We start from the raw sequence: 54,688 nt of genomic DNA on the forward strand, positions 1-54,688 counted from the left end.
CTGCAGGGGGGACCCTGTGGGAGAGTAGGACACCGCCGAACTAATCGTGGGAAAACCCCGCATTCTTTTGAATGCGGGGTTTTCTGCGTTTAAGGTCGAGGTATGCGCTATGACCTGGTCATCTTTGACAACGACGGTGTGCTCGTGGACAGCGAGCCCATCTCCAACCAGCTGTTGGCCGCCTATCTCACCGAACTGGGTCATCCGACCTCCTACGAGGACTCCCTGCGGGACTACATGGGGGCCGCCATGCACCGCGTACACGATCTGGTGGCGGAGCGGACCGGACAGCGGTTGCCCGCGGACTTCGACGACATCTTCCACACGCGCGTGTTCGCCGCGTTCGAGCGGGAGCTGAAGCCGGTGAGCGGGGTCGTCGGCGTGCTGGAGAAGCTGGCCGCGGACGGGGTGCCGTACTGCGTGGCGTCTTCCGGGAGTCATGAGCGGATCCGGGTGGGGCATCGCACGACCGGGCTCGACCGGTGGTTCGAGGACTCCAGGATCTTCAGCTCGCAGGACGTGGGGCGCGGCAAGCCGGCGCCGGACCTGTTCCTGTACGCGGCCGAGCAGATGGGGATCGCTCCGCAGCGGTGTGTCGTCGTGGAGGACAGCCCGCTGGGCGTGCAGGCGGCCGTCGCGGCCGGGATGGACGTGTATGGGTTCACCGCCATGACCCCACCGGAGAAGCTGACCGGAGCCGGACAACTCTTCTCCGACATGCAGGAGTTGACCGACCTGCTGATATGACCCAGGGCCTCCGCCCAGCATGAAGGTGAGGGAAATTCACCTTTGGCTGGATCTACCCACGGGTATCCCGGGGCCCTACGCTCGCGGCCATGACAGATGTGCTGCGGCGCGGCAGGGCCTCGTTGGCGTTCGGATTCTTCGCCCAGGGCGCCGCGTTCGCCCTCCTCGTCACGCGCATTCCGGCCATCCAGGACCGGTACGGCGTCTCCGACGCGCTGCTGCCCGCCTTCCTGGCCGCCGTACCGGTCCTCGCCGGAGTCGGCAGCGTGACCACCGAGCATTTGGTGAAGCGGATACCACCCAGCCGAGTGCTGCGCTGGTCCCAGCCCGTGGTGCTGCTGGCGCTGCTCGCCGTCGGCGCCGGCGGTGAGCCGGCCGTGCTCGCGGTGGCGCTGGTGACGTTCGGGCTGGCCGTCGGCGCGCTGGACGCCTCCATGAACATGCTCGGGGTGAGCCTGCAACGGGCGTACGGGCGCAGCATCATGCTCAGCTTCCATGCCGTGTTCAGCCTGGGCGGGATCGTCGGTGCCTCGCTGGCCTGGGCGGGGGCGCACTGGAAGCTGGCGCTGTGGGTGTCGTACCTGCCGGTGGTGGCCGTGCTGCTGCCGGCGGTCCTGGTGGGCAGCCGGTGGTACCTGGACGGCGACCCGGCGCCCACGGCGAACGCGGCCGACGGGGCCGGCCCGCAGAAGGGGAAGGGCGAAGCGGGTGGCGGGAGTGTCGTCTTCCGTGTGCTGCTTCCGCTGTGTCTGGTGATGACCTTCGCGTACATCGGGGACTCCACCGTGTCCAACTGGAGTGCGAAGTATCTGAAGGACGTGCTGGGGAGTTCGGAGCAGCTGGCGACGGTTCCGTACAACGTGTACATGGTGACGACACTCGTGGGCCGGGCCGTGGGGGACTTCGGGGTGCGGCGGTTCGGGGCGGCGGCGGTCGTACGGCTGGGGTCGCTGGTGGCGGCGGCCGGGTTCGCGGTGGTGGCGGCGGCGCCCGGCGCATGGGTCGGGATGCTCGGGTTCACCCTGCTGGGGCTGGGGCTGTGCGTGCTGGTGCCGCAGACGTTCGCGGCGGCGGGGCGGCTCTTCCCGGGGGCTTCGGACGCGGCGATCGCCCGGCTCAACATCTTCAACTACGTGGGTTTTCTGATCGGTTCGCCGTTGGTGGGGGTGCTCGGCGACACCTGGGGCTACCGCTGGGCGATGCTGGTGCCGATGGTGTTGGTGCTGGTGACGTCGGTGTACGCCAGGTCGTTCGAGGCTCGGCCGGACCGATACGGTGGCCGGCATGAGCGGCCACGCACAGCTGATGTGGGACGAAGCAGTAACGGGATATGACTTCGGCCCGGACCATCCGATGGACCCGGTCCGGCTGGAGCTGACCCGGAGACTGGTGGGTGCCTTCGGGCTCGACCGGGCGGTGCAGATCGTCGCGGCGAAACCGGCGGGGGAGTCCACGCTGCGGCTGGTCCACCGGGAGGACTACATCGAAGCGGTGAAGGCGGCCTCGGCGGATCCCAGGTCGGCGGACGGCTCGTACGGACTGGGGACGGTGGACGATCCCGCGTTCGCCGGGATGCACGAGGTGTCCGCGCTGATCGCGGGGCAGTCGGTGGCCGCCGCGGAAGCGGTGTGGCACGGGGACGCGGCGCACGCGGTGAACTTCGCGGGCGGGCTGCACCACGCGATGCCCGGGGCCGCGTCCGGGTTCTGCATCTACAACGACGCGGCGCTGGCGATCGCGCGGCTGCTGGAGCTGGGGGCCGAGCGGATCGCGTACGTGGACGTGGACGTGCACCACGGGGACGGGGTGCAGGCGGCGTTCTGGGAGGATCCGCGGGTGCTGACGATCTCGCTGCACGAACACCCGCGGACGCTGTTCCCGCAGAGCGGGTGGCCGGAGGAGACCGGGGCGGAGTCGGCGGCGGGGTCCGCGGTGAACCTGGCGCTGCCGGCCGGTACCGGGGACGAGGGGTGGCTGCGGGCGTTCCACGCCGTGGTGCCGGAGCTGGTGGCCGGCTTCCGGCCCGAGGTGCTGGTGACGCAGCACGGGGCCGATACGCACTTCGAGGATCCGCTGGCCCATCTGGCGGTCTCGCTGGACGCGCAGCGGGCCGTGCAGATGGCGTGCCACGACCTGGCGCACGAGCACGCGGGCGGGCGGTGGGTGGCGCTCGGCGGGGGCGGGTACGAGGTGGTGGGCGTCGTGCCGCGCTCGTGGACGCATCTGGTGGGAATCGCGGCGGGGCGTCCGGTGGCGCCGGAGACCGTGATCCCCGAGGGGTGGCGGCAGGATGTCTACGCCCGTACGCGGCAGTTGGGGCCGATGCGGATGACCGATGGGCGCTGGCCCGTGTCGTGGGCCGACTGGGAGTCCGGGTACGACCCGGCCGACCGACTGGACCAGGCCGTACGGGCGACCCGCCGAGCGGTGTTCCCGCTGCGGGGGCTGTTGGCGTAACAGCACGCTGCGCTGGCAGGGCCGTGATGCGTCGTCGTTCGGCTGCGGCTTCGTTGTGGCTGGTCGCGCCCGCGCGGGGGAGCCGCATGTCGATACGGTCCCGCGCCCCTTCGGGCGCTGGCCTGCCGGCCGGGTCTGGCCGTGATGCGTCGTCGTTCGGCTGCGGCTTCGTTGTGGCTGGTCGCGCCCGCGCGGGGGAGCCGCATGCCGATACGGTCCCGCGCCCCTTCGGGCGCTGGCCTGCCGGCCGGGTCTGGCCGTGATGCGTCGTCGTTCGGCTGCGGCGCCGTTGTGGCTGGTCGCGCCCGCGCGGGGGAGCCGCATGTCGATACGGTCCCGCGCCCCTTCGGGCGCTGGCCTTTGGGGTGCTGCCGGGGGGCGTTGGGCCAAGTGTGGGGTTGTTGGGGGGTTTTGGGGGCGGTGGGGGGCTTGGGGCGTCAGGATCGGGTGCGTGTTGAGCATCGGAGCGCTTCGTGCGCATCTGCTGGCCGCCCGTATCGCCGGACCGGTGGCCACCTCGCGGGAGAAGAGCCTGCGTAGTTATCGGCTCTTCGCCGCTCGTGATCCCCGCGTACTGATCGGCATCGATCCCGAAATGGCCTGGGAACAGCGGGACTTGATCGAGCTGATGGCGAGCAGATGCGGGGTCTCGGCTGATCCCCGGCACACGTCCGGCCATGATGTGATTGACCCGGAGCTGACCCTGGCCGCGCTGGACGCCTTCGCGGAGCGCATCGCGGTCGCGGCCCTGCGCGGCGCCCCGGTGCTGTTCGGCACCGGGCACCCGCACCGTCTGCTCGAGTTCTACGCAGCCTTGGCGGACGCCCTGTCGGCGGCGGGATGTGACGTCCTCACCCCCGCGCAGGGTCTCCGTGTCGACATAACGACCCGGTTCGGACTACGTACCCACAACCTTGATTACGTACGGGGAGTCGCGCTGGTCCGGCGGGCCGACGCCGAACGCCCCGGTGGTGAGCCCGGCGCGCACACTCACTCCCCGCTGCCGGTTCGTACCGTGCTGGCCGCCGCGGCGGAGGCCGGCGGGCCGCTGCCCGAGCTGGTGATCGGAGACCACGGCTGGGTCTGCGGGGCAGGTCAACTGGGGTTCGAGGCGATGGGTCTCGCGGACACCGACGACCCCGCGCCGTTCGTGGGTGAGGCCGAGGGGCGGGTGTCCGTCGTCGTTCCACTTGATGACGCTGTGCGGTCCGCTTACTACCGCCCGCTTACCCGCTACGTACTCAATCGAGCGTGTCTGTCACAGTAGGCCGCCGATGGGTGCACCTCTTCCCCACTCGCATCACCCGCATCTAGTCTGGGGAGTGAGCACGCAGCGACGAAGAGTCACCGGAAGGGGAAGCCGGTGGCCGTCGAGTGCGGAAGGTTCAGGTGTGTCATGGCTGCTGGCGAGAGGCCTCTGAACGAGGTCGTATTCCTTACCGTGGCGGAGGTCGCCGCGGTGATGCGCGTGTCGAAGATGACCGTGTACCGGTTGGTGCACAGCGGTCATCTGCCCGCGATCCGGGTGGGACGGTCGTTCCGTGTCCCGGAGCAAGCGGTCCACGAGTACCTCCGCGAGAGCTATGTGGGGGTCGAAACGGCTTGACGGCGGCTCCGGGTGACCGCCCGGAGCACCTCGATTACGACCTCAGCTCTCGGGCGGGTAGGCTAGCCCCTCGTAGGTCGTATGGGCCCATGGCGCCCAGCACCGAGTGATGAGAAGTGAGCGAGGGTAGTCGTGGGCTCTGTTATCAAGAAGCGGCGCAAGCGGATGGCCAAGAAGAAGCACCGCAAGCTGCTCAAGCGCACGCGCGTTCAGCGTCGTAACAAGAAGTAAGGTTCGACGCAAGCCGCGAGAGCTATGTCTGTGGCCCCCCACCGGGAGCGGTGGGGGGCCACAGACATATTCCGACTGGGGAATTTCCGCCGCCGCCGGCATCGGGTGGTCATCACAGCGCAACGTCGACCCGCTAAGTTGACTCGAACACGGGGATACGGAAGAAAGGCGCTGATCTTGGGGAAGGTCGTGCTCGTGACCGGCGTGGCCCGGCAGCTGGGCGGCCGTTTCGTCCGGCGGATCCAGCGTGACCCCCAGGTGGACCGGGTCGTCGCCGTGGACGCGGTGCCGCCCGAGCACCATCTCGGCGGGGCCGACTTCATCCAGGCCGACATCCGGCAGCCCACCATCGCCCGCGTACTCGCCGAGACCGCCGCCGACACGGTCGTGCACCTGGATGTGACGGGCATGGCGCTGGGCAGCGGCAGCCGGGCCACGGTCAAGGAGACCAACGTCATCGGCACCATGCAGCTGCTCGGGGCCTGTCAGAAGTCGCCGACCGTGCGGCGCCTGGTCGTCAAGTCCAGCACCAATGTGTACGGGTCGGCGTCCCGCGATCCCGCCGTGTTCACCGAGACCACTTCGCCCAAGTCGCTGCCCAGCGGGGGCTTCGCCAAGGACACGGTGGAGGTCGAGGGGTATGTGCGCGGCTTCGCGCGGCGGCGGCCCGACGTGGCCGTGTGCGTCCTGCGGTTCGCCAACATCCTGGGGCCCACCGCCGACACGCCCCTGGCCGCGTACTTCTCGCTGCCCGTCCTGCCGACCGTGTTCGGCTACGACCCGCGGCTGCAGTTTGTGCACGAGGACGATGTGATCGATGTGCTGCGGATCGCCGCGCACGAGCCGGCCCGGGGAACGCTCAACAGCGGTACCTTCAACATCGCCGGCGACGGTGTCCTGCTGCTCTCGCAGTGCTCCAGACGCCTCGGGCGGCCCACGGTGCCGCTGCTGCTGCCCGCGGTCACCTGGACCGGCTCATTGGTGCGTACCCTGGGCATGACGGACTTTTCACCCGAGCAGATCCGGTTGCTCACCCACGGCCGGGTCGTGTCGACGGACCAGATGCGCGAGACCCTCGGTTTCCAGCCGAAATACACGACGGCGGAGACCTTCGCGGACTTCGCGCGCAGCCACGGTCCCGGGCTGCTGCCGCCGGAGGCCCTGGCCGGGGCCGTGGACCGGATCGCCGCACTGTCCCCGCGGGGCGGCGGCCACCCCCAGACGCAGAGCGCCGATTGAGGAGCGCAGCAACGATGGCGGACGCCAAGGTCATTCCGTTCGACGACGACCGGTCCCGCGGATCCGCCGTGGCCCGGTCCGCGCGGCGCCGGAGCGCGGGCAGCCGGCGCCCGGGCGAGAGCGCGGTGGTGCGCGAGGTCCAGCCCCTCCCGGGACGGGGCCCGGCGCAGGACGACGTTCCCGTCACCGCGGACGATGTTCCCGTCACCGCGAAGGAGCAGCCGCCGCAGCCGTGGGACCGCGGTCTGGAGCAGCGGGTGGCGCGCGGCCTGGCCTTTCTGCGCCGGCGGCTGACCGGGGACTACGAGGTCGATGACTTCGGCTACGACGAGGAGCTGACCGACCAGGTCCTGATGTCCCTGCTGCGCCCGGTGTACGAGAAGTACTTCCGGGTCGATGTGAAGGGCATCGAGAACGTCCCGGCCGAGGGCGGCGCCCTGATCGTCGCCAACCACTCCGGGACGCTGCCGCTGGACGGGCTGATGATGCAGGTCGCCGTGCACGACCACCATCCGGCGGGCCGGCATCTGCGGCTGCTCGCGGCCGACCTGGTCTTTGTGCTGCCGGTGGTCAACGAACTCGCCCGCAAGCTGGGTCACACCCTGGCCTGCACGGAGGACGCCGAGCGGCTGCTGGAGGCGGGGGAGCTGGTCGGGGTGATGCCGGAGGGCTTCAAGGGCATCGGCAAGCCCTTCAGCGAGCGCTACAAGCTCCAGCGGTTCGGGCGTGGCGGCTTCGTCTCCACGGCGCTGCGCAAGGGCACGCCGATCGTCCCCTGCTCGATCGTCGGGGCGGAGGAGATCTACCCGATGATCGGCAATGCCAGGACCGTGGCGCGGCTGCTGGGCTTCCCGTACTTCCCGCTGACGCCGACCTTCCCATGGCTGGGGCCGCTGGGCGCGGTCCCGTTGCCGACGAAGTGGACGATCCAGTTCGGTGAGCCGATCCCGACGGACGGCTATCCGCCGGAGGCCGCGGACGACCCGATGCTGATGTTCAACCTGACCGACCAGGTCCGCGAGCAGATCCAGCACACGCTGTACAAGCTGCTGGTGCAGCGCCGTTCGGTGTTCTTCTGAGGTCTTTCTGTCCCCGATCGGGCCTGGCTGTCCCCGGCTGTCCCTGACTGTGCCTCATGACGGTGGGCCCCTCCCGTGAGGGGCCCACCGTCGCGTCGAGCGTCCTGCTGGGCGGGCCGTGGTGCGCCGGTTTAGTTCACATCCTCGCTGTCGATGCCCAGGCCGGGCAGCAGACCCGGCAGCAGGGGCGGGAGGGTGACATCCGGCTCGCTGCTGGGGGTTCTGCTGGTGGACGGGGAGGCGCTGCCGCTGCTCTTCGGCGGGTCGAGCAGTCCGCCCGTGCCGCCCCCGATCAGGCCCTCCTGCGTGCTGCCGGTCGCCGAGTCGCTCGGGCTGCTGCTGGAGTCACCGCTGTCGGCGGCGGAGCCGTGACCGGCGCTGGGTGTGGTCGAGTGGCGGGTGCCGGAGGAGCTGTCGGGCGAGGAGCCGGGGCTCTGCTGCGTATCCTCGCCGATCTTGGCGGGGTTCTCCGGGAGCAGGGCCTGGAGCGGGGCGACCTCTTCGTCTATGGCGTCGAAGACCGATGAGACCTGGTCGCTGACATCGCCGAGCTGGACCGGGAGCCTGTCGCGCACGTCGCCCCACACGTCGCGGTGGGAGCGCGAGAAGGTGGACAGGGCCTGGATGGGACCGAGCGATTCGGGGTCGCGCTCGTATGCCTCGTGCAGCAGGCGGTGGCCCTCGGTGACGTCTTGCCGCATGCCCGACAGGGTGCGGCGGATCTCGCCGATCGACTCGTGGTCGAGGTGGCCGCCGCGGCCGCGCTCCAGCAGCCGCCGGGCCTCGCTCAGCCGGGTCGAGGCCTGGTCGAGGTAGGTCTGGCCGCGTTCGTCGTCCCCGTCGGCCAGGTAGTTGAGCTTGAACTCCTCGATGCCCCGCTTGAGGCCGTACAGCGAATCGCCGGGCAGGGCGTCGGAACTCGCGGCGGCGACGCCCCCGAAGGCCCCGGCGGCCACGCCGACGCTGAGTCCGCCCGCGGCCAGGCCCTTGGTCAGCCGGGTACGCGGTCGCAGCTTCCCCAGCGGGCCGGCCCGGTGCGCCCCCGTGGCCCGATGGGACCTCTGTGCGGGCACCGTGGGGTCGGTCGCTCCGGTCGCGCCGCCCCCCTGCAGCATGGCCTCCATCGCGGCCACGAGCTGGGCCCGCTGGACGACCTTGACCTCCGGGTCGAGGTGCGGCTTGGGCAGTGCGCCGAGTCCCGTGGCGAGGGCCAACAACTCGCCCTGCTCCGTCCGTTCGCCGGCCGGGGCCGGTCCTCCGGACTGCTCGGCCGCCGTGTCCCGGGCGGACTGCTCCTCCAGGGCCTGGGCGAAGGCGTTCGCCCGCCGGTGCGCCGATACGTTCGCGATCACTGGCGGCACCTCCTCTCGTCATCACGGTCGACTCCCCAGGGGGTCCTGAGGGTTGCACGCCCATGACCACTTCCACACGATCAGGTGATCAGGGTCGGCCATGACGTGACCACAGGGAGCCTGTATCCCGCACAACGACTGGCGCGGCACTTGGGTTACGGACGACGGTTGATCGGGTGGGAAAGGCAACGGGCTGTCACTGGGGGTGAGTTGGACATCGCACACGGTGGCGATGTCCGGCCGGGCGTCAGCGTGCGTCGTCCGGCAGGAGCCGGGCGAGGGTGCGCACGGCCCGGTACTGGAGTGTCTTGATGGCGCCCTCGTTCTTGCCCATCACACGGGCGGTCTCCGCGACCGAGAGGCCCTGAAGGAAGCGAAGCGTCACGCACTCCTGTTGCTGGGGGTTGAGTCGTCGTACGGCGTCGAGCAGGGCCGCGTTGGACAGGGACTCCAGGACGGAGTCCTCGGGGGATCGTTCCACCTCGTTGGCGTCGAGCATCTCGCCGGTGGTGACCTCCAGCCGGAAGCGGCTGGACTTGAAGTGGTCGGCGACCAGGTTGCGGGCGATGGTGACCAGCCAGGCGCCGAAGTCGCGGCCCTGCCAGGTGAAGGTGCCGATGCGGCGAAGGGCCCGCAGAAAGGTCTCGCTGGTGAGGTCCTCGGCGGTCGCCTTGCCGCCCACCCGGTAGTAGATGTAGCGGTACACGGTGTCGCTGTACTGGTCGTAGAGGCGGCCGAACGCCTCGGCCTCGCCGGCCTGTGCGCGCTCGACAAGGTCCATCATCCGGGCGCTGTCGCTGTCCGCGGCCGGCCGGCGGGCGGTGGCCGCGCCGGACGCGCGCCCCCGTCTGCCGGCCGGCCGGCCGTCGCCCGAGCGCCGCCCCTCGACGACCGCGCCGCGCGCGGGCGCCTGCTCGATGCCGTCGGCGAGTGCGTAGCACGGGCCTACGGGTGCGGCGGTGGCGAAGGCAGGGACGGCGTGCGCGGCCGGGGCGATGCCGCGCAGCAGTTCTTGGGCCGTAGCGACCGTTGCGCGCAGCGTAGCCAGGCCCGAGGCGTCAACCCCGACGTGTGGGTACACGGGTCTCCCAGAGGCAGAGCTTCCATCACGTGCAGTGCGGGACCGTTCACCCGTCGTGGCGACGGAAGGGGTACCGGTTTGCGTCTGAGGAGAATAACGCTTCGTACAGGTGCTGCTACGCCTGGTTGCTCAAATCATCGATTACGTCGCTTCCGTAACCGATTGACACACCATCAAGTGTCGCAGAGTGACCGCTTGTTGATCAGAAAAGTGCGCGTTTCGGCGGAGTGGGGGGCGTGTTGGCGCGCGTGAGGCATCATGCGGGCGCCGGGGCCCGGTTTCCGCCGGTGGTGCGCCGTGCCGGCCGTTACCGGCGGCGCCGGTGCAGCGCGATCGCCGCGGCCGTGCCGCCCGCCACCGCGCCCACGCCCGCCGCCGCGGGGATGCCGACCTTCGCCGCCTTGCGACCGGTGCGGTAGTCGCGCAGCCGCCAGTCCTTCTCGCGGGCGTGCTTGCGCAGCTTGGTGTCCGGGTTGATCGCGTAGGGGTGGCCGACCAGCGACAGCATCGGGATGTCGTTGTGCGAGTCGCTGTAGGCGGCGCACCGGGCGAGGTCCAGGCCCTCCGCCGCGGCCAGCGCGCGGACCGCCTCTGCCTTGGCCGGGCCGTGCAGCGGCTCGCCGACCAGCTTGCCGGTGTAGATCCCGTCGACGGACTCGGCGACCGTGCCGAGCGCGCCGGTCAGGCCGAGCCGGCGGGCGATGACCGTGGCGATCTCCACCGGGGCGGCCGTGACCAGCCACACCTTCTGGCCCGCGTCCAGGTGGGCCTGGGCCAGCGCCCGGGTGCCCGGCCAGATGCGTTCGGCCATGTACTCGTCGTAGATCTCCTCGCCGATGGACTGCAGCTCGGCGACGCGGTGGCCCTTGACGATGGACAGCGCGGAGTCCCGGGCATCCTGCATGTGCTCGGGGTCCTCGACGCCGGCCAGCCGGAACCACGCCTGCTGCCAGGCGAACTTGGCGAGGTCGCGGGTCTCGAAGAACTTCCGCTTGTACAGGCCCCGGCCGAAGTGGAACAGCGCGGCGCCCTGCATCACGGTGTTGTCCAGGTCGAAGAAGGCCGCGGCCCTGTCGTCGCCGAGCACCGGGAACTCGGGTTCCCGCGCGGTGGCGTCCGCGGTGTCCTGGACGTCGTGCACGTCTTGGGTGTCCTGCGAGGACTTGCGCGCTGCCTCCGCCGAGGCCTCGCCTGCCAACACGCTCCGCGCCGTGGCGGAGCGCCTACGGGGAGTGAGCCATCCGAGAGCGGCCATGGACGTGAGCATAGCCAGTTTGTTCGGTGCTTCCGGAGTCGAGAGGTTTGGACGGTGTGAACTCTCCTCGACCGAGCCGTTAAAGAACCGAGGCGACAGCTGGTCCCGAAGTGACCACGAGCGCGCGAGAATGGCCGTTATGAGTCCCCTCTTTCGCAGGAAGCCGGCCCCCGAGGACCGGCGCGTCACCCTGATCCGCAAGCCCGGGTGTCATCTGTGCGATGACGCGCAAGCCGTGGTCGAGCGGGTGTGCGGCGAACTCGGCGTGCCATGGGAGCAGCAGGACATCACCGAGGACGCAGGCCTGCACGAGCAGTACTGGGAGCAGATCCCGGTGGTACTCGTCGACGGTGCACAGCACACCTTCTGGCGGGTGAACGAGGACCGGCTGCGAAAAGAACTGACCGGCTAGTCCGACTGCCCGGGAGGTGGCCGGGAAGCAGTCGGGAAAGCGGTCGGGAATCAGCCGGAGAACGGTCGGGAGAGTGGCCGGGAAAGTCGCCTAGGATCGAGCACGTTTGGTCTCGGGGGCGGGATTCATCGAGGAGAGTGTTCGGTTTTGCCCCCATCGGGAGAGCAGCATCGCCGCAGGTGCGCCGGTTCCATACGGTCGCGCCCGGCGCGCGTGACCCCGGTCACGTTGGCCGGACAAATCGGACACCATCTTTGTGCACGCGTTCACAAAGACATAGCCTGCTGTGGACGGGGCGGTCCGGGGACGTATGACCGCCCGCAGCCCCGCTCTACCCGCAGGAGCACCGTGGCAACTGGCCGAACTCACCGACCGGCGACCCGTAGCCGAGGGATTCCCGAGGCCACCGTCGCCAGGCTTCCGCTGTACCTCCGTGCCCTGACGGCGCTGTCCGAGCGTTCCGTACCCACGGTCTCCTCCGAGGAGCTGGCCGCCGCCGCGGGGGTCAACTCCGCGAAGCTGCGCAAGGACTTCTCCTACCTGGGCTCCTACGGGACCCGGGGCGTGGGCTACGACGTCGAGTATCTCGTCTACCAGATCTCCCGCGAACTGGGCCTGACCCAGGACTGGCCGGTTGTGATCGTCGGCATCGGTAATCTGGGCGCCGCGCTGGCCAATTACGGCGGTTTCGCCTCGCGTGGCTTCCGGGTCGCCGCGCTTATCGACGCGGACCCGGCGATGGCGGGCAAGCCCGTCGCGGGCATCCCCGTGCAGCACACCGACGATCTTGAGCAGATCATCGAGGACAACGGCGTGTCGATCGGCGTGATCGCCACCCCGGCGGGCGCCGCCCAGCAGGTCTGCGACCGCCTGGTCGCCGCCGGTGTCACCTCCATCCTGAACTTCGCGCCGACCGTGCTGGCCGTCCCGGACGGCGTCGACGTGCGCAAGGTCGACCTCTCCATCGAGCTGCAGATCCTCGCCTTCCACGAGCAGCGCAAGGCCGGCGAGGAGGCCACGCCCAACGGCGCGGGGCCGGTCGCCGCCACCCGCAAGGAGTCCACCGACCAGGGGCCCGACGGGGACGTACCCGCCGTGATGCCGGCATGAGTCTCCTCGTCGTCGGGCTGAGCCACCGCAGCTCCCCGGTGAGCGTCCTGGAACGGGCCGCGCTCACCGGGGACGCCCAGGTCAAGCTGTTGCAGGACACGGTCGCCGCCGAACCGGCCGCCGAGGCCGCGGTGCTCGCCACCTGCAACCGCATCGAGCTGTACGCGGACGTGGACAAGTTCCACGCCGGTGTCGCCGAGCTGTCCACGCTGCTCGCCCAGCACAGCGGGGTGGGCCTGGACGAGCTGACCCCCCATCTGTACGTGCACTACGAGGACCGGGCCGTGCACCACCTCTTCTCGGTGGCCTGCGGGCTGGACTCGATGGTCGTCGGCGAGGGCCAGATCCTCGGCCAGATCAAGGACTCCCTGGCCAGGGCGCAGGAGCTGCACACCGTCGGCCGTCTGCTGAACGATCTGTTCCAGCAGGCGCTCAGGGTCGGCAAGCGCGCGCACTCCGAGACCGGTATCGACCGCGCCGGGCAGTCCCTGGTCAGCTTCGGCCTGGAGCAGCTGGCCGCGGGCACGCAGGTGCAGTCCTGGGCGCGCGGCAAGAAGGCGCTGGTCATCGGCGCCGGCTCGATGTCCTCGCTGGCCGCGGCCACGCTCGCGCGGGCCGGTGTCGCCGAGGTCGTCGTGGCCAACCGGACCGTGGAGCGCGCCGAGCGCCTCGCGCAGATCCTCGCGGCGGCCGGTGACACGGACGTGGTGGCCCGCGCGGTACCGATGGACGCGGTGCCGGCCGAGCTGACATGTGCCGATGTCGCCGTCTCCTGTACCGGCGCGACCGGGCTCGTCCTGACGGCGGAGACGATCGCCGCGGGCGTCGCGGGCCGTACGGGTGTGACCGCCTCCGATGCCGATAGCCGTACGACCGCTTCGGCCGGTGCGGCCACCGGGACCGCCGAAGCCGGCCCGGTCGGGCAGGCCGGGCCGTACGACGGCGCTCAGGACCGTGGCCCCGGCGCGCGCGACGCGGCGGCCCCGTCCGGTTGGGACGGGCCGATCGCGGCGTCGCCGTCCGGTTCGGCGGGGCCGGCCGGTGACGATCGTGAGGAGAACTGCCCGCTCGACCTGTCGGCCGTGCAGGGCACCGCCGCCTTCTCCGTGCTGGGCGAGGCGGCCGTGGCCGGCATGGCCGCCGCCGAGCTGGAGCAGCACGCGGTCTGGGTCGACAAGGGCGACGCCACCGGCCGCACACAGCGCAGGCCGGGCAGCGAGAGCGACCCGGCCGACGACGCCGACGCGATCGCCGCGCTGGCCGCCACCGTCGCGGTGGCCGGCCGCGTCCCCGAGCGCCGCAGGCCCGAACCGGTCGCCGAGGCGCCGCGTCCGGCACCCGCCCTCTATCTCCTCGACCTCGCCATGCCCCGCGACATCGACGCGGCCGTGCACCGGCTGGCCGGGGTGCGGCTCGTGGACATCGAGTCGCTGGCCGAGGCGTCCGCGGACGCCCCGATGGCCACCGACGTCGACCAGGTCCGGCGTATCGTCTCCGACGAGGTCGCCGCCTTCGGGGCGGCGCAGCGCGCGGCGCACATCACGCCGACCGTGGTCGCCCTGCGCACCATGGCCGCCGATGTCGTCGCGGGTGAGATCGCCCGGCTCCACGGCCGGCTGCCCGACCTGGACGAACGCCAGCGCGGTGAGATCAGGCAGGCCGTGCACCGGGTGGTCGACAAGCTGCTGCACGCGCCGACCGTACGGGTCAAGCAGCTCGCGGCCGAGCCCGGCGGCGCCGGGTACGCGGACGCGCTGCGGACCCTGTTCGACCTCGACCCCCAGACGGTGGCCTCCGTCTCCCGGGCCGAGGAAAGCACAGACAAGAAGAACCGAGGGCCAGCATGAGCAAGACAGCGGCGCTGCGGCTCGGGACCAGGCGGAGCAAGCTCGCCATGGCCCAGTCCGGGCAGGTGGCGGACGCCGTGAGCCGGGTGACCGGACGGCCCGTGGAACTCGTCGAGATCACCACGTACGGCGACACCTCCCGGGAGCATCTGGCGCAGATCGGCGGCACGGGCGTGTTCGTGGCCGCGTTGCGCGAGGCACTGCACCGGGGCGAGGTGGACCTCGCCGTGCACTCGCTCAAGGACCTGCCGACCACGCAACCCGAGGAGCTGGCGCTGGCCGCCGTGCCCGGACGCGAGGACCCGCGTGATGTGATCGTCGCCCGGGACGCGCTGAAGCTCACCGACCTGCCCCGCGGGGCGCGTATCGGCACCGGCTCGCCGCGCCGCATGGCCCAGCTGAACGCGTACGCGCGCGGCCACGGGCTGGGCATCGAGACGATACCGATACGCGGCAACGTCGACACCCGCATCGGATACGTCCGCAGCGGCGAGCTGGACGCCGTGGTACTGGCCGCCGCCGGCCTGAGCCGCCTCGGCCGTATCGACGAGGTGACCGACTTCCTGTCGGTCGACATGGTTTTGCCCGCCCCCGGCCAGGGGGCCCTGGCGATCGAGTGTGCCGCGGACAACGCGGATCTGATCGCCCTGCTCGGCGAACTCGACGACCCGTTCACGCGGGCCGCCGTCACCGCCGAGCGTTCACTGCTCGCCGCCCTGGAAGCCGGCTGTAGCGCCCCCGTGGGCGCACTGGCCGACCTACCCCCGCTCTCGGCTCCGCTGGAGCGGGGGGACCCCCATGCCGACGGGCAGATTGTCAAGGAAATGCGCCTGCGGGGGATTGTCGGCACGACCGACGGTGCCCGCATGGTGCAGTTGTCCACCACCGGTCCCGTGCCCGAGACGGACGACCAGGCAGTGACGCTCGGTCGCGAACTCGCCACCGAGATGCTCGCCCAGGGCGCGGCCGGTCTGATGGGGGAGCGAGCACAGTGAGCCCCACCACCCTTCCCGCCGGCCTTGAACTCGGTCACGTCACCTTCCTGGGTGCCGGACCCGGGGATCCGGGACTGCTGACTCTGCGCGCCGTGGAGGCGCTGGCGAACGCGGACGTCCTCGTCGTCGAGCACGACGTGCTGGACGTGGTCCGTGCCCACGCCAGACAGGGCGTCTCCGTCCTGCGCGTCGACGCGGATCCTTCCACTGATACGCAGCCGGGCCCGGGCACGTCTCAACGAGCGGTTGTTGACGCCGCGTCAACAACCGCTGCGGTCCCGCCGACTCGGGATGCCGCACATCTTGTCATGGAGGCCGCGCGGGGCGGCAGGCGGGTCGTCCGTGCGGTGTCCGGGGACCCCGGGCTCGACACGTACGCCGCCGAGGAGATGCTGGCGTGCGCCGCGGCCGGGGTGCCCTTCGAGGTGGTCCCCGGCATCGCGGCCGCGGTCGGCGTGCCCGCGTACGCGGGTGTTCCGCTGCGGGACGCGCAGGGCGCCGACGTCCGGTTCGTGGACGCCCGTACCGCCTCCGACCGGTGCTGGACCGAGGTGGGCGCGTCGGACGGCACGGTCGTCGTGTCGGCCTCGCTGGACTCGGTCGCCGCGGCGGCCGGTGAGCTGGTGGCCGCGGGCCGCAAGCCGGACACCCCGATGACGGTGACCGTCGCCGGCACGACGACCCGGCAGCGCACCTGGACCGCCACCCTCGGGACCATCGCGCAGACCCTGAAGCAGGCGAAGGTGCTGCCGTCCCCGGAGGGCGGGCGGCCGGTGATAGCCGTGGTCGGTGAGCGTTCCGCCGCCGCCCAGCGCGACCAGCTGTCGTGGTTCGAGTCCAAGCCGCTGTTCGGCTGGCGGGTCCTCGTGCCGCGTACGAAGGAGCAGGCGGCCTCGCTCTCCGACCAGCTGCGGTCCTACGGGGCGGTGCCGCACGAGGTGCCGACGATCGCCGTCGAGCCGCCGCGGACGCCGCAGCAGATGGAGCGGGCCGTGAAGGGCCTGGTGACCGGGCGGTACGAGTGGATCGCCTTCACCTCCGTCAACGCCGTGAAGGCGGTGCGGGAGAAGTTCGAGGAGTACGGGCTCGACGCGCGGGCCTTCGCGGGGATCAAGGTCGCCGCGGTGGGGGAGCAGACGGCGAAGGCGCTGATCGCCTTCGGTGTGAAGCCGGACCTGATGCCGAGCGGGGAGCAGTCGGCCGCGGGGCTCCTGGAGGACTGGCCGCCGTACGACCCGGTCTTCGACCCGATCGACCGTGTCTTCCTGCCGCGGGCCGACATCGCCACCGAGACCCTGGTCGCCGGGCTGATCGAGCTGGGCTGGGAGGTCGACGACGTCACCGCCTACCGGACCGTGCGGGCCTCGCCGCCGCCGGCCGAGACCCGGGAGGCGATCAAGGGCGGTGGCTTCGACGCCGTGCTGTTCACGTCGTCCTCGACCGTGCGGAACCTGGTCGGCATCGCGGGCAAGCCGCACAACGTGACCGTGATCGCGTGCATCGGTCCCGCCACGGCGAAGACCGCGGAGGAGCACGGGCTGCGGGTGGACGTGATGGCTCCGGAGCCGTCCGTGCACCGGCTGGCGGAGGCGCTGGCGGACTTCGGCGCGCGGCGGCGGGTCGCCGCGCTGGACGCCGGGGACCCGGTGACACGGCCCAGCGAGCGGCGGCCGGGGGCGCGCAGGCGGCGCAACTCCGGCTGACGGCTCGCCCCTGGCACGGTTCGCCGTACCGCGGCGGGGTCATTCCGCCGCGATACGGCGAACCGTTTCTGCGCAGCGGGGGTGACCGGGGCCGGGGCGCCTCCGTGCCGTTTGCCCACAGCCCGGCGCGGCGCGCGGCTCGCCCGGCTGCTCACGGCGAAGCAACCGCCCGGCGGGGGGCTGCCGTTGGACCCGGCCCGGCTGATCGCGGCCGAACGCGCCGCGAACGCCGTACGGCACGCACGGTCACGACCTCCGGTTCAGGCTGTCCGGCACCGTGGGCGCCACCCCGCGCGGGGAGGTCGCCGACGCCGGCGATGACCGACGGCCGCCTGCCCGGTGGGGGCCCCTGGCCGGGCCGACGGGCCTTGGCCGGGCAACGACCAGCCGCCCGCGGGGACACAGGCGGGAAGCCTCAAGGCCGCCCGTGTCCGTTGCTCACCCGCTCCGCCCGTGAGGTGTGCCCGCTCGCGGTCCTGCGACGCCAGGGCGGGATATCGGGCGGGCGCCTGCGGGGACACAGGCGGGAAGCCTCAAGGCCGCCCGTGTCCGTTCCAGACCCGCGGTGTCTGTGAACGGGCCTTCCGGGGGTCGTAGCGCGGCCGGTGTCGGGCGTGCGGATCCGACCTGCCGGCGGCCGTGGATCCGAGCGGCCCGCGGGGCGGGGGCGCCGTGCCGGGGTGCCCCGCAGGCCGACCGGTCGTCGGTAAAACGGGTGTCGGGGCGGGCGTAGCGTAGACGTCATGACGAAGTACGGATCCTTCCCCGGTACGCGTCCCCGTCGGCTGCGCACCACCCCCACCATGCGCCGCATGGTCGCCGAGACCCGGCTGCACCCGGCGGACTTCATCCTGCCCGCGTTCGTGCGGGAGGGTGTGAGCGAGCCCGTGCCGATCGCCACCATGCCGGGTGTCGTCCAGCACACCCGGGACAGCCTGAAGAAGGCCGCCGCGGAGGCGGTCGAGGCGGGGATCTCCGGGATCATGCTGTTCGGGGTGCCCGAGGAGGCCAAGAAGGACGCCGTCGGAACCCCGGGGACCGACCCGGACGGGATCCTCCAGGTCGCGATCCGTGAGGTGCGGGCCGAGGTCGGCGACGACCTGCTCGTCATGTCCGACCTGTGCCTGGACGAGACCACCGACCACGGGCACTGCGGTGTGCTCGACGCGCAGGGGCGTGTCGACAACGACGCCACCCTGGAGCGGTACGCCGAGATGGCCCAGGTGCAGGCCGACGCCGGTGCCCATGTGGTCGGGCCCAGCGGGATGATGGACGGGCAGATCGGGGTCGTCCGGGACGCCCTGGACCAGATCGGACGGGAGGACGTGGCGGTCCTCGCCTACACCGCCAAGTACTCGTCCGCCTTCTACGGGCCCTTCCGTGAGGCCGTCGCCTCCTCGCTCAGGGGCGACCGCAAGACGTACCAGCAGGACCCCGCCAACTGGCGTGAATCGCTCAGGGAGTTGGCGCTGGACCTGGAGGAGGGGGCCGACATGGTGATGGTGAAGCCGGCCGGGCCCTACCTCGACATCCTGGCCCGGGTCGCCGACGCCGTGGACGTGCCCGTCGCCGCCTACCAGATCTCCGGCGAGTACTCGATGATCGAGGCCGCCGCGGAGAAGGGCTGGGTCGACCGGGACCAGGCGATCATCGAGACGCTGACCGGTATCAAGCGGGCCGGGGCGCGCACCATCCTCACCTACTGGGCCGTCGAGGCGGCCCGGCGGCTGCGCTGACCATCCCCTCCGTGGCCGGTCGGACACGGTTCGAGGTCGGTCCGGTACCGAACCGGCGGCGGGGCGGTCTCGGTGTGCCTGCGATTCGGCCACGAAACGAACTCGGTGGCCGAAACGCCCGGGGGCCGGCCGGGGAATTCGGGGTGATCAAGGGTGAGTCTGTCCTGAAATCGGCGTAGATCCACGGGTGTTCGTCGTCCGTGGGCGAGGCGTCCCAGGTCGGCGACCGGCGCGACAGGTTCCTGCCAACGTCCATATCCTCTGCGTCTGGCCTGATCCGTTCCGGTGGGCCCCGGACGTCAATCCCTGGGGGGACGTTATGAACTGGTACATCGAGGTGCTCAAGAAGTACGCGGTCTTCGAGGGGCGGGCACGCCGCCAGGAGTACTGGATGTTCGCGCTGTTCAACGTGATCATCGCCATCGTGCTCGCCATCGTGGACGTCATCCTGGGCACCCAGATCCCGTCCCTCATCTACACCTTGGCGGTCCTGCTGCCCGGCCTCGGTGTCTCGGTCCGCCGTCTGCACGACACGGGCCGCAGCGGCTGGTGGCTGCTCATCGGGATCATCCCGGTGGTGGGCTTCATCGTGCTGCTGGTCTTCACGGTCAGCGAGGGCACGCGCGGTCAGAACGAGTACGGCGCGGACCCGAAGGGCGGCGGGTACGCCCCGGCGCACAGCTGACGCCCGTGGCGCGCACGCGCCCGACCCGTCCGAAGGCCGTCCGGTCCGCTCACCGGGCGGCCTTCCGGCTGTCCGCGTCCGCGAGATGACCGGCCGCCGGCGCCTGCCGCGCGGTGGCGGGGGCACGGTCCGACGGCCCCTCGTCGCGGAGCCCCGTTCCGTCGTGACATCCGCTCAGGGTCACGGCGGCGAGGGCGGCCAGGGCGACGAGCGCCGCGCGGGCGCCGTGTGCGGGCATGGGTCCTCCCGGCGGTGGGGGCGAAGGGCGCGGGCCCAGCGTGCGGCGTGCGGTGGTGGCGGCGCCATGGCCGGGGGCGAAGTGGGGACGCCGTGGGACGGGTCCGCGCCCTGAGCTGCCCGGACCGGCCCGTCCCGGACCGAGGGACGGGACACGGGAAGACCCACCGGACCCAGGACCCGACACCCCCACCCACCTGAGGCACACCGCCTGCTTGACATCCTTGACCCGGTCTTCACCCGCCGGACTGGCCTGGAGCGGCCTGCGGGCCGGGTCGGTATGGAGGGGGCGGGCCGGGGCGGTGGGTCAGTCCCACCAGAAGGACCAGGTGCGTTCGGATATCAGGGTTTCGGCGTAGTCGGCCAGGTTGTCCCGGCCGTTCTGGGTGAGGTTGTCCGGGCAGAACGCGAAGTGCTCGGCCGCCAGCGCCTCCGCCTCGGCCCGGGTGGCGGGCGGTGCGGCCACGGAGACGACCAGTGTGTCGAAGCCGAGGGCGACCACCCGTATCCCGAAGCGGTCCTCCCACGAGCGCAGCACCGCGCAGAGCCGGGCGACATCGTTCTCGTGGTTGACCGGGCCGGTCCAGCCGATGGCGGCGGGGATGTCGGCGGAGCGGCGGGCCGGGACGAGCGCCAGATGCGGATCCTTGAACCCGGCGTGCGAGCGGTCGCCCGCGTCGGCGCCGCTCAGCAGGTCGGCGACCCGGGCGGCGCAGACCCCGGGCTCGACGGTGAGCGACCCGGCGGAAGCCAGTCCGGGCCAGTCCGCCCCGAACGGCGCGAGGAGCCGGGCCAGTTCGGGATCGAACCCGTCCTCCTCGCCGTCGTCGCCCATGGCTTCCCAGCATTCCGCGAGCACGTCCTCGGCGTCGTGGTCCCCCGGGTACGAGGTGTCCGCCGGGGACAACTGCCACCGCTCCGGGCCGCCTTGGGGGCCGCCCAGATCGACGAGTACGGGCAGCAGGCCCACCCGGCCGGCCGGTGTGCCCAGCGCCGCCCAACTGCCGGGCGAGGCCGACTTGTCGGCATGCCACAGCAGAGGCTCCCGCCAGGGCCCGTCGTCCGTCGCGTCGATCAGTCTCCCGGGCGGGAGCCGGAGCCCCAGGGAACGCCCGCTCGGGTCGGCCGCCAGCTTGGGCAGCGGGTTGGGAAGAGTCGCCATGCCGCGACTTTAAGGGGAGGCAGTGACAACACGAACGGCGCTCGCCGGAACGTCTTGAGTTCTGGTGGTCGTCGCATTACCCCAGCCGGGGGAGGGCGAGGGACTTCGAGGTCCGGGACCAGGGGGGACGGTTGCGGGTCCTGCGGCACGGGGAGCCGGTCACTTCGCCGCGACCGGCCCGAGACGGGTGCCTCAGGCGACCGCCGTCAGCTCTGCGATCCGGGTGAACTCCTTCTCCAGGCGGTCGCGGCCGAGGGCCGCGAATTCCTGGTCGAGGTCTGCCGGTGTGACCTCGCGCAGTTCCACCATCGTGCGGGCGGCCCGGACCCAAGGCGCCCACTGCGAGCCGTATTTCACCTGTTCCATGTGCGCCCCCGGGATGGGCTGGAGTGTCTGTGGGTGGTGGAGGGGACCGACGACACCCCACGCGGGCACGCGCCTGGCCCACGCCGCCACGAACCGCCCACCCCGGAGGGCATGGCAGAGCTGGACGGAGATCCCGGCGCACGGTACGCACACCGGGGGACTCGTGGTCCGTTCCCCTTCGCGGATCGGGCCGACGCTGTCCCGCAGGAGGAAGAGGTGGGGGCCGTGCGGGTCGGGCGGCATGCGGGAGCAGACCTGGCACATCATGTTCAGCATCGCTCTGCGCTGCCGGTAGGGGTGGACTTCCCGGAGCCGTGGGCTGCCCCTGCGCTGCTTCGGCCGCAGGGCGTACCGGGCCCAGAGCACGCCGAAGCTGTCGCGGTCGTACGGCGTTTCATCCGCGTACGCGATCCCCGGGGCCATGCAGCGGCGGACGAGCGGGCGGTTCAGGAGCCTTTCCTCGCTCCATCCGGCGATGTAGGGAACGACGCCTGCTGGTGCCGGAGGCAACACGATCGAGAACCTTCCTTTGTTGGGACGAGGGTGGCGGCCCGGCACACCGCTGGGCATCACGGGGTCGGGTGTGCCGGGCCGGGGCCCGCCGGCTCCCGCGGGGGAGAGTCGGGAGCGGGAAACCGGCGGGCGCCTTGGGGGCTCCGGTCACTCCCTGGGGCGCGAGCGACCGGAGCCGGTCATGGGGTCAGCGGCCGATTCCGGCCACGAGGGCACCTATGAGGGTGGCCAGGACCAGCGCGTAGAAGAACTGGCCCTTCGGGCTGTCCGGCCTCATGGGCATCGCCGCCTCTCTTCCCCGGGACGCCGCGGCTGAAGCGAGGTGGGGCTCCAGGAGTGTGCCTGCCGGTGTGACTTCGGACGGGCCGCAGGCGAACGTGTTCCCGGCCGCGTACGGGTCGGAGCCCGCTTCCACGGCTTGGATGAGCCGGATGTCGTCGGCGAGCAGTTGGCGCCAGGGGCACAGGCCGTACCTGTCCGCGGTCACCGGGGCTTCCGTTCGTCTCGGTGGCGGGGACACTGGCAGGGCGGGTACCTGTCCGTGGCCGGTGTCAGCCCCTGGGCGGGCGGGACGACGATCCGTACGTTGTCACGGGTGACCGTCCCGTAGCGGTCCACCTGGTAGACCCGCATGGTCATGTGGCTGAGCGGCGGGCTCGCGTGCGGGGACCGCGCCCCTGCGGTCGTCTGCCAGCCGGTCACCGACGGTTGTCCCTGACGAGTCGGTACAGGCTGCGGCCGACGGTGCAGTTGGCGGCTGTCGCCTCCGTCTCACAGAGGTCGCACAGGGGCGCGTGGGCGAACAGGCCGCGGTGCGCACGGTCGGCGACGCACTTCCGGCAGGCGCGCGGGAAGCACGTACCCGCGTCAGCCTTCTGCTCGCCGAGGTCGACAGCCGTCTCGATCGTCAGAGGCCCGCCGCACCAGATGCACACGCGGCCGGCGGTCCGGTCCTCGTCCAGGCTGTCCAGGTCGGGCAACGCCAAGACCGCCAACACCTCTGGTGGGATCTCATGGACGGTGGTGCTCATCGGCTCGCCCCCTGGGACGGCCGGACGGGACTGTGCGTCACGTCGACTCCTTCGGCAGTCGGCCACACCCCGGGACCGTTCGCGCGGTCGCCGGGGTCTCACTTGCTGACTCAGAGTGCCGACAGAAAAGCGGTGTGGCGTTGACAAAGGTGTCAACGCCACGATGCTTGATCGGAGTTCACCTATGTGCTACACGCCACACCACAGCGCGTAATCTCGAAGGTCATCACTGACGCGCGGCCGTGCCCGCAGCAGAGTGGCCACCGTCTCGTGCACCGAATGGTGGTAGCGGGTGAGCTGCGGTGACGCCGACCGAGCAGCCAGCAGTGACTTCAGAGCCTCATCCTGCTGCGCTGTCCAGGTTTCGGCGTTGGCCTTGTCGATCCAGAAGTGTGCCGCGCGGGTGGGCGGGTAGTCGTCGGGAAGCCGCACATCCGAGGCGACAGCCAGAGCCTGGTCATAGTCGTTCTGATCGCCCGCGGCAGAGATCTCGTGCAGACGGACGTTCAAGGGCCCGAACGCGAGGGCGTAGTCACGCGTCTCGCCGGTCCGCTCGGCGAGTTCGGCCGCCTCTCCGATCCAGTCGCCCGCGCTGCTTTCGTCGCCGCCACGAGCCGACAGGGTCGCGGCCCGCAGTTGGAGCGTGCCCCGGACTGCACGCGTCTGCCGCGTCCCATCGTCATCCAGCTCCCGCAACGCGTGCCGCATCAGGGACACCCCGCGATCCAGGCGGGAGCTGTCGGCGGCCATCTGGGCACGCTCGTACCGCTCGATGGCCACCTGCCGTGGATCGCCCGACTGCGGGGCGGCCACGCCCATGCGGGACAGGGCCAGCCTGGCGAGGTCCATGTACCCGATCCGGTAAGCCACGATGGCCGCCGTGCGGCAGATCTCAGCCTGTGCGGCATACGCGCGCTCGCGGTCTCTCCCCGCGGTGGCGTGGAGCTGCGTGGCCAAGGCCAGTTCAGAGATGAGCCCGGGCAGGTCCTCGGCGATCTCGGTGAACCGGGCCTTCACTCGTAGGTCGTAGAGGCGTCCTACGTCACCCTCGATGGCGTCGAGCGGGCGGGGCGGTGGAGCGTCGTCCGGCGGCAGGTCCCAGTCGTCGAACGCGGTGCTGATAGGTGTGAGGATCGCGTCCAACTGCTCCTTCTGGAGCGTCTGAATGTAGGGCTGTCCCCGGAGGACGGAGACCTTCACGGCAAGGGCACGGGCCACGGAGGCGAGAACAGACTCGCTTGGGGCGCGCCGGCCGGTCTCGATGCGGGAGAGCAGGCTCGGCGAGACGTGTGCCCGCCGGCCGAGTTCGGACAGGGAGTAGTCGCGGATGGCTCGGAAATCTCGGATGCGTGCCCCGATGCGCTCTGGGGCAGCGGAGGCGGTGTCGGGCATACTGGACCCCTTCGAGTCTCGACACCCCGAAGGTACTCCTGGCAGTGCCGGAGAAACGGCGCACGGCCCTTATCTACCTCGTTGGTGGCTGTCGCGCCTGTACGGCCGTCTTCGGCCCTAACGAAAGCGACCCCCGCCGCCCGAAGGGGGCCAACTCACTCAGGACACGTGTACTGGCGGCGCTGCGGCTCCAAACCGAACGCCTGCGAAGACGACGGCGACGGCAGGTCAGACGGCTGTGCCGCCACCGACCGGCGGTACACCGCCAAGAAGCGGTCGCCGGAATGACTCGGGAGCGGCAGGTCGGCCACCACGTCGCGATGGCACGCGCTTCACTCCTGACACGGCACAAGGACACCGCGCCAAGGACATCATCGGCGCAACCCCGAGCCCTGGGAGCGAGTTGCGTGCGCTGGCCAAACGCTGTGGACTCCGCGCATGACGTCTCCAGTGCTGTACCTGATCGCCTGCGCCGCAGGGCCCGCCCAGTACATCGACGACGGCGTGCGTGCCGCGCAGACTGACGGGTGGGACGTGTGCCTGCTGCTCACCCCGTCCGCGGCGGGCTGGTGGGAGCCGCGCATGCAGGAACTCGTGGAGTTGACCGGGCATCCGGTGCGGTCGCGGTACAAGCTGCCGTGGCAGAAGGACGTGTTGCCGAAGGCGGACGCGATGCTGGTGGCGCCGATGTCGCTCGCCGCGCCGGAGCCCTCCTCGGCCTCCCGCTCGGCCGCGTACTTCACCGCACCGATGCCGACGTACCGGCCGTTCTCGGTGATCTCCTGCTCGGTCAGGCCGACCTTCTCGGCCTTCTCGCGGACGACCGAGGTGGCCCGGTCGATCGCCTCGTCCAGGAGGTCCACCAGCCGGACCGTCTCGCCCGCACGCGTCTTGAACGGCTTGCCGTCCTTGCCGAGGACCGTGCCGAACGCCAGCTGCTGCGTCTTCACGTCCCCGTTGAGCCAGCCCGCCCGGCGGGCCGTCAGACACTCTGGCCCCCGAACTGTCCTGGCTCCGCACTCACCGTAGCGGTGTCGGTTCGCCTTGTGAGGGCGGTCAGGCGGAGACGATCCCAACGAGGTCGAGCAGACTGTCTATACGGTAGTCCGCTGAGGCTGCCTCCACGGTGTCGGCCCACAGGTGTCCCCATGGCCCGCGGCGCAGGTGCGCGGCGCGTAGCCCGGCCGCCTGCGCGGGCCCGATGTCGTTGGCGGGGTGGTCACCGACGTACAGGGACGTGTGCGGGTCGGTGCCGCTGGCGGCAAGCACGCGGTGGAAGAAGTCGGTCGACGGCTTGGCGGCGTCGAGTTCGGCGGACGTGGTGATGTAGTCGGCCGGCAAGTCGAGTCCGCGAAGCAGTTCGCCGGCGCGGGCGGTTTGGTTCCCGGCGATGACGACGCGGACGTCCTGATCCTGGAGCGCGCAGAGGGCGGGCCGCACGTCGTCGTACAGGTCGCTTTCATCGAGGCGTTCCCCGCGTCCGGCGGCTTCCCGTGCGGCGTACTCGGCCTGGATGTCGATGCCGGGGCGGATGAGGCGCAGTGCTTCGGAGTTGTCGTCCCCGCGGGCGACGACGGCGCCGACGAGGGCGGAGAGAGTGTGGCGGGGGATGGTGAGCCAGTCGGCCCAGGTTGCCCAGTACCGGTCATCTCTGGTGATCGTCTCGCCGACGTCGAGGATCACAGCGCGAATCATGGTCGGGAGCCTACCTGGGCATGACGTGATGAGACTTCGTCAGGCGACCGCCGCCAGCGCTGCGATCCGGGTGAACTCCTTCTCCAGGCGGTCGCGGCCGAGGGTCGCGAATTCCTGGTCGAGGTCCGCCGGGGTCACTCCGCGGAGTTCCACCATGGTGCGGGCGGCCCGGACCCAGGGGGCCCATTGCGAGCCGTACTTGACGTGTTCCATGTGGCATCCCGGGATGGGCTGGAGTGTCTGTGGGGGGTGGAGGGTACCGACGACTCCCCATGCGGGTACGTGTCTCGCCCATGCCGCCACGAATTGCCCGCGGCGCAGGGCGTGGCAGAGTTGGATGGAGATCCCAGTCGCGGTGGTGGCGGACTGAATCTGATCTTCAAGGCAGGCAAGGAACTGCAATCCTGGAACGGCCTGTCAGGTGTGCGGGACCTTAATAGTCGACTTTTTGGATTGATCGCGGCTTGAGGGAGGGAATGGCGAGTGAACGCCGATGAAACCCGGAAGGAAAAGCAGAAGATTCGGGAAGGGGTGTGGTCGCTGCTTGACAGTAAGAAAGCAGTATTGACCGAAGCGGCCGGACGCATCCCGTTCTTCTTTGGAGCAGATTCCACCGCTCTCCGCCTCGCCACCCATCCTGCATGGAAGGCGTCTCGTGTCATCAAGGCAGTTCCAGACAAAGCTCAGATGCCAGTGAGAGAGCAGGCTCTCAAAGAAGGAAAGCGGGTTTACATGGCTGCGCCGAAACTTGCCGCGGCCAAGCCCTTCTATTTTCTGGATCCCGAAACTCTTACCATTCCTGCCGGTGAAGCCGCCGACAGGCGAACGGCGGCTCAATATGCAATCCCTGTAGACCTTGATGAAATGCCGCCCGTTGATCTGGTGGTATGCGGCAGTGTGGCCGTCAACGCGCGCGGGGCACGACTCGGCAAAGGCGCCGGCTACGCGGATATTGAAGTGGCCCTTCTGCAAGAAGCTGGACTGATCGGGCCTGATGTACTCATCGCAACTACCGTGCATGAGTTGCAAGTGATCGACAGAGAGCTTCCGGAATCTGCCCATGACTTCCGGGTCGACCTGATTATCACGCCGGAGAGAATCATTGAATGCCCGCCCCATGAGCGGCCCCGGGGGATTATCTGGGACTCTCTGAACCCGGAGATGATCGCGGAGATTCCAGCTCTGGCAAATCGAAGGCCTTGAAGGTCAGCGCTGATTGCCTCCAACAGATCGCCCGGCCGATCGGCCGCCCTCAATGCCCTCCGTGCGCCCTGGCCCGTCCGGTCGTCGGCAGTAGAGCGCCCCGGTCGCATCATGCCCACCCTTCCCCGCGCTGCGGGCGCGCCTGCGTGTCCGCTGACGTCATCAACGACGCGGCCCAACGCCTCATGTCCCGGCCCACCGCGGCCTCCGCCGTGTCCACCGCGGTCTCCTCAGCGGGGGCCTGCTCGGAGAGGAGGGCGGCGGCGGGCACGCCCAGTTCCTGGGCGAGCGCGTACAGGATCGGCAGCGACGGGACCTTGAGGCCCCGTTCGATCTGCGACAGGTAGTCGGGCGAGATGCCGACCAGTCCGGCGACCGCGTCCTGTCGGCGTCCACCGCGGTAGTGCCTGATCCGGTCCCCGATGGGAAGGTCTGCTGCCACCATGCGCCCACTCCTTGCTCTGTGTTCTGAGCGTAGGCTGCCCCGCTACACGGTGAGGTGCAGTTCGTGGAGAGAGGAACGCTGGTGCCGGAGCTGGTTCTGTGGGACATCGACCACACGCTGATGGCGACGCGGGGCCTCGGACGTGAGCTGTGGGCCGAGGCGTTTCACCAGGTGACCGGCGTGAGGATGCGTGAGCAGGCGGACGTCACCGGGTCCACGGAACGGGTGATCCTGCGCGAGACGGCGCGGCTGCACGATGTGCCCTACACCGACGGCCTGTTCACGGCGTTCGCCGAAGCGCTCGGGGCCGTGCACCTTCGTCGTGTCGCCGAGTTGCGCGAGCGCGGTCACGCTCTCCCCGGGGCCGTCGCCGTCCTGTCGGCCGTTGCGGAGCAGGGCGTGCGCCAGTCCGTGGTGACGGGCAACGTGCGTGGGGCCGCAGAGGTGAAGCTGGCGGTGTTCGGTCTCGACAGCTACCTGAGCCTGGACGGTGGCGCGTACGGCGAGGACGGTGAAGGACGGCCCGAGCTACTGCGTGCAGCACTGAAGCGCGCGGCCGTCCCTCCGGGAGCCGCCGTGTTCCTGGGAGACACGCGCGCCGACGTGGCGGCGGGGCACGGGGCCGGGGTGCGGGTGGTGGCTGTTGCGACCGGCCGCGCCTCGGCGAGCGACCTGGGCAACGCTGGTGCTGATGTCGTGCTGGACGACCTGTCGGATGTCCGGCGGGTCGTTGCTGCCATCGGGGCATGACGAAGTGGCCCCCGCCGTCCGGTGGTTGCCCGGGTTTCGGCGGGGGCGTTCGCGGCTGGCCGCGGGGGTGCGGGTCAGAGTCGTTCGGGTGTGCGGATGCCGAGCAGGCGCATGCCGCGGTGCAGTGTGCGGGCCGTGAGGTCGACGAGGAACAGGCGGTTCGCCCGCTGGTCCGGGGTGTCGGCCTTCAGGACCGGGCACTGGTCGTAGAACGCGGTCAGCAGCGTGGCCAGGTGGTAGAGGTACGCGGCCAGCTTGTGCGGCTCGTACGCCGCGGCCACCTCGCGGACCGTCTCGGCGAACCGGTCCAGGTGCAGGCCCAGTGCGCGCTCCGCCGGTGCCAGCGGCAGTTCCGGGTGGGCGGCCGGGCGGGCGTCGCCCGCCTTGCGCAGGATCGACTGGATACGGGCGTACGCGTACTGGAGGTAGACCGAGGTGTCGCCGTTGAGCGAGACCATCTGGTCGAGGTCGAACTTGTAGTCCCGTACCGCCGACGTGGACAGGTCCGCGTACTTCACCGCACCGATGCCGACGTACCGGCCGTTCTCGGCGATCTCCTCCTCGGTCAGGCCCACCTTCTCGGCCTTCTCGCGGACGACCGACGTGGCCCGGTCGATCGCCTCGTCCAGGAGGTCCACCAGCCGGACCGTCTCGCCCGCACGCGTCTTGAACGGCTTGCCGTCCTTGCCGAGGACCGTGCCGAACGCCAACTGCTGTGCCTTCACGTCCCCGTTGAGCCAGCCCGCCCGGCGGGCCGTCTCGAAGACCATGCGGAAGTGCAGCGACTGGCGGGCGTCGACCACGTACAGCAGCGTGTCCGCCTTCAGGTTGAAGACGCGGTCCCGGATCGCGGACAGGTCCGTCGCCGCGTAGCCGTAGCCGCCGTCGGACTTCTGCACGATCAGCGGGACCGGCTGGCCGTCCGGGCCCTTGACGTCGTCGAAGAACACGCAGAGCGCGCCCTCGGAGCGGACCGCCACGCCGGACTCCTCCAGCAGGCGGCAGGTCTCGGCCAGCATGTCGTTGTACCCGGACTCGCCGACGATGTCCGGGTCGTGGATCTCCATGTCCAGCTTCTCGAAGACCGAGAAGAAGTAGATCTTCGACTCGTCCACGAACCGCTGCCAGGTGGCGAGCGTCTTCGGTTCGCCTGCCTGGAGGTCGACCACCCGGCGCCTGGCCCGCGTCTTGAACTCCTCGTCGGAGTCGAAGAGCCCCCGCGCCGCCTTGTAGAGGCGGTCGAGGTTCGACATCGCCTCCTCGCCCGAGACCGCGGTGCTCTCGTCGGCCTTGTGGTCCAGCTCGTGCGGGTGCTCGTCCAGGTACTGGATGAGCATGCCGAACTGGGTGCCCCAGTCGCCGATGTGGTGGCGGCGGACCACGGTCTCGCCGGTGAACTCCAGGATCTGGACCACCGCGTCGCCGATGACGGCCGAGCGCAGATGGCCGACGTGCATCTCCTTCGCCACGTTCGGCTGGGCGTAGTCGATCACCGTCGTGCCGGGGTCGGGGGCGTGGGGCACGCCGAGGCGGCCCGTCTCGTCCGCGTACCGTTCCGCGAGGTTCCGGGTGATCGCGCCGTCGCCGACGGTGATGTTCAGGAAGCCGGGTCCGGAGACCTCGAGGTCCTCGATCACATCACCGGTGGCGACCTGGGAGACGACCTCGGTCGCCAGCTCCCGCGGGTTCGCCTTGGCCTTCTTGGCGAGCGCCAGGATCCCGTTGGCCTGGAAGTCCGCCCGGTCGCTTCGTCGCAGCAGCGGGTCCGCGGAGTCGGCGTCCGGCAGTGCCGCCGAGAGGGCCGCCGCGAGACGCTGCTGTACGGAGTCGCTGAGGGACGTGACCGAGGCCATAGGAAGGGGTGCCGTTCTCCTCGTGGGATGGATGGTCTCCGTCAGTATCCCACGGGGGGTAAAGCGGTTTTCGCGGTCGCAAGCCGGTCTGTGACAATGGGGTGTCAACCGTTCAGAAAGAAGGACGTGCCGATCGTGGCTCAGAGCACCGAGACCACCGACTGGGTCTCCCGTTTCGCGGATGAGGTCATCGAGGAGTCGGAGCGTCGAGCCCCGGGTAAACCACTCGTCGTCGCGTCCGGCCTCTCTCCCTCCGGCCCGATCCACCTGGGCAACCTCCGCGAGGTCATGACCCCGCACCTGGTCGCCGACGAGATCCGCCGCCGCGGCCGCCGGGTCCGGCACCTGATCTCCTGGGACGACTACGACCGCTACCGCAAGGTCCCGGCCGGCATCGCGGGCGTCGACGGGTCCTGGGCCGAGCACATCGGCAAGCCGCTGACGTCCGTGCCCGCTCCGCACGGCTCCGCGTACCCGAACTGGGCCGAGCACTTCAAGGCCGCCATGACCGAGTCGCTGGCCGAACTGGGCGTGGAGTTCGACGGGGTCAGCCAGACCGCGCAGTACACCTCCGGCGCCTATCGCGAGCAGATCCTGCACGCGATGCGGCACCGCGGTGACATCGACGCGATCCTCGCGCAGTACCGGACCAAGCCGAAGGCGCAGAAGCAGTCGCAGAAGCCGGTCGACGAGGCCGAGCGGGAGGCCGAGGAGGGCTCCGGCGCGGCGAGCGAGGACGACGGCAGCTCCGGTTCCGCCGGCTACTTCCCGTACAAGCCGTACTGCGGCAACTGCGAGAAGGACCTCACCACGGTCACCTCGTACGACGACGACAGCACCGAGCTGACGTACGTCTGCGGTGCCTGCGGCTTCACGGAGACCGTCCGGCTGAGCGAGTTCGACCGCGGCAAGCTGGTGTGGAAGGTCGACTGGCCGATGCGGTGGGCGTACGAGGGGGTCGTCTTCGAACCCTCCGGCGTGGACCACTCCTCGCCGGGATCCAGCTTCCAGGTCGGCGGCCAGATCGTCGGGATCTTCGGCGGCAAGCAGCCCATCGGGCCGATGTACGCCTTCGTCGGGATCAGCGGCATGGCGAAGATGTCGTCGTCGCGTGGCGGCGTGCCCACCCCGGCCGACGCGCTGAAGATCATGGAGCCGCAGCTGCTGCGCTGGCTGTACGCCCGCCGCAGGCCCAACCAGTCCTTCAAGATCGCCTTCGACCAGGAGATCCAGCGTCTGTACGACGAGTGGGACAAGCTGGCGGCCAAGGTCGCCGAGGGCGCCGCGCTCCCCGGGGACGTGGCCGCCTACACGCGTGCCGTCGGCACGGCGGCCGGCGACCTGCCGAGGACGCCGCGTCCGCTGCCGTACCGCACGCTCGCGTCGGTCGCCGACATCACCGCCGGCCACCAGGACCAGGCGCTGCGCATCCTGTCCGAACTCGACCCGGCCGATCCGCTGGGCTCGCTCGACGAGGCCCGTCCGCGCTACGACAAGGCCGAGGCGTGGATCAACACACACGTCCCGGCCGACCAGCGCACCATCGTGCGCGAGGAGCCCGACGCCGAGCTGCTGAAGTCCCTCGACGAGCGGGGGCAGCAGTCGTTGCGGCTGCTGCTGGACGGACTGGCCGGGAACTGGTCGCTGGACGGGCTGACCCACCTCGTGTACGGCGTGCCCAAGGTGCAGGCCGGGTTCTCCGCCGACGCCACACCGAAGGAGCTGCCGCCGGAGATCAAGACCGCCCAGCGGTCGTTCTTCGCGCTGCTGTACCACCTGCTGGTCGGCCGCGACACCGGCCCACGCCTGCCCACGCTGCTGCTGGCGGTCGGCCAGGACCGCGTCCGCACCCTGCTCGGGGAGTAACCACCACCATGACGAGGGCGCCCGGTGAACACCGAGCGCCCTCGTCGGTCGTGTTGTGTTCGCCCGGTGGCTCCGGGGCTCAGGCGATGTGGTCCTCTTCCAGTTCTGCGGTGTGGCGGTTGGTGAAGCGGCTGACCATGCGCTTGGCGTCGTCCGAGGGCAGCGAGCTGCCGAACTCGGCCTCGACGTTGTCGCCGAACTCGCGCGGGGTCGGGTAGCTGCCGTTGATCGACTTCTTGAACACCTGGTAGTACGCGTCCTCGTCCGGCTTCGCGGCCGGGGTGCCGCCGCCCTCGCCCAGCTCCCGGGTGCGGTTCGGGCCCACCGGGATCGGGAAGCTGCCGGTGTCCTCGGGGGAGGGGACGGGCGGCTCGGGCTCCTGGTACGGCTGCTCCTGGTGCGGCTGCTCCGGGTACGGCCCGGCGGTCTGCTGCTCCTGGTACGGCTGGTCCGGGTGCGGGCCGGTGGCCTGCTGGTCCTGGGGCTGCTGCGGGTACGGGCCGCCCGGTAGCCGGTCCGGGTACTGCTGGGCCTCGAACCACTGCTGCTCGTACTGCTCGTCGGGGCCGTACCGGGGGCCGTACGCCGGGTCGTGGCCCGGGTCGAAGAAGGGGTCGTATCCCCCCTGGTAGTCGACGTGCTGGGGGTGCGCCTGGAACCAGGGGCTCTGCTCCGGGTCCTGCGCGGCATCCGGCTGCCCGGCGTCCTGCTCGGCCGGCCCGGAGTGCTGCTCGTCGGCGTCGGCGGGCGCCGGCTGCTGCCGGACGGGGGCCGGCGCGACGGCCGGGCCGGGGACGTCGGCCGTCGGCAGCTCCCGCTGCGGGGGCGCCGCGGGTATCAGGATCGGTTCTATGCCCGCCGCGGCCAGGCCCGAGGGGGCCGTCTCGCCCAGCGGCACCCCGTACTTGGCCAGCCGCAGCGGCATCAGGGACTCCACCGGCGCCTTCCTGCGCCACGCCCGGCCGAAGCGGGAGCGCAGCCGCGCCTGGTACACGAGGCGTTCCTGCTCCAGCTTGATCACCTGCTCGTAGGAGCGCAGCTCCCACAGCTTCATGCGGCGCCACAACAGGAACGTCGGGACGGGGGAGAGCAGCCAGCGGGTGAGACGGACCCCCTCCATGTGCTTGTCCGCCGTGATGTCGGCGATACGGCCGATGGCGTGCCGTGCGGCCTCGACCGAGACCACGAACAGCACCGGGATCACCGCGTGCATGCCCACGCCCAGCGGGTCGGGCCAGGCCGCCGCGCCGTTGAAGGCGATGGTCGCCGCGGTCAGCAGCCAGGCCGTCTGGCGCAGCAGCGGGAAGGGGATGCGGATCCAGGTCAGCAGCAGGTCCAGGGCGAGCAGGACGCAGATGCCGGCGTCGATGCCGATCGGGAAGACGTAGGAGAAATTCCCGAACCCCTTCTTGAGGGCCAGCTCGCGGACGGCCGCGTAGGAACCGGCGAAGCCGATGCCGGCGATGATCACGGCGCCGGTCACGACCACGCCGATGAGAACGCGGTGCATCCGGGTCAGCTGGATTGGCCGGGCCACCCGATTCCCCTCCCCTTACGTGTCGTTGCGCGCAACAGGGTGGCACATGTGTGCGGCGCGCGTGTCGCCGGTCCGTCAGCAGGCCGCTCGTCAGCCCTTCTTGGCCGACTCCGACGCGGAGGGCGACTTGGCGGGGGACGCGGACGCCGACTTGGACGCGGACTTGGAGGGGGACGCGGATGCCGACTCGGAGGGGGACGCGGACGGTGAGCCGCCCCCGTCGTTCGCCGACGACACCGCGGCCACGGCCTCCTTGGCGGCCTTCTGCGCGGCCTTCGCCAGATCGTCGGCGCTCGGGGTCTTCTCGCCGGCCAGGCCCGCACCGTTGTAGTCGAGGGTGACGACGACGTTCTCGACGCGTGCCACGACCGTCTGCTGCTTGAAGGCGCCTTCCTTCTTCTTCAGGTCGTAGCGCACCGTGGTCGCCTCGTCGCCCGCCCCGGCGAGCGGCTGCGACGTGACGTTCTTGGCGCCTTCCACGGCCTGCGCGTCCTGGACCTGCTTGGCGTAGTACTCATGCGCCTGCTTGTCGGCCGAGCCGCGGTGGGTGTCGGACTCGAAACGCAGCAGGGAGACGCTCAGCCAGCGGAACTGGGAGCCCTTCACCCCGTTGTCGTCCAGGCTGGTCCAGGAGCAACTGGCCCGGGACGACGTGTCGTTGGATGCGCCCTCCTTGCCCGACGACGCGCCCTTCGGGACGAGATCGCCGAGCGTCTTCTTCGACAGCACGGCGCACGACTCCGGCAGCTTGCGGTACGCGGCGGCCTGGACGGTGGGCGACGGGCTCACCGAGCCGCCGGTCGCGCTGCCGCTCGGGGACTGCTTGGCGTCGTCGCCCTGGGAGCCGGAGTCCGAGGAGCAGCCGGCGGCGACGAGCACCGCCGGGACTGCGGCCGCGCAGACAAGGGCTCGGCGCAGCCTCCCCGCTCGCCGGTCACGCTGATCACGGTGGTCGTCTCGCTGGGCTGCTCGCTGCATGGTTCCTTCACTCATGACGCTCGTGTTCCTGCGGTCGGATCGGGTCCGGGGGGCCACGGTACGCGGTGAAGGAGCGGTGCGGTTCCGGTTCGCGTGCCTCGCGGAGCGCCACCGAGGCGGGCGAGGGGGCCGCTAGCCGCTCAGCGAGTCGGCCAGTTGCGCGGCCAGATTCCGCGCCCTGTCCTGCATTTCCTTGCTGTCCGGGGTCACCCCGACGGTCGTCGGCTGCTCCGCGTACTCGATGGTCACGATCACGTTGGACGTGCGGAACACCACAGTCACCGTCCGCCGCGCGGCCGTCGAACCGGAGCCGCCGAGCTGGTCGTCGAGGAAGGACTCGTCGCCCAGGCCGTCGAGCACGCGCGGCTGGAGGTCGGGCGGGGTGGCGCCGCCGGACGCGCCGGCCGACGGCGAGGCGGACGAGGCGGACGAGGCCGAGGAAGAGGACGAGGCCGAGGAAGAGGATGAAGACGAGGCCGAGGGCGAGGGCGAGTTGCCGGGCGAGGCGTCGGTGGTCGCTTCGCCGCCGGCCGCGAGCGCCGAGGAGGAGGCGGGCACGCTGGGCTCGGGCAGATCGGCCGCCGTCACCCTGGCCGCGAACAGGGTCTGCGCCTGGCTGTCGTCGCTGACGGCGTTGTCGTAGGACACGACCCGCTCGAAGTCGACGAGGAGGTGGTCGGTGGCGTCGGCGGACTCGACCTTCCAACGGCAGCCGACCTTGCGGTCGGTGTCGTACGTCAGGGTCGCGGTGCCCTCGTATGCCTTGGCCCGCTGGTCCTGGTCGGCGATCTGCTTGATGCCGGGCAACAGGGAGTCGAGGGTGCCGCGGCCGACCGCGCCGCAGGGTTCGGGCAGCGTGCGGTACTTGCCGGGCTGGGCGGCCTCGGTCGCCGTTCCGGTGTCGCCCGGGTTCGCGTTGTCCGTCGACCCCGTGTCACCGGACCCGCCGGTGCAGCCGGTCAGCAGCGCCGCGAGGAGGGCGGCGGTGCCGATTGCGTACGCCTTCCGCTGCACGGTCAGGGTCCTCTCGACGGTGTCGGTGCGTTCGGATCTCCAGTGTCCCCGCTGGTTATTCGCTTGCCGCAGCGGGGCGCACCCTGGAGACAATGTGTATCGCACGCGCCGCCGTACACGCCGGTCCGTTGTCGCTTTTCGTCGACTGTGGCGGCCATTTTGCCGTGTGTCGTTTCTAAGGCTTTTGTTGACTTCTCGGGGGAATCGTCTCGGGGGAATGAGGAAGACATGTCGTACGTGGAGATACCGGGCGCGAAGGTTCCCATCCGTATGTGGACGGACCCCGCCACGGTCGAGGACGTCGCGCTGCAGCAGTTGCGCAACGTCGCCACGCTGCCCTGGATCAAGGGCCTGGCCGTGATGCCGGACGTCCACTACGGCAAGGGTGCGACGGTCGGATCGGTCATCGCCATGCAGGGCGCGGTGTGCCCGGCCGCGGTGGGCGTGGACATCGGCTGCGGGATGTCGGCGGTGAAGACGTCGCTGACGGAGAACGACCTGCCGGGGGACCTGGCCCGGCTGCGCTCGAAGATCGAGGAGGCGATTCCGGTGGGCCGGGGCATGCATGAGGACCCCGTGCATCCGTCCCGTTTCCACGGCCTCGGCACCGCGCAGTGGGACGGGTTCTGGGGGCGGTTCGACGGGGTCGCGGACGCGGTCAGGTTCCGGGCGGAGCGGGCCCGCAAGCAGATGGGCACGCTCGGCTCCGGCAACCACTTCTGCGAGGTGTGCGTCGACACGACCGGCGCCGTCTGGCTCATGCTGCACTCCGGCTCCCGCAACATCGGCAAGGAACTCGCGGACCACCACATCGAGGTCGCCCGGGGCCTTGCGCACAACCAGGGACTGGTCGACCGCGACCTCGCCGTCTTCGTGGCGGACACCCCGCAGATGGCGGCGTACGAACACGATCTGTACTGGGCGCAGGAGTACGCGCGGCACAACCGGTCGCTCATGATGGCGCTGCTCAAGGAGGTCGTCCGCAAAGAGTTCAAGAAGGCCAAGGTGACCTTCGAGCCCGAGGTGAGCTGCCACCACAACTACGTGAGCCGTGAGCGCTACGAGGGCATGGACCTGCTCGTCACCCGCAAGGGCGCGATCCGGGCGGGCTCCGGCGAGTACGGGATCATCCCGGGCTCGATGGGCACGGGCTCGTACATCGTGCGCGGCCTCGGCAACGAGAAGTCCTTCAACTCCGCGTCGCACGGCGCCGGTCGGCGCATGAGCCGCAACGCAGCAAAGCGCCGTTTCTCCACCAAGGACCTGGAGGAGCAGACGCGTGGCGTGGAGTGCCGCAAGGACTCCGGCGTGGTCGATGAGATCCCGGGCGCCTACAAGCCGATCGAGCAGGTCATCGACCAGCAGCGGGACCTGGTGGCGGTCGTCGCGAAGCTGAAACAGGTCGTGTGTGTGAAGGGTTGAGGCCCAGGCCCCTGGAGAGTGCCGTCGGGCGCCGGGGCCTCAGCCGTCCGGCGGGGGCTGCGTCCGGGTCTCGCGCAGCCGGTTGACCCGGTCCGTGCTGAAGGCCACCGTTCGCCTCATGTGGCGGAGGATCGTGGCGAGTTCGGCCTCGTCCAGGTCCTCGAAGAGAGCGGCCCAGTCGCCGCCCAGCCGCTCCCAGGCCCGCCCGAACTCGGCGATCCTCTCCGGTACGGTCGCCACCAGCACCCGCCGCCGGTCGGACGCGTCCCGCTCCCGGACCACATAGCCCGACCGCTCAAGCCGGTCCACCAGCCGGGTCGCCGACCCGGTCGTCAGCCCGGTCAGCTCCGCGACCCGGCCCGTCGTCACCGGAGCCCGCTCCAGCGTGAGCAGGTTCAGACACTGCAGATCGGTGGGGTGCAGGCCCAGCCGGTCGGCGACGGCCTGGTTGAACAGGGCGTACGAGGCCATGTACCGGCGGGAGACGGTGGACAGCTCCGCCAGCAGCCGCCCCCGCGCGCTCCCGCTCCCGGTCATGCGCTCCCTTTCGCTCGCGTCCTTGCGCGCGTGCCGTTCAGCCGGCGCCGTTTCGTCCGGGCTGTTTCGTCCGGGTTCTTGTGTGCGCGTTGTTTCGTCCGGGCTGTTTCGTCCGGGTTCTTGTGTGCGCGTTGTTTCGTCCGGGCTGCTTCGTCCGGGTCCTTGCGTGCCCGTTGTCTCGCCGGCGCTGCTTCGTGCGTGGCGTTGAGCATGCGCCGGGGGCGGGCCGTGCCCGGTCAGAAGGCGTAGGGGTCGCCGGTGTTCAGGATCAGCAGCCGTTCTCGGTCGTTGGTGCGGTCGCGGTCCACCGTGCCGCCGTTCCACACCGTGTCGAGTTCCACCATGATCTCCGGGGGCCGGTCCCGCAGCGCCACCAGGAGCCGGATCTGCTCCCCGATCCCGTCCTCGGCCAGCGGTCCCGTCCCGCACACCAGCTCCCGCTCGCCCGTGCGCACGCATCCGGCCGGCAGCTCCTGCCGGTCCGCGAGCGGCACCGACCAGCGCAGCTGCACGCTCGCGCCCGGCACCGCGGACGGGCCGTGGTTGCGCGGCGTGAACCGGATGTCGACCCGGTCCCCGGCCAGCACCGCCGACCCGTGGTACGCCAGATCCGCCTCCGGCGCCCCGGCCGTCCCGGTTGCCCTGGCGGGCCCGGTGGTTCCGGCTGTCCCGGCGATCCCGCTAGTCCCGGTGGTCCCGGCTGCTCCGGCTGTCCCGATCGTCCCGGCAGTCCCGGACGCCCCGGCGGGCCCGGCGGCGGCGACCGCCGCCAGCGCGGCGGCGCCCCACACAGCAAGCACACTCGTCCTTCGCATGCCACCCACTCCGTCGTGCGATCCGGTGTCACGTCATGGCGTACGCAGGGATGTATGCCACGCGCGGCGGGCGGCAGGCGCCGTCCATCAGGTGACACCGTGCATGCCAAGCTGCGCCCATGCCGATCCTCCGTTCCGCCGCCCTGTTCGTCGTCGCCGCCCTCTTCGAGATCGGCGGCGCCTGGCTCGTCTGGCAGGGCGTCCGGGAGCACCGCGGCTGGTGGTGGATGACCGGCGGCGTGCTCGCCCTCGGCGCCTACGGCTTTGTCGCCACCTTCCAGCCCGACGCCCACTTCGGCCGCATCCTCGCCGCCTACGGCGGGATCTTCGTGGCCGGCTCGATCCTGTGGGGTGTGGTCGCCGACGGCTACCGGCCCGACCGCTGGGACATCGCCGGCGCGCTGATCTGCCTCGCCGGGATGGCCGTGATCATGTGGGCGCCGCGCGAGGCCGGCTGATCCGCCGCCCCGGAACCGGGCGAGGGGCGGCGGCGGTCGTCACCTACCCTGGGCACAGACCCGCCTCCGCCCGTCCGAGGAGCAGCCCATGGCCACCGCCGTACCGCCCGCCGCCTCCCGCATCGCCGTCGTCACCGGTGCGAGCAGCGGAATCGGCGCCGCCACCGCCCGTGCGCTGGCCGCCGCCGGCTACCGGGTCGTCCTCACGGCCCGCCGCAAGGACCGCATCGAGGCGCTGGCCGAGGAGATCGACGCGGCCGGGGGCGCGGCGACGGCCTATCCGCTGGACGTCACCGACCGGGCCGCCGTCGACGAGTTCGCGACCGCCTTCAAGACGGTCGGGGTCCTGGTCAACAACGCGGGCGGGGCGCTCGGCGCCGACCCGGTCGCCACCGGCGACCCGGCGGACTGGCGCGCCATGTACGAGACGAACGTCATCGGCACCCTCAACCTCACCCAGGCGCTGCTGCCCCAGCTGGAGGCGAGCGGTGACGGCACGGTCGTGGTGGTCTCCTCCACCGCGGGCCACGGCACCTATGAGGGCGGCGCGGGCTATGTCGCCGCCAAGCACGGCGCGCATGTCCTCGCCGAGACCCTGCGCCTGGAGATCGTCGGCCGGCCGGTCCGTGTCATCGAGATCGCGCCCGGCATGGTCAGGACGGACGAGTTCGCGCTGACCCGTTTCGGCGGTGACGCGGAGAAGGCGGCGAAGGTGTACGAGGGCGTGGCGGAGCCGCTCACCGCGCAGGACGTGGCGGAGACCATCGCCTGGGCGGTGACCCGCCCCAGCCATGTCAATGTGGACCTGCTGATTCTGCGTCCGCGCGCGCAGGCGTCGAACACGAAGGTGCACCGGGAGCGCTGATGTCCGAGGAGCCTTCGCCGGAGCGCGCCGCCGAGAAGCGCCGGCTCGCCCAGGAGACGAAGAACGAGCGTCAGGTCTGGTACTTCCTCGCGTACTTCCTCTTCGGCATCCACATCCTGGCCTGGGTCATGATCTACGCGGTGCGCCACGGCAACTGATTCCTTCCCGGTAAGCGCCCGTCGCTCGCTGTGATCGCGAGGTTTGCGCTGCCGCCCATGCAATCCTCAAGCCCGGGCAGCCGTAGGGCCCTTGGTAGGAACGATCTTGCGATGGATTGTTCTGACCGAGGGGCCTCAGGTGTCGACCAGTGTCACCTGCACCGCGGTGCTCGACGTGAAGCGGTCCACCGCCGGGCACCTGCCCCGGTTGCTGTGCGATCACCGCATCGCGGCCCGAACCCGGAGGGGCAAGCGTGCGCTGGGCTGCTCCCGCCAGGCGGTGCTCGTCCTGCGCTGGTTCATCGACGGCACCCGCCTTTCCCAACTCGCGTGCGACAACGGGCTGGGCCTCCACCGCATACCGCTGCCTCCACGAGGGGCTGACAGCAACTCAAGGGCATGCGTGGCGGGGTTTGCACGGGCGAGTTCCGACAGCAGCGCGGGCGCACCGCCCGGCCAACCGATGGCCATCTGTTCGAAAGTGCAGTGCGTCGAGTTCAGGGGTGGGAAGGCCGCCGTCCCCTCCTTATCCGGACCGGACGGTTCAGTTGAGGCCCCCCGCTATGCGGCCAGGCGGCGGATTCCCGCCCGGCCCGGAGGCACCGCCGTGGCCTGGATCCCGATGACCTCGACGGCGACGCCCCACGCCTCCAGCACCTTGGCCGTCTGCACGAGGGTGACCTGGGAGAACGGGAACAGCGTGTCGGCGGTGAGGCCGGTTCCGTTCTTCAGCAGGATCGCGAATACGACCTTCGACGGCCGGAAGCCGTCCGGCAGGGCCCGGCCGGGCCGGGATGCGGCCACCTTCCGGGCGAACCCGTCCATGGCCTCCGGCGAGTGCAGCAGGGTCTGAACGGCGACCACGGCCTGACCGAACAGATGGCTCAGCGCGTCGGAGCCCTTGGCCCGCTTCACCATGACCAGGACGTCGTCCGGGCTCAGCAGGTCGCAGATCTCCACGCCGTTGCCCCGGTGCAGCGTGGTCCGGACGTTGTCACGGTCGAAGCAGACGTACCCGGGCCGCAGGTCGGGCACCGACTCGTTGTAGTCCCGCTCCTTGTCCCCGAATACCCAGGCCGGAAGGTCGACCGAGGGCGTGCCGGTGATGAGCCGCTCCACCTGCGAACGGATCGTCTCCAGGTACACCTCACCGATCTCGTACCACTGCCCGTCGAGCAGGAAGAACCGGCGGGCACCGAACGCCAACTCCGCCTCGATCCACCGCAGCACGCTCGACGTCCAGATGACGTCGCCCTTCTCCGCCCGGGTGTGCGTGTAGAGGGTGACGGTGCCGTCCCGGAGCGCGGCGAAGCGCGTTCCCGCCCTCTGCACGCGGGCCCGGTTGAGGACGTACTCCAGGCTGAAGTCGTCGGTGAGGTGTGCCTCCAGGCTGTGCACCTTGATGGCGAATGCCTGGGCGGCGCCGTAGTCGTCCCAGTGCTCGGACGGGACGGCGACTGCGATACGTCCGTCCGGTACCTCGCCCAGCATGTCGTCGAGCCGCTTCTCCAGCCGCGTGACGAGGTCGGCGTCCTTGACCGGGACGATGTGCTCGACGAACTCCAGTTCCGGAGCCGGTGCCTCGTCCCGAAGGACTCGGGCGATGGCCCGGATGTCCGCGACCAGGTCCGCGGCGTCGATACCGAGGCGCATCCGCAGCCCGGTACCGCCCTCGACGCTGGAGATCTTCGTACGGTCGTCCTGAGCGATCGTCAGCTGGATCCCGTCCAGTCGGCCGCCCAGCCGCCGCACGATCTGCGCATGTTCCTGGACACCCAGGCTCCAGACCGGAGCACCGCCGGGCACGAGGGTGATGTCGGTCCGGCCGCCGCCCGGCGTATGGGAGACCATGTCCCGAATCTGGGCGGGGTCCACCCTGCGGATCACGAAGCTCAGCCCGAACCGCCGGTCCTTGACCCGGTCGGGCACCAAACGGAAGCCTTGGTCGTAGCCGACGGCGTACACCTCGCCGTCGACCGCGAGCATCAGCAGCCCGGCCGACCGGTTCACCGGTCGCGCCACCTCGCACCCGGTCGTGCGATTGATCTCGCCGCACCAGCTCGCGACCGGCTGCTCGAAGCTGCCGGTGACCAGCAGCGCCGGAACACCCAACCGCTCCTGGGGAAAGTGGAGTTCCGCGTCAACGGCTTCGAGCCGAGCCGGGTCGAGGATGTCGAACATCGCGTCGACCGTGGGAGCGACACCCGTGAGTCGGTACAGGGTGCGCTTGGACGTGCCGGACGTGCTGGTGGCCATGGCGCCGCTCCATTCGAATCGACGTGTTGTGGGCAGGGGGAAGCCCGGTAGGCCCGGGGAAGCCGGGAAGCCGAGCGAAAGCACAACCAGTAGAGCGGCAACTGAAAGCACTGTCAAATGCTTCCCGCCGGTTGGGTGTCGGTATAGAGTGGAGTCGTCCAGCACGCCCTCCCCACGTCACCCGGCAGGAGCCCATGAACCAGCAGGCCAGTGCCCTCGTGACCGCCGCCGACATCTCCCGGCTGGCCGGAGTCACCCGCGCCACGGTGAGCAACTGGCGTCGTCGGCATCCGGACTTCCCCGCCCCTGTGGGAGGCACGGACACCAGCCCCACCTACGACCTCGACGCCGTACGCGCCTGGCTCTCCGCTCGTGGCCAACTCCCCGAGGACACACCGGCGGACCGGCTTCGCACCGCGCTGCGCACCCACCCCGGCGACGCCGGACCGGCCCTGCACCTGCTCCCTGTGGTGGTCGCGGCTGCCCGGCTGGACCGGAGCGAGCGCGAAGCCCTTCTTGAACTGCGTGACGACGCACTGCTGCGATGGGTCCGGTCAGCTGCGGGCGACGGAGCCGACGACATCCCTGGTATCGCGGACGCCGCGTACGGCCTCGACGCGACCGGGCCACTGAGGGCCTTGTTGCGGTGCATCGTCACGGATGGCGCCGAGGCCGCAACGGATGTCCTGGCCGAACGCCTGATGGAGGACACGGGCGGCACCGGCACCTACCTCACACCGCGCCCCTTGGCCGACCTCATGGCCCGGCTCCTCACCGACAGCGCGGGTGCCTTCCCCGCGAGCGTTCTCGACCCTGCGTGCGGAACGGGATCGCTGCTCGCCGCGGCGGCAGCCACGGGCGCGAGCGAACTGCACGGCCAGGACGTGCTGGTCGCCCAGGCCGCCCAGGCCGCCGTACGGCTTCGGCTGAGCGCCCCCGAGGCGGCGATCTCCGTACGTACGGGGGACAGTCTGCGCTCCGACGCCTTCAAGGGCCTCACCGTGGACGCCGTCCTGTGCAATCCCCCGTACGGGGTCCGTGACTGGGGGCACGACGATCTGGCGTACGACCAACGCTGGGCCTACGGCGTGCCTCCCAAGGGCGAGCCCGAGCTCGCCTGGGTCCAGCACTGCCTGGCTCACCTCGCGCCCCGCGGCCGAGCCGTACTGCTCATGCCGCCCGCCGTCGCGGAGCGCACCGCCGGCCGGCGTATCCGGGCTCAACTCGTACGGGACGGAGCCCTCCGCGCGGTCGTCTCGCTTCCCCCCGGCGCGGCGATCCCGCTCCACATCGGCCTGCACCTGTGGGTGCTCGAACGACCCGATCCGCGGGCCGAAGCCCCCGGGACGGTCCTGCTCGTCGATGCCGCCGCCGAGAGCCGAGATCTCGCCGGGGAGAGCGTCGACGACACCGTGCTCTCGGCGTGGCGGCCCTACCTCGACGACCAGGACGGCTTCACGGGAGCCCCGGGCATCGCCGCCGCCATGCCGGTCACCGACCTCCTGGACGAGGCCGTGGACCTGACCCCGGCCCGCCGCATCCGGACGGCTTCCGGGCAGGCCCTCCGCCCCGCCCTGCTGGCCCGGCAGGCATCGGAGCTGTATGACCAACTACGTCGAGCGGCAACGGACCTGGTCGGCCTCAGCACCGACGGCGACTGGCCGCCGGCCGACGACCGGCCTCGCGACTGGCGCACCGCAACAGTCGCGGACCTTCTGCGCGGCAGCGCTCTCAGCCTGCTCCACACCGCGCCCCCGGGCCGCCGGACCCGTAGCGGCCAGCCGCAGCCCCGGCCCGAAGCAGAACCCGGCGCACGACCGGCGCTCACGGCTGCCGACGTCTTCGAGAACCGGCCCGCCTCCGGAACGGAAGCGGACCTTCCCACCGGCGTCGCCCTACCCTTGGTTCAGGCAAGTGACGTGCTTCTCACAGAGATCCTCCGCGTGGGACGCACGGCCGGGGCCCGGGTCGTCGAACCGGGCGAGGCAGGCTGCTTCCTCGGACCCCACCTGCTGCTGTTCCGCCCGGATCGGCGTCGGCTCGACCCCTGGTTCCTGGCCGGGTTCCTCGCGGCGGAGCAGAACGTCAACGCCGCAGCCACCGGCACCTCCCTCGTCCGGGTCGACCCGCGACGCCTGCGCGTCCCCCTGCTCCCGCTCGCCGAGCAGCAGCGCTACGGCGCCGCCTTCCGGCGCCTTCATGAACTGCGTACCGCCGCCCGCCGTGCCGACCAGGCCGCCGAGGAGGTCACCCGTCTCCTCGGCACCGGCCTCACCGGCGGCGCGCTGTTGCCGGACGGTCACGGATCGGCGTGAAACGTGCGCCGCAGCACCGCGAACGACCAGACTTGACGTCTCTGTCCCGCTGGGACGGCGAACACCGGAAGGACTTCGTTGAACAGCAGTAAGCACACGGAACTGGCGAACCACGCGTGGTCGGTCGCAGACCGCCTGCGCGGCGACTACAAACAGTCCGACTACGGCAAGGTGATCCTGCCGTTCACCGTGCTGCGGCGCTTGGAGTGTGTCCTCGCCCCGACCAAGGACAAGGTCCTGGAGGTCGCCGCCCGCTACCAGGACCAGGACATCAACCCCGACCGCTTCCTGCGCAAGGCGTCCGGCCACAGCTTCTACAACACCAGCGCCTACACGCTGAAGGCCATCGCGGGCGACCCCTCACACGCCGCGAAGCACCTCACCGAGTACTACGGCGCCTTCTCACCCAACGCCCGGGAGGTCCTGGAGCGGTACGAGTTCGCTCAGCAAATCAAGCGGCTGGACACGGCGAACCTGCTGTACCAGGTGGTCGGACGGTTCGCCGACCTCGACCTGCGGCCGGTGGAGAGGGACGCCGACGGCAACGTCGTACTCGACGAGGACGGCAAGCCCGTCGAGATCGTCTCCAACCACCAGATGGGCTACATCTTCGAGGAGCTGATCCGGCGCTTCGCCGAGCAGTCCAACGAGACGGCCGGTGAGCACTTCACACCGCGGGAAGTCATCCGGCTGATGGTGAACCTGCTCGTCGCGCCGGACAGCGACGCGCTGGCTCTGCCGGGGACCGTCCGTACGGTCATGGACCCGGCCTGCGGCACCGGCGGCATGCTCAGCGCGGCCGAGGAGCGCATCACCGCCCTCAACCCGGACGCCACCGTCAAGGTCTTCGGCCAGGAACTCAATCCCGAGTCCTGGGCCATCTGCCGGTCGGACATGATGATCAAGGGTCAGGACCCGGAGAACATCAAGTTCGGCAACTCGTTCAGCCAGGACGGCCACGAAGGCGCCACCTTCGACTACCTGCTGGCCAACCCGCCGTTCGGCGTCGAGTGGAAGAAGGTCAAGGACGCGGTCGAGTACGAACACGAACACCTCGGCGAGAGCGGGCGGTTCGGCGCCGGCCTGCCACGCATCAACGACGGCTCGCTGCTCTTCCTCCAGCACATGATCTCGAAGATGAAGCCGGTGGACCCTTCCGGGGCGGGCGGCAGCCGGATCGCGATCGTCTTCAACGGCTCCCCTCTGTTCACAGGGGCGGCGGAGTCGGGTGAGTCCAGGATCCGGCAGTGGATCCTGGAGAACGACTGGCTTGAGGGCATCGTCGCCCTCCCCGACCAGCTCTTCTACAACACCGGCATCTCCACGTACTTCTGGGTGCTCAGCAACCGCAAGGCCAGGGACCGGCGCGGCAAAGTCGTCCTGCTGGACGCGCGCGACTACTGGCGCAAGATGCGGAAGTCGCTCGGCGACAAGCGCAAGGAACTGGGCGAGCAGCACATCTCCGAGATCACGAGGCTTTACACGGAGGCGCTGGCGGTCCTCGACGCGGCGGAGAAGGGCGGCGGCCACGACTTGGCCGACCGGGCCGGAAAGATCAAGGTCTTCCGCAACGAGGACTTCGGATATCGCCGGATCACCGTCGAACGGCCGTTGAAGCTCCGCTTCGAGGTGACGGAGGAGACGCTGACGGCGATCATCGCGTCCAAGCCGATCGCACGGGCCACGAACGCCGAGGAGTTCGCGGCGGCGCTGCGCCCGCTGGTCGGCAAGTCCTGGGCGACGAAGTCCGACGCGTGGATCGACCTCAAGGACGCGGTCGTTGCGGCCGGACTGTTGTGGCCGACGGGCGCGCCGTTCGGCAAGGCGCTGCGGGAGGCGGTCGGCGTGCGCGACCCGCAGGGCGAGGAGCAGAAGGTCAAGGGCGAGCCTGAACCGGACCCGGAGCTGCGGGACTACGAGAACGTGCCGCTGGAGGAGGACGTGGAGGAGTACTTGCGGCGGGAGGTTCTGCCGCATGTCCCGGACGCGTGGATCGACCACAGCAAGACGAAGATCGGGTACGAGATCCCGTTCACGCGGCATTTCTATGTGTACAAGCCGCCGCGGCCGTTGGCGGAGATCGACGCGGAGTTGAAGGGTCTTGAGGCCGAGATCCAGGCGCTGCTGGGTGAGGTGACGGAGTGACTGTCGACCTCCAGTCGCTACCTGCTGGATGGAGCAGGACTCGGGTGGACCGGGTCGCTACGGTCAACGCGCGAATTGGCTGGAAGGCTCTCACTGCAGCCGAGTATCAGCCAGAAGGATACGCGTTTCTGTCGACTCCCAATATCAAGGGAGGTGAGATTGACTTCTTCAACGTAAACTACATCTCCGAATTCCGTTACGAAGAGTCCCCGGAATTGAAGTTGAGGCCAGGGGACGTACTGCTCGCTAAAGACGGCAACACTCTAGGAATCGTCAATATCATCCGGGATCTCCCTCGCCCGGCGACCGTGAACGGCTCGATTGCTGTCATTCGATCGACCGGGATTGAGTCATCCTACCTTCGGTATGTCCTAGCGAGCCGGACGACACAGGAAACCATCAATATGCTCAAGGGCGGCATGGGGGTTCCGCATCTGTTCCAGTGGGACATCAATCGCCTGCCTGTCCCGCTGCCACCATTGGAGGAGCAGCGCCGCATCGCGGACTTCCTCGACGCAGAGACTAATCGCATCAACGATCTTCAACAGAGAACTGCTAGTCAACTAGCGCTCCTCCAGGAGCAATTTCACGAGACGATGCGCTTCTGGACAACGGTCGGCAATGACGAAGCGAGTCCGACGAAGATCCCATGGATGCCCAAGATGAACCCCAATTGGAGCCTCCTCAAGGTAGGCCATCAGTTCATTACAGGCAGCGGTACGACTCCCACGTCTACGGTTGCCGAGTACTTCGATGGGCCCCATTGGTGGGTCAACAGTGGCGACCTCAATGATGGAGAGGTCACATCGAGCGAAAAGACGATCACGGATAGAGCCTTGAATGACTTCCCTGCACTGAAGCTCCACAGCCGCGGCTCTTTGGTGATTGCGATGTACGGACAGGGCGCCACCAAGGGGAAAGTAGGATTGCTAACAAAACGGGCATGCGTAAATCAGGCATGCTGCGTCTTGTCGGCCACAGGGAAAATCTCGACGCAATATGCTCGCTATTGGTTCCGGGCGCATAAAGAAAGCGTCGTCGCCCTCGCTCAGGGAGCTGGTCAGCCTAACCTCAGCCAGGAGCTGGTCAGGAGTCTATGGATTCCCGCCCCCGACATGGCGGAGCAGCAGAAAATCGTATTCCGCTTGGCTAGAGGGGAAGAGCAACTTAGCCGTAAGGTCCAGCTACTGAGGGAGAGAGAGACCCTACTCACCGAGCGACGCCAAGCCCTGATCACTGCCGCCGTCACCGGCCAGATCGACGTGTCCACCGCCAGTGGACGAGGGATCGAGGAATGATCGCGCCATGAGCCCCGCCGCGTCTCACCGCCCGATGCCGTTCATCACCCGCGTTCGAATCGAGAACTACAAGTCCATCGCCCATTGCGATGTGACTCTCGGCCGGTTCACCGTGCTGCTCGGACTGAACGCCGCAGGCAAGTCGAACTTCCTCGACGCCCTGCGCTTCGTACGCGACGCGCTGGTGAATGGTCCGGCCGAGGCCGTGGCAGCGCGCGGCGGATGGGACGAGGTGCTGCGCCGGGTCCCTGAGCCAGCGACCTCCTGCACGATCGGTCTGGAGTTTCACCTGCCGGCGATCACCCATGACACGGATCCCTGGGCGGGACGGTACGAGATCACCCTCGCGCCGACGGCCGCCACTGGGGCGGGGCAGGATGCGCAGTCTGGTGTACGTATCCGGCATGAGTACTGCGAAATGCGTCACACTGGCGCCGAGGGCACAATTGACACCGAGCATTTCGAATACTTCCTGGTGCCATACCGCGCGGGGACGAAACGCCGTCAGAAGCTGCTGGGGCTTTCACGAAGGGCGGACACGGAGCCGTTCGGTGAACTTCACGGGACTCTGACGGAGATGTTCTTCTACAGCCCCGACCTGGCCAATCTCCGCAAGGCCAGCCCGAACACGCCGACCGCCGGAGCCTTGGGCGAGGACGGCGGCGACCTCGGCCCGGCGCTGGCCGCTCTCGGGGAGCAGGAGCGTGAGCGCGTCTCGCAGTACCTCGGGGTGATCGTGCCCGGTGTTGTGGAGGTCGGTCCCACGGACCCCTCCGCCGACTACATCGCGGCGCGGATCAACTTCGCCGCCGACGACGAGACCGAACCGCACGTCTTCCGGGCCGAGTCCATGTCGGAGGGGACCATCCGGGCCATCGGCCTGTTGACCGCGCTTTTCCAGCCCGATGCCCGTGAAGGATGGATTCCGCTCATCGCAGTCGAAGAGCCCGAGTTGGCGCTGCACCCGCTCGCGGCCGGGGCACTCTACGACGCGCTCACGGAAGCAAGTGAGCACGTGCAGGTCCTTGCCACCACGCAGAGCGCGGAGCTGTTCGACCGTAAGGAGGCGGACCTGTCGGCCATCCGCGTGGTTGCGGCCGAGCACGGGGTGACGGTGATTGGTGAAGTGGACCCGGTGAGCCTATCGATCGTTGCCGACGGCCTGGCGACCACCGCCGAGCTGCTGCGTTCCAACCAACTGCGCCCGGTCGTCGAACCCCCGGACCAGTCGGACGAGCAGCCGGAGGGTGAGGAGTGAACCACCCGAAGGTCACGATCGCCTCCGTCGTGGAGGGCGAGGGCGAGATCAGCGCGCTGCCCGTGCTCCTGCGGCGGCTGATGTACGAGGCGCAGATCTGGGACGCGGACATCCAGCCGCCCTTCCTGGTCGACCGCGGCCGACTCGTCCGGCCGGGCGGTCTGGAAGCCGCCGTGGAGGCCCAGGTTCGACGCGTACCCGCCGACCATCCGGGCGGCATCCTGGTAGTGATCGACGCCGCCGACGACTGTCCGGCCAGCCTCGTGCCTTCGCTCCTGGCCAAGGCCGAGGCCGCCAGCCCGGACCGCCGGACGGCCGTCGTGCTGGCGAACCGGGAGTTCGAGGCATGGTTCCTCGTGTCGGCGCCCTCGCTCGGCGGCCGGGCGGGGCTCACCGAGGACCTGAAGGTCCCGGCCAACAGCGAGACGTTACGCGACTGCAAGGGCTGGCTGACCCACCACCGGCGCGACGGAGTGCGGTACCGCCCCCGCGTGGACCAGCCGGCACTGACCCAAGGCATGGATCTTGACCTGGCCCGCGCCAACTCATCCTCTTCGACAAGTTCTGCTGCGACATCACCTATCTGGTCACCGGAAAGCGGGGGAATAGCCGCTCATGTCCGTCCACGACGAAGCAGCCTTCGGAAACGCCATAGTCGCCGCCTTGCTGGAGCGCGGTTGGAGTGAAGGAAGCAAGCAGCACTACCAACCCCAACTCGGCCTGGACACCGCCCAGCTCTTCGACTTCCTCCGCAAGACCCAAGCCGACGACTGGGCCGAGCTGATCGCCCTCTACGGCGGTGATCCCGACACCGCCCAGGCCGGGTTCGCCAAGCGCGTGGACCAGGCCATCGCGACCGACGGTGTGCTGGACGTGCTCCGCAAGGGCGTGAAGGACCACGGCGTCCTGATCAGGCTCGCGTACTTCAAGCCGTCGCTCGTTGCGTCGGACGCGGTCCTGAACGACTACCGGGCGAACCGGCTGACCTTCGTCAAGGAGCTGGAGTACGCCGCCAAGCAGGCGGACAAGGGCAAGCGCCTCGACCTCACCCTCTTCCTCAACGGGATCCCGCTGGCTACCGCCGAGCTGAAGAACGCCCTCACGCGCCAGGGGGTGGAGGCCGCCAAGGACCAGTACCGCACGGACCGCGACCCCACCGAGCTGATCTTCGCGCGGCGCGTGATCGCGAACTTCGCCATCGACACGGACCTGGTGTTCGTCGCGCCGGAGTTGCGGGGCATGCCGACGCGGTTCCTGCCGTTCAACACCGGGTCGGAGGGCCCGGGGAAGCCCGGCGGTGCGGGGAATCCGGCGCCCACCGTCCCCGGGACGTACGCGACCTCGTACCTCTGGGAGCAGATCTGGGAGCGGGACACCTGGCTTGACCTGATCGAGCGGTTCGTACACCTCAGCAAGGAGAAAGGCGCGGACGGGCGGACGCGCAAGAAGCTGGTCTTCCCGCGCTACCACCAGTGGGACATCGTCAAGAAGCTCGCCGACCACGCGTCCCGCCACGGCGCCGGTCACAACTATCTCGGCATGGCCTCCGCAGGCTCCGGCAAGTCGAACACCATCGGGTGGCTGGCGCACCGTCTCTCGTCGCTGCACACGCCCACCGACCCGGCGGAGATCGACCCCGATGCGCTGGCCGCCGGACTCAAACCCGGCGCGCCCGTCTTCGACAAGGTCGTGATCATCACCGACCGTCGCAACCTTGACGCCCAGCTCCGCGAGACCGTCGGCAGTTTCGAGAAGACCGCCGGTCTGGTCGTGAAGATCGACGAGAAGCACGGCGCGAAGTCCGACCAACTCGCCAAGGCGCTGTCCCGCGAGACCGGGAAGATCATCACGGTCACGCTGCACACCTTCCCGGCCCTCATCGACTACCTGCGCCGCAACCCCACCGAGATCCAGGGCCACAATTTCGCGATCATCGTGGACGAGGCCCACTCCTCGCAGTCCGGCGGCGCGGCCACGGACGTACGCGCGGCCCTGCGTGGCCTGGGCCTGGACTCGGACTCCGACGAGGCCGGGGCGACCGAGCAGGAAGCAGAAGCCACCACCGATGCCAAGCTCCGCCGGAAGGCCATCCAGCGCAGCATGGCAGAGAACCTGTCCTACTTCGCGTTCACGGCCACGCCCAAGGCCAAGACGCTCGAACTCTTCGGCACTCTGACCAGCGTCAACGGCAAGCCGACGTACGTCCCCTTCCACACGTACTCGATGCGCCAGGCCATCGAGGAAGGCTTCATCCTCGACCCCCTGCGTACCTACGTCACGTACAACACGTACTGGAAGCTGGTGAACAAGAACCCGGACGAGCGTGAGGTGGACCCGTCCAAGGCGAATCCGCTGCTCGCCCGGTACGCGCTCACGCACGACTCCACCGTGACGCAGCAGGCGCAGGTGATCGTCGAGCACTTCCGCACGCACACCGCCGGCCGGCTCGGCGGGCGTGCCAAGGCCATGGTGGTGACGGCCTCCCGGCACAGCGCCGTGCAGATGGCCCGTGCGATCAGGAAGTACGTCGATGATCGCGCGTACGCCGATCCCGGCGTCCTGGTCGCGTTCTCCGGCAGCCTGACGTACGACGGCAAGGAGACCACCGAGCCGAAGGAGAACGGCGGCCTGGCCGAGTCCGCTCTGCCGAAGGCGTTCGCGTACACACGCAAGGACGACAAGGCGGTGCGCACCGGCGGGAAGGCGACGCAGCGCGAGTACCGCATCCTGGTCGTCGCCGAGAAGTACCAGACCGGCTTCGACCAGCCGCTGCTCACCACGATGTACGTGAACAAGAAGCTCGCGGGCATCAGCGCCGTCCAGACCCTCTCCCGTCTGAACCGCACGGCCGACCGCAAGTCCCAGGCGGACCTGGCCGTGCTGGACTTCGTCAACGAGGCCGAGGACATCAAGGAGTCCTTCCGCCCGTACTTCGAGGAGGCGAGCACCCTCCCCTCCGACCCCAACCTCCTCTACACCGCACAGAGCCGGGTCATGCAGCCCGACATCCTTGTCGAGGAGGAGATGCGGGAGTTCGCGGACGCCTATCTGGCGGCCGAGGAGAAGGCGGCGGGCTCGGTGGCCCGCTGGGAGAAGCTGCACGCGGAGCTGTACCGGCATCTCGGCCCCGCCGTCGAGCGGTTCACTGAGCTGCTGGACCGCAAGGACGAAGCGGGCGACCCCGACGAGGACGCCGCCGAGGCCGCTGAGCAGTTCCGCGCGGACCTCAACGACTACGTGCGGAAGTACGGCTTCCTCTCGCAGATCGTGCCCTACCGCGACGCCGACCTCGAATGCCTCTACCTCTACGGCCGCCACCTGCTCAACCGTCTGCCGCGACGCGGTGACGCCGGTGTGGACATAGGGGACGTCGACCTCAGCCACCTGCGGGTGCAGAGGACCGGCGAGCACGATCTTTCACTGACCGCCGAGGGAGCGGCGGAGCTACGCGGCTTCGGCGAGGGTGCGGGCGGTGCCAAGGAGCAGGAGAAGTCGCTGCTGTCGGAGCTGATCGAGAAGTTCAACGACAAGTTCGGCACCGACTTCACCGAGCAGGACGTGATCACGCCGTTCTCCGAGGCGAAGGCGGACCCGAAGGTCCGCGCCGCCGCCGTCAACGACGAGGAGAACTTCGGGCTCGTCTTCGACGAGGTCTTCGAGGACAAGATGGCCGAACACATCGACACCATCGCCGACATGGGACGGCAGTACTTCAGCCACGACGACAGCTTCAAGCAGTCGCTCAACCAGAGTGCGCGCCGGGCGGCCTGGCGGATGATCCGCCGGGAGGAGAACATCGACGACGAGGCGGCCTGAGCGGCCCGGCCTTCCGTGCTCTTCCTGGTCGACGGCTCCGCCTGGTCAACCGCCCGGGTGGACAGAGAGGCCCGCGATCACGGACGTTCCGCGCGTGGGGCGGGGCCGGACGGCCCAGGCAGCGGCGAGGCAGTCGGCGAGGAGCAGGCCCCGACCGTTCTCGGCGTCTGCGTCCGGGTCGGCCAGTACGGGCTGGCCAGCGCCGGGGTCGGAGACGGCGAGCCAGTAGTGTCCGTCGGCGGGCCACAGGACGAGTTCGATGAGGTCCTTGTCCTCCCTGCAAGCGCCATGACGGACGGCGTTGGTGACCAGCTCCGAGGTCAACAGGCCCAGGTCGTCGCAGTGATGGGGACGAAGGAAGTCCGGCAGCGATTCGGCGACGGCGTGCCGGGCCCGCCGCACGGAGGCGGGGTGGGCGGGGAAGCGCCAGTGGACGGGTACGAGGGGGATCTCGGGCATGGCGAACTCCACGGCTGTGTGAAGGGTTTGGGGTCGCCGGTGGCCTGCCGCCCTGGTCGCGAGCACACCCGCCCCAGGGCGGACGGGCATGCTCGCGCGGTGCGCTTCCGGCATTGCGGTGTGTAACTTGCGTGATACTGACAGTAGAGCAGGCGGTGGTAAATTTTCCACGCGCTCAAGAGAATTCACCACGGAGCGGTAAAGCGGCCTCCGAGTGCGACCGAGCGGGCCCACCGGATGGAAGGAACCCCATGCCCCCGAGGACGACCCCCACGGAACGGCAGAAGCGACTGGGAAGTGAGCTGCGGCGTATCCGTACTGTGGCAGGCATGTCCGCAGAGTTCGCGGCGGGCCTACTGGGTGTGGACCGAGGCAAGATCTCCAACATCGAGTCAGGAGTCCGGGGTATCAGCGCCGACCGCCTGCGCACACTCGCCTGCAACTGCGAAGTGACCGATGAGGCATACGTCGAGGCGCTCGTCGAGATGGCCCAGGCAAGTACAGGCTGGTGGGAGCGCTATCGAGGCATCCTGCCCCAAGGCCTGCTGGACATCGCAGAATCGGAAAGCAACGCTGTACGCATGCGCGGCGCCAACACCGTGCACGTGCCGGGCATGCTCCAGACATCGGAACAGGCGATGGCCATCTTCCGAGCCGCGGTCCCCGCCCTGCCCGAGCACGAGGTTGCCTTGCGACTCGCGCTGCGTTCGGAACGCCAGCAGGTGATCACCGGCGAAACGGCGATCCCCTACGTCGCTGTCATCCACGAGGCCGCGCTGCGGATGCAGTTCGGCGGTACCGACGTGGCCCGTGCCCAGTTGGAGTACTTGCTGGAGGTCTCCGAGCGGGACAACGTCACCGTGCTCGTCCTCCCCTTCACCCACGGCGCCTTCCCTGGAGCCGGGCAGACCGTCGTCTGCATCGAAGGACCCGTACCGCAGCTCGATACGGTGCAGGTGGACAGCTCCCACGGACCCACCTTCCTCCACGCCGAGGGGCAGTTGGCGAAATACCGGGCACAACTCGATCTGTTGGAAGATCTGGCACTGCTGCCAGAGCAGTCCCGAGACTTCATTCGTGAACTCGCACGCCAACTATGAGGAGCACCAGTGCCCGACATCACCTGGGAAAGCCCCTTCTGCGCCGAGGGCAGCTCCTGCTTCCGGCTCGGCACCGACGCCGACGGCAACGGCTACATAGCCGTCAACGGCCAAGAAGACCACTACCTCACCGACTCCCTCGAAGCCCTGCGTACCCTCATCACCGACATCAAGGCTGGCAAAGCAGACCACCTGCTGAGGAGCACCAG

The 54,688-nt window shown here is 69.9% G+C and carries 50 protein-coding genes and 3 pseudogenes; 32 read left to right on the forward strand and 21 right to left on the reverse strand.

All coding sequences use genetic code 11. The annotated features are described in order from the left end of the window. Nucleotides 1–102: 102 nt before the first annotated feature. The 8 genes from ABT245_RS37550 (at nucleotide 103) to ABT245_RS37585 (ending at nucleotide 7,359) form a co-directional block, all read left to right on the forward strand. Nucleotides 103–747 (forward strand): HAD family hydrolase, encoded by a 645-nt coding sequence (locus ABT245_RS37550; RefSeq protein WP_351743039.1) that lies wholly within the window; start codon nucleotides 103–105, stop codon nucleotides 745–747. 89 nt (nucleotides 748–836) lie between these two features. Next, a complete protein-coding gene (locus ABT245_RS37555; protein ID WP_351743042.1) occupies nucleotides 837–2,081 on the forward strand; it encodes an MFS transporter in 1,245 nt (414 codons plus the stop codon). Beyond that, a complete protein-coding gene (locus tag ABT245_RS37560) occupies nucleotides 2,032–3,204 on the forward strand; it encodes an acetoin utilization protein AcuC (protein ID WP_351743045.1) in 1,173 nt (390 codons plus the stop codon). The genes ABT245_RS37555 and ABT245_RS37560 overlap by 50 nt, the downstream gene beginning before the upstream one ends. A gap of 451 nt (nucleotides 3,205–3,655) precedes the next feature. Next, entirely contained in the window at nucleotides 3,656–4,471 is an 816-nt protein-coding gene (locus ABT245_RS37565; protein WP_351743048.1) for a phosphatase, read from the forward strand. A 129-nt stretch (nucleotides 4,472–4,600) separates the two neighbouring features. Further along, a complete protein-coding gene (locus ABT245_RS37570; protein WP_067299677.1) occupies nucleotides 4,601–4,810 on the forward strand; it encodes a helix-turn-helix domain-containing protein in 210 nt (69 codons plus the stop codon). A gap of 132 nt (nucleotides 4,811–4,942) precedes the next feature. Then, nucleotides 4,943–5,041: a 30S ribosomal protein bS22 gene (locus tag ABT245_RS37575; RefSeq protein ID WP_003948845.1), complete on the forward strand. Its 99-nt coding sequence runs from the start codon at nucleotides 4,943–4,945 to the stop codon at nucleotides 5,039–5,041. 177 nt (nucleotides 5,042–5,218) lie between these two features. Next, the gene (locus ABT245_RS37580; protein ID WP_351743051.1) at nucleotides 5,219–6,280 is read left to right on the forward strand and encodes an NAD-dependent epimerase/dehydratase family protein; all 1,062 of its coding nucleotides are present in this window, start codon (nucleotides 5,219–5,221) and stop codon (nucleotides 6,278–6,280) included. Nucleotides 6,281–6,294: 14 nt separating this feature from the next. Beyond that, the gene (locus ABT245_RS37585) at nucleotides 6,295–7,359 is read left to right on the forward strand and encodes a lysophospholipid acyltransferase family protein (protein WP_351743054.1); all 1,065 of its coding nucleotides are present in this window, start codon (nucleotides 6,295–6,297) and stop codon (nucleotides 7,357–7,359) included. A 131-nt stretch (nucleotides 7,360–7,490) separates the two neighbouring features. Here ABT245_RS37585 and ABT245_RS37590 read toward each other — a convergent pair whose 3' ends face one another. From ABT245_RS37590 to ABT245_RS37600, 3 genes are all read right to left on the reverse strand, one after another. Beyond that, entirely contained in the window at nucleotides 7,491–8,711 is a 1,221-nt protein-coding gene (locus ABT245_RS37590) for a DUF5667 domain-containing protein (protein ID WP_351743056.1), read from the reverse strand. A 247-nt stretch (nucleotides 8,712–8,958) separates the two neighbouring features. Next, nucleotides 8,959–9,792 carry an ECF subfamily RNA polymerase sigma factor, BldN family gene (locus ABT245_RS37595; RefSeq protein ID WP_351743058.1) on the reverse strand — a complete coding sequence of 278 codons (834 nt, stop codon included), beginning with the start codon at nucleotides 9,790–9,792 and terminating at the stop codon, nucleotides 8,959–8,961. A gap of 307 nt (nucleotides 9,793–10,099) precedes the next feature. After that, nucleotides 10,100–11,047 (reverse strand): HAD family hydrolase, encoded by a 948-nt coding sequence (locus ABT245_RS37600; RefSeq protein WP_351743061.1) that lies wholly within the window; start codon nucleotides 11,045–11,047, stop codon nucleotides 10,100–10,102. A 130-nt stretch (nucleotides 11,048–11,177) separates the two neighbouring features. Between ABT245_RS37600 and ABT245_RS37605 the strand changes: the two genes are divergently transcribed. The 7 genes from ABT245_RS37605 to ABT245_RS37635 all read left to right on the forward strand — a co-directional run bounded on the left by ABT245_RS37605 (nucleotide 11,178) and on the right by ABT245_RS37635 (nucleotide 19,535). Continuing rightward, nucleotides 11,178–11,459, forward strand: a complete 282-nt coding sequence (locus ABT245_RS37605; RefSeq protein ID WP_351743064.1) for a glutaredoxin family protein — start codon at nucleotides 11,178–11,180, stop codon at nucleotides 11,457–11,459. Nucleotides 11,460–11,807: 348 nt separating this feature from the next. Then, on the forward strand, nucleotides 11,808–12,569 hold the full coding sequence (locus tag ABT245_RS37610) for a redox-sensing transcriptional repressor Rex (protein ID WP_351743067.1): 762 nt from the start codon (nucleotides 11,808–11,810) through the stop codon (nucleotides 12,567–12,569). Beyond that, entirely contained in the window at nucleotides 12,566–14,416 is a 1,851-nt protein-coding gene (locus ABT245_RS37615; protein WP_351743070.1) for a glutamyl-tRNA reductase, read from the forward strand. Before ABT245_RS37610 ends, ABT245_RS37615 begins: the two co-directional genes overlap by 4 nt. Further along, complete coding sequence (gene hemC / locus ABT245_RS37620) at nucleotides 14,413–15,411, forward strand: hydroxymethylbilane synthase (protein WP_351743072.1); 999 nt, start codon at nucleotides 14,413–14,415, stop codon at nucleotides 15,409–15,411. The genes ABT245_RS37615 and hemC overlap by 4 nt, the downstream gene beginning before the upstream one ends. Then, nucleotides 15,408–17,114: a bifunctional uroporphyrinogen-III C-methyltransferase/uroporphyrinogen-III synthase gene (locus tag ABT245_RS37625; RefSeq protein ID WP_351743075.1), complete on the forward strand. Its 1,707-nt coding sequence runs from the start codon at nucleotides 15,408–15,410 to the stop codon at nucleotides 17,112–17,114. The genes hemC and ABT245_RS37625 overlap by 4 nt, the downstream gene beginning before the upstream one ends. Before the next feature lie 743 nt (nucleotides 17,115–17,857). Further along, on the forward strand, nucleotides 17,858–18,850 hold the full coding sequence (gene hemB, locus ABT245_RS37630; protein WP_351743077.1) for a porphobilinogen synthase: 993 nt from the start codon (nucleotides 17,858–17,860) through the stop codon (nucleotides 18,848–18,850). Between the two features lie 319 nt (nucleotides 18,851–19,169). After that, nucleotides 19,170–19,535 (forward strand): DUF805 domain-containing protein, encoded by a 366-nt coding sequence (locus ABT245_RS37635; RefSeq protein WP_351743079.1) that lies wholly within the window; start codon nucleotides 19,170–19,172, stop codon nucleotides 19,533–19,535. Nucleotides 19,536–19,584: 49 nt separating this feature from the next. Here the strand turns inward: ABT245_RS37635 and ABT245_RS37640 are convergent, their stop codons facing one another. The 6 genes from ABT245_RS37640 to ABT245_RS37665 form a co-directional block, all read right to left on the reverse strand. Continuing rightward, a complete protein-coding gene (locus tag ABT245_RS37640; RefSeq protein WP_351743081.1) occupies nucleotides 19,585–19,773 on the reverse strand; it encodes a hypothetical protein in 189 nt (62 codons plus the stop codon). Between the two features lie 306 nt (nucleotides 19,774–20,079). Beyond that, nucleotides 20,080–20,934: a DUF4253 domain-containing protein gene (locus ABT245_RS37645; RefSeq protein ID WP_351743084.1), complete on the reverse strand. Its 855-nt coding sequence runs from the start codon at nucleotides 20,932–20,934 to the stop codon at nucleotides 20,080–20,082. A 192-nt stretch (nucleotides 20,935–21,126) separates the two neighbouring features. Next, nucleotides 21,127–21,813: a hypothetical protein gene (locus ABT245_RS37650; RefSeq protein ID WP_351743087.1), complete on the reverse strand. Its 687-nt coding sequence runs from the start codon at nucleotides 21,811–21,813 to the stop codon at nucleotides 21,127–21,129. A 187-nt stretch (nucleotides 21,814–22,000) separates the two neighbouring features. Continuing rightward, the gene (locus ABT245_RS37655) at nucleotides 22,001–22,300 is read right to left on the reverse strand and encodes a hypothetical protein (RefSeq protein ID WP_351743089.1); all 300 of its coding nucleotides are present in this window, start codon (nucleotides 22,298–22,300) and stop codon (nucleotides 22,001–22,003) included. A 211-nt stretch (nucleotides 22,301–22,511) separates the two neighbouring features. Next, nucleotides 22,512–22,844: a hypothetical protein gene (locus ABT245_RS37660; protein ID WP_351743092.1), complete on the reverse strand. Its 333-nt coding sequence runs from the start codon at nucleotides 22,842–22,844 to the stop codon at nucleotides 22,512–22,514. 189 nt (nucleotides 22,845–23,033) lie between these two features. Beyond that, nucleotides 23,034–24,236: a helix-turn-helix domain-containing protein gene (locus ABT245_RS37665; RefSeq protein ID WP_351743095.1), complete on the reverse strand. Its 1,203-nt coding sequence runs from the start codon at nucleotides 24,234–24,236 to the stop codon at nucleotides 23,034–23,036. Between the two features lie 438 nt (nucleotides 24,237–24,674). On the opposite strand from ABT245_RS37665, the pseudogene ABT245_RS37670 reads away from it, so the two are divergent. Beyond that, nucleotides 24,675–24,929: pseudogene (locus ABT245_RS37670) on the forward strand (flavoprotein); the annotation flags it as partial. Between the two features lie 38 nt (nucleotides 24,930–24,967). On the opposite strand, the pseudogene argS (ABT245_RS37675) reads toward ABT245_RS37670, so the two are convergent. From argS (ABT245_RS37675) to ABT245_RS37685, 3 genes and pseudogenes are all read right to left on the reverse strand, one after another. Beyond that, nucleotides 24,968–25,219, reverse strand: a pseudogene (argS, locus tag ABT245_RS37675) (arginine--tRNA ligase domain-containing protein); the annotation flags it as partial. Between the two features lie 73 nt (nucleotides 25,220–25,292). After that, complete coding sequence (locus ABT245_RS37680; protein ID WP_351743098.1) at nucleotides 25,293–25,931, reverse strand: HAD family hydrolase; 639 nt, start codon at nucleotides 25,929–25,931, stop codon at nucleotides 25,293–25,295. Nucleotides 25,932–25,970: 39 nt separating this feature from the next. Next, the gene (locus ABT245_RS37685) at nucleotides 25,971–26,144 is read right to left on the reverse strand and encodes a hypothetical protein (protein WP_351743101.1); all 174 of its coding nucleotides are present in this window, start codon (nucleotides 26,142–26,144) and stop codon (nucleotides 25,971–25,973) included. A 270-nt stretch (nucleotides 26,145–26,414) separates the two neighbouring features. Between ABT245_RS37685 and ABT245_RS37690 the strand changes: the two genes are divergently transcribed. After that, entirely contained in the window at nucleotides 26,415–27,134 is a 720-nt protein-coding gene (locus ABT245_RS37690; RefSeq protein WP_351743103.1) for a 5-formyltetrahydrofolate cyclo-ligase, read from the forward strand. A 109-nt stretch (nucleotides 27,135–27,243) separates the two neighbouring features. Here ABT245_RS37690 and ABT245_RS37695 read toward each other — a convergent pair whose 3' ends face one another. Then, entirely contained in the window at nucleotides 27,244–27,579 is a 336-nt protein-coding gene (locus tag ABT245_RS37695) for a helix-turn-helix domain-containing protein (RefSeq protein ID WP_351743106.1), read from the reverse strand. 81 nt (nucleotides 27,580–27,660) lie between these two features. Here ABT245_RS37695 and ABT245_RS37700 point away from each other — a divergent pair, with 81 nt between their 5' ends. Further along, nucleotides 27,661–28,329, forward strand: coding sequence for an HAD family hydrolase (locus tag ABT245_RS37700; RefSeq protein ID WP_351743108.1), 669 nt, complete (start codon nucleotides 27,661–27,663; stop codon nucleotides 28,327–28,329). A 74-nt stretch (nucleotides 28,330–28,403) separates the two neighbouring features. Here the strand turns inward: ABT245_RS37700 and argS (ABT245_RS37705) are convergent, their stop codons facing one another. Continuing rightward, the gene (gene argS, locus ABT245_RS37705; RefSeq protein ID WP_351743110.1) at nucleotides 28,404–30,182 is read right to left on the reverse strand and encodes an arginine--tRNA ligase; all 1,779 of its coding nucleotides are present in this window, start codon (nucleotides 30,180–30,182) and stop codon (nucleotides 28,404–28,406) included. A 126-nt stretch (nucleotides 30,183–30,308) separates the two neighbouring features. Here argS (ABT245_RS37705) and lysS point away from each other — a divergent pair, with 126 nt between their 5' ends. Then, nucleotides 30,309–32,048: a lysine--tRNA ligase gene (gene lysS, locus ABT245_RS37710; RefSeq protein WP_351743112.1), complete on the forward strand. Its 1,740-nt coding sequence runs from the start codon at nucleotides 30,309–30,311 to the stop codon at nucleotides 32,046–32,048. A gap of 79 nt (nucleotides 32,049–32,127) precedes the next feature. On the opposite strand, the gene ABT245_RS37715 is transcribed toward lysS, so the two are convergent. The 3 genes from ABT245_RS37715 to ABT245_RS37725 all read right to left on the reverse strand — a co-directional run bounded on the left by ABT245_RS37715 (nucleotide 32,128) and on the right by ABT245_RS37725 (nucleotide 35,577). After that, a complete protein-coding gene (locus ABT245_RS37715; RefSeq protein WP_351743161.1) occupies nucleotides 32,128–33,558 on the reverse strand; it encodes a DUF2637 domain-containing protein in 1,431 nt (476 codons plus the stop codon). A 117-nt stretch (nucleotides 33,559–33,675) separates the two neighbouring features. Further along, entirely contained in the window at nucleotides 33,676–34,578 is a 903-nt protein-coding gene (locus ABT245_RS37720) for a DUF3558 family protein (RefSeq protein ID WP_351743114.1), read from the reverse strand. Between the two features lie 117 nt (nucleotides 34,579–34,695). Then, entirely contained in the window at nucleotides 34,696–35,577 is an 882-nt protein-coding gene (locus ABT245_RS37725) for a DUF3558 domain-containing protein (RefSeq protein ID WP_351743116.1), read from the reverse strand. Nucleotides 35,578–35,805: 228 nt separating this feature from the next. Between ABT245_RS37725 and ABT245_RS37730 the strand changes: the two genes are divergently transcribed. Then, the gene (locus tag ABT245_RS37730) at nucleotides 35,806–36,999 is read left to right on the forward strand and encodes an RtcB family protein (protein WP_351743119.1); all 1,194 of its coding nucleotides are present in this window, start codon (nucleotides 35,806–35,808) and stop codon (nucleotides 36,997–36,999) included. Nucleotides 37,000–37,038: 39 nt separating this feature from the next. Here the strand turns inward: ABT245_RS37730 and ABT245_RS37735 are convergent, their stop codons facing one another. Beyond that, nucleotides 37,039–37,536: a MarR family winged helix-turn-helix transcriptional regulator gene (locus ABT245_RS37735; RefSeq protein WP_351743122.1), complete on the reverse strand. Its 498-nt coding sequence runs from the start codon at nucleotides 37,534–37,536 to the stop codon at nucleotides 37,039–37,041. A 236-nt stretch (nucleotides 37,537–37,772) separates the two neighbouring features. Next, on the reverse strand, nucleotides 37,773–38,351 hold the full coding sequence (locus tag ABT245_RS37740; protein WP_351743124.1) for a hypothetical protein: 579 nt from the start codon (nucleotides 38,349–38,351) through the stop codon (nucleotides 37,773–37,775). A 119-nt stretch (nucleotides 38,352–38,470) separates the two neighbouring features. Between ABT245_RS37740 and ABT245_RS37745 the strand changes: the two genes are divergently transcribed. From ABT245_RS37745 to ABT245_RS37760, 4 genes and pseudogenes are all read left to right on the forward strand, one after another. Continuing rightward, nucleotides 38,471–38,809: a YnfA family protein gene (locus ABT245_RS37745; RefSeq protein WP_351743127.1), complete on the forward strand. Its 339-nt coding sequence runs from the start codon at nucleotides 38,471–38,473 to the stop codon at nucleotides 38,807–38,809. A gap of 88 nt (nucleotides 38,810–38,897) precedes the next feature. Then, a complete protein-coding gene (locus tag ABT245_RS37750; RefSeq protein ID WP_351743129.1) occupies nucleotides 38,898–39,674 on the forward strand; it encodes an SDR family NAD(P)-dependent oxidoreductase in 777 nt (258 codons plus the stop codon). After that, entirely contained in the window at nucleotides 39,674–39,832 is a 159-nt protein-coding gene (locus tag ABT245_RS37755) for a hypothetical protein (protein ID WP_351743132.1), read from the forward strand. The genes ABT245_RS37750 and ABT245_RS37755 overlap by 1 nt, the downstream gene beginning before the upstream one ends. A gap of 139 nt (nucleotides 39,833–39,971) precedes the next feature. Next, nucleotides 39,972–40,215: pseudogene (locus tag ABT245_RS37760) on the forward strand (IS5/IS1182 family transposase); the annotation flags it as partial. A 178-nt stretch (nucleotides 40,216–40,393) separates the two neighbouring features. Here ABT245_RS37760 and ABT245_RS37765 read toward each other — a convergent pair. Beyond that, nucleotides 40,394–42,088, reverse strand: coding sequence for a TIGR04141 family sporadically distributed protein (locus ABT245_RS37765; RefSeq protein WP_351743135.1), 1,695 nt, complete (start codon nucleotides 42,086–42,088; stop codon nucleotides 40,394–40,396). Nucleotides 42,089–42,282: 194 nt separating this feature from the next. Between ABT245_RS37765 and ABT245_RS37770 the strand changes: the two genes are divergently transcribed. The 6 genes from ABT245_RS37770 to ABT245_RS37795 all read left to right on the forward strand — a co-directional run bounded on the left by ABT245_RS37770 (nucleotide 42,283) and on the right by ABT245_RS37795 (nucleotide 52,920). Next, complete coding sequence (locus tag ABT245_RS37770; RefSeq protein ID WP_351743137.1) at nucleotides 42,283–44,403, forward strand: N-6 DNA methylase; 2,121 nt, start codon at nucleotides 42,283–42,285, stop codon at nucleotides 44,401–44,403. A gap of 78 nt (nucleotides 44,404–44,481) precedes the next feature. Further along, on the forward strand, nucleotides 44,482–46,548 hold the full coding sequence (locus ABT245_RS37775; protein ID WP_351743140.1) for a type I restriction-modification system subunit M: 2,067 nt from the start codon (nucleotides 44,482–44,484) through the stop codon (nucleotides 46,546–46,548). A 44-nt stretch (nucleotides 46,549–46,592) separates the two neighbouring features. Next, nucleotides 46,593–47,846 (forward strand): restriction endonuclease subunit S, encoded by a 1,254-nt coding sequence (locus tag ABT245_RS37780; protein WP_351743143.1) that lies wholly within the window; start codon nucleotides 46,593–46,595, stop codon nucleotides 47,844–47,846. A gap of 7 nt (nucleotides 47,847–47,853) precedes the next feature. Beyond that, nucleotides 47,854–49,104 carry an AAA family ATPase gene (locus ABT245_RS37785; RefSeq protein WP_351743145.1) on the forward strand — a complete coding sequence of 417 codons (1,251 nt, stop codon included), beginning with the start codon at nucleotides 47,854–47,856 and terminating at the stop codon, nucleotides 49,102–49,104. After that, nucleotides 49,101–49,790, forward strand: coding sequence for a hypothetical protein (locus ABT245_RS37790; RefSeq protein ID WP_351743147.1), 690 nt, complete (start codon nucleotides 49,101–49,103; stop codon nucleotides 49,788–49,790). The genes ABT245_RS37785 and ABT245_RS37790 overlap by 4 nt, the downstream gene beginning before the upstream one ends. Beyond that, the gene (locus ABT245_RS37795; protein WP_351743150.1) at nucleotides 49,720–52,920 is read left to right on the forward strand and encodes a type I restriction endonuclease subunit R; all 3,201 of its coding nucleotides are present in this window, start codon (nucleotides 49,720–49,722) and stop codon (nucleotides 52,918–52,920) included. The genes ABT245_RS37790 and ABT245_RS37795 overlap by 71 nt, the downstream gene beginning before the upstream one ends. A 45-nt stretch (nucleotides 52,921–52,965) precedes the next feature. On the opposite strand, the gene ABT245_RS37800 is transcribed toward ABT245_RS37795, so the two are convergent. Further along, nucleotides 52,966–53,379 (reverse strand): ATP-binding protein, encoded by a 414-nt coding sequence (locus ABT245_RS37800; RefSeq protein ID WP_351743153.1) that lies wholly within the window; start codon nucleotides 53,377–53,379, stop codon nucleotides 52,966–52,968. Nucleotides 53,380–53,630: 251 nt separating this feature from the next. Here ABT245_RS37800 and ABT245_RS37805 point away from each other — a divergent pair, with 251 nt between their 5' ends. Both ABT245_RS37805 and ABT245_RS37810 read left to right on the forward strand, forming a co-directional pair. Beyond that, nucleotides 53,631–54,479: a helix-turn-helix domain-containing protein gene (locus tag ABT245_RS37805; RefSeq protein ID WP_351743155.1), complete on the forward strand. Its 849-nt coding sequence runs from the start codon at nucleotides 53,631–53,633 to the stop codon at nucleotides 54,477–54,479. Nucleotides 54,480–54,488: 9 nt separating this feature from the next. Next, nucleotides 54,489–54,688 (forward strand): hypothetical protein (locus tag ABT245_RS37810; protein WP_351743158.1); only part of this gene is annotated, 200 nt, incomplete at its 3' end.

Source organism: Streptomyces sp. NPDC001508 (assembly GCF_040298665.1).
GTDB lineage: Bacteria > Actinomycetota > Actinomycetes > Streptomycetales > Streptomycetaceae > Streptomyces.

What these genes read in the sequence shown, in the direction of transcription:
- ABT245_RS37550 (WP_351743039.1), top strand. Translation starts at nt 103, where the DNA reads ATGCGCTATGACCTGGTCATCTTTGACAACGACGGTGTGCTCGTGGAC.
- ABT245_RS37555 (WP_351743042.1), top strand. Translation starts at nt 837, where the DNA reads ATGACAGATGTGCTGCGGCGCGGCAGGGCCTCGTTGGCGTTCGGATTC.
- ABT245_RS37560 (WP_351743045.1), top strand. Translation starts at nt 2,032, where the DNA reads ATGAGCGGCCACGCACAGCTGATGTGGGACGAAGCAGTAACGGGATAT.
- ABT245_RS37570 (WP_067299677.1), top strand. Translation starts at nt 4,601, where the DNA reads ATGGCTGCTGGCGAGAGGCCTCTGAACGAGGTCGTATTCCTTACCGTG.
- ABT245_RS37585 (WP_351743054.1), top strand. Translation starts at nt 6,295, where the DNA reads ATGGCGGACGCCAAGGTCATTCCGTTCGACGACGACCGGTCCCGCGGA.
- ABT245_RS37600 (WP_351743061.1), bottom strand. Translation starts at nt 11,047, where the DNA reads ATGGCCGCTCTCGGATGGCTCACTCCCCGTAGGCGCTCCGCCACGGCG.
- ABT245_RS37605 (WP_351743064.1), top strand. Translation starts at nt 11,178, where the DNA reads ATGGCCGTTATGAGTCCCCTCTTTCGCAGGAAGCCGGCCCCCGAGGAC.
- ABT245_RS37615 (WP_351743070.1), top strand. Translation starts at nt 12,566, where the DNA reads ATGAGTCTCCTCGTCGTCGGGCTGAGCCACCGCAGCTCCCCGGTGAGC.
- hemC (WP_351743072.1), top strand. Translation starts at nt 14,413, where the DNA reads ATGAGCAAGACAGCGGCGCTGCGGCTCGGGACCAGGCGGAGCAAGCTC.
- hemB (WP_351743077.1), top strand. Translation starts at nt 17,858, where the DNA reads ATGACGAAGTACGGATCCTTCCCCGGTACGCGTCCCCGTCGGCTGCGC.
- ABT245_RS37635 (WP_351743079.1), top strand. Translation starts at nt 19,170, where the DNA reads ATGAACTGGTACATCGAGGTGCTCAAGAAGTACGCGGTCTTCGAGGGG.
- ABT245_RS37640 (WP_351743081.1), bottom strand. Translation starts at nt 19,773, where the DNA reads ATGCCCGCACACGGCGCCCGCGCGGCGCTCGTCGCCCTGGCCGCCCTC.
- ABT245_RS37645 (WP_351743084.1), bottom strand. Translation starts at nt 20,934, where the DNA reads ATGGCGACTCTTCCCAACCCGCTGCCCAAGCTGGCGGCCGACCCGAGC.
- ABT245_RS37660 (WP_351743092.1), bottom strand. Translation starts at nt 22,844, where the DNA reads ATGAGCACCACCGTCCATGAGATCCCACCAGAGGTGTTGGCGGTCTTG.
- ABT245_RS37665 (WP_351743095.1), bottom strand. Translation starts at nt 24,236, where the DNA reads ATGCCCGACACCGCCTCCGCTGCCCCAGAGCGCATCGGGGCACGCATC.
- ABT245_RS37680 (WP_351743098.1), bottom strand. Translation starts at nt 25,931, where the DNA reads ATGATTCGCGCTGTGATCCTCGACGTCGGCGAGACGATCACCAGAGAT.
- ABT245_RS37685 (WP_351743101.1), bottom strand. Translation starts at nt 26,144, where the DNA reads ATGGAACACGTCAAGTACGGCTCGCAATGGGCCCCCTGGGTCCGGGCC.
- ABT245_RS37695 (WP_351743106.1), bottom strand. Translation starts at nt 27,579, where the DNA reads ATGGTGGCAGCAGACCTTCCCATCGGGGACCGGATCAGGCACTACCGC.
- argS (WP_351743110.1), bottom strand. Translation starts at nt 30,182, where the DNA reads ATGGCCTCGGTCACGTCCCTCAGCGACTCCGTACAGCAGCGTCTCGCG.
- ABT245_RS37715 (WP_351743161.1), bottom strand. Translation starts at nt 33,558, where the DNA reads ATGCACCGCGTTCTCATCGGCGTGGTCGTGACCGGCGCCGTGATCATC.
- ABT245_RS37720 (WP_351743114.1), bottom strand. Translation starts at nt 34,578, where the DNA reads ATGAGTGAAGGAACCATGCAGCGAGCAGCCCAGCGAGACGACCACCGT.
- ABT245_RS37730 (WP_351743119.1), top strand. Translation starts at nt 35,806, where the DNA reads ATGTCGTACGTGGAGATACCGGGCGCGAAGGTTCCCATCCGTATGTGG.
- ABT245_RS37735 (WP_351743122.1), bottom strand. Translation starts at nt 37,536, where the DNA reads ATGACCGGGAGCGGGAGCGCGCGGGGGCGGCTGCTGGCGGAGCTGTCC.
- ABT245_RS37740 (WP_351743124.1), bottom strand. Translation starts at nt 38,351, where the DNA reads ATGCGAAGGACGAGTGTGCTTGCTGTGTGGGGCGCCGCCGCGCTGGCG.
- ABT245_RS37745 (WP_351743127.1), top strand. Translation starts at nt 38,471, where the DNA reads ATGCCGATCCTCCGTTCCGCCGCCCTGTTCGTCGTCGCCGCCCTCTTC.
- ABT245_RS37750 (WP_351743129.1), top strand. Translation starts at nt 38,898, where the DNA reads ATGGCCACCGCCGTACCGCCCGCCGCCTCCCGCATCGCCGTCGTCACC.
- ABT245_RS37755 (WP_351743132.1), top strand. Translation starts at nt 39,674, where the DNA reads ATGTCCGAGGAGCCTTCGCCGGAGCGCGCCGCCGAGAAGCGCCGGCTC.
- ABT245_RS37765 (WP_351743135.1), bottom strand. Translation starts at nt 42,088, where the DNA reads ATGGCCACCAGCACGTCCGGCACGTCCAAGCGCACCCTGTACCGACTC.
- ABT245_RS37770 (WP_351743137.1), top strand. Translation starts at nt 42,283, where the DNA reads ATGAACCAGCAGGCCAGTGCCCTCGTGACCGCCGCCGACATCTCCCGG.
- ABT245_RS37785 (WP_351743145.1), top strand. Translation starts at nt 47,854, where the DNA reads ATGAGCCCCGCCGCGTCTCACCGCCCGATGCCGTTCATCACCCGCGTT.
- ABT245_RS37795 (WP_351743150.1), top strand. Translation starts at nt 49,720, where the DNA reads ATGTCCGTCCACGACGAAGCAGCCTTCGGAAACGCCATAGTCGCCGCC.
- ABT245_RS37800 (WP_351743153.1), bottom strand. Translation starts at nt 53,379, where the DNA reads ATGCCCGAGATCCCCCTCGTACCCGTCCACTGGCGCTTCCCCGCCCAC.
- ABT245_RS37805 (WP_351743155.1), top strand. Translation starts at nt 53,631, where the DNA reads ATGCCCCCGAGGACGACCCCCACGGAACGGCAGAAGCGACTGGGAAGT.